This is a genomic window from Acinetobacter sp. YH01018, assembly GCF_013420295.1.
In the GTDB taxonomy this organism is placed as follows: domain Bacteria; phylum Pseudomonadota; class Gammaproteobacteria; order Pseudomonadales; family Moraxellaceae; genus Acinetobacter.
In genome coordinates, this window is record NZ_VOYL01000007.1 from 1 (window position 1) to 57,671 (window position 57,671).

The 57,671-nt window shown below is 43.9% G+C and carries 54 protein-coding genes and 2 rRNA genes (1 of these 56 running past the window's edge); 32 read left to right on the forward strand and 24 right to left on the reverse strand.

The window, feature by feature from the left end; all coding sequences use genetic code 11:
• Window positions 1-91: ribosomal RNA gene (locus tag FTT83_RS04035) — 23S ribosomal RNA — on the forward strand; the annotation flags it as partial.
• 177 nt (window positions 92-268) lie between these two features.
• Window positions 269-383, forward strand: a 5S ribosomal RNA gene (rrf, locus tag FTT83_RS04040).
• A gap of 176 nt (window positions 384-559) precedes the next feature.
• On the opposite strand, the gene FTT83_RS04045 is transcribed toward rrf, so the two are convergent.
• The 4 genes from FTT83_RS04045 to FTT83_RS04060 all read right to left on the reverse strand — a co-directional run bounded on the left by FTT83_RS04045 (window position 560) and on the right by FTT83_RS04060 (window position 4,119).
• On the reverse strand, window positions 560-1,942 hold the full coding sequence (locus FTT83_RS04045) for a transposase (protein WP_180082375.1): 1,383 nt from the start codon (window positions 1,940-1,942) through the stop codon (window positions 560-562).
• Window positions 1,943-1,946: 4 nt separating this feature from the next.
• Window positions 1,947-2,546 carry an IS607 family transposase gene (locus FTT83_RS04050; protein ID WP_180082377.1) on the reverse strand — a complete coding sequence of 200 codons (600 nt, stop codon included), beginning with the start codon at window positions 2,544-2,546 and terminating at the stop codon, window positions 1,947-1,949.
• Complete coding sequence (locus FTT83_RS04055) at window positions 2,546-3,187, reverse strand: hypothetical protein (protein ID WP_094069339.1); 642 nt, start codon at window positions 3,185-3,187, stop codon at window positions 2,546-2,548. The genes FTT83_RS04050 and FTT83_RS04055 overlap by 1 nt, the downstream gene beginning before the upstream one ends.
• 236 nt (window positions 3,188-3,423) lie before the next feature.
• Window positions 3,424-4,119 carry a TIGR04219 family outer membrane beta-barrel protein gene (locus FTT83_RS04060; protein ID WP_180082379.1) on the reverse strand — a complete coding sequence of 232 codons (696 nt, stop codon included), beginning with the start codon at window positions 4,117-4,119 and terminating at the stop codon, window positions 3,424-3,426.
• Window positions 4,120-4,735: 616 nt separating this feature from the next.
• On the opposite strand from FTT83_RS04060, the gene FTT83_RS04065 reads away from it, so the two are divergent.
• From FTT83_RS04065 to FTT83_RS04080, 4 genes are all read left to right on the forward strand, one after another.
• Window positions 4,736-6,214, forward strand: a complete 1,479-nt coding sequence (locus FTT83_RS04065) for a sodium-dependent transporter (protein WP_086197762.1) — start codon at window positions 4,736-4,738, stop codon at window positions 6,212-6,214.
• 10 nt (window positions 6,215-6,224) lie between these two features.
• The gene (locus FTT83_RS04070) at window positions 6,225-6,368 is read left to right on the forward strand and encodes a methionine/alanine import family NSS transporter small subunit (protein WP_086197760.1); all 144 of its coding nucleotides are present in this window, start codon (window positions 6,225-6,227) and stop codon (window positions 6,366-6,368) included.
• A gap of 216 nt (window positions 6,369-6,584) precedes the next feature.
• A complete protein-coding gene (locus FTT83_RS04075) occupies window positions 6,585-6,890 on the forward strand; it encodes an IS630 transposase-related protein (protein WP_180082381.1) in 306 nt (101 codons plus the stop codon).
• Between the two features lie 44 nt (window positions 6,891-6,934).
• Window positions 6,935-7,423 (forward strand): IS630 family transposase, encoded by a 489-nt coding sequence (locus tag FTT83_RS04080; protein ID WP_180082389.1) that lies wholly within the window; start codon window positions 6,935-6,937, stop codon window positions 7,421-7,423.
• Between the two features lie 57 nt (window positions 7,424-7,480).
• On the opposite strand, the gene rsmB is transcribed toward FTT83_RS04080, so the two are convergent.
• Window positions 7,481-8,788 carry a 16S rRNA (cytosine(967)-C(5))-methyltransferase RsmB gene (rsmB, locus tag FTT83_RS04085; protein WP_180176298.1) on the reverse strand — a complete coding sequence of 436 codons (1,308 nt, stop codon included), beginning with the start codon at window positions 8,786-8,788 and terminating at the stop codon, window positions 7,481-7,483.
• The gene (gene fmt, locus FTT83_RS04090; protein WP_180082385.1) at window positions 8,788-9,747 is read right to left on the reverse strand and encodes a methionyl-tRNA formyltransferase; all 960 of its coding nucleotides are present in this window, start codon (window positions 9,745-9,747) and stop codon (window positions 8,788-8,790) included. Before fmt ends, rsmB begins: the two co-directional genes overlap by 1 nt.
• Window positions 9,748-10,130: 383 nt before the next feature.
• Here fmt and ilvD (FTT83_RS04095) point away from each other — a divergent pair, with 383 nt between their 5' ends.
• From ilvD (FTT83_RS04095) to FTT83_RS04110, 4 genes are all read left to right on the forward strand, one after another.
• Window positions 10,131-11,960: a dihydroxy-acid dehydratase gene (ilvD, locus tag FTT83_RS04095; RefSeq protein ID WP_180043852.1), complete on the forward strand. Its 1,830-nt coding sequence runs from the start codon at window positions 10,131-10,133 to the stop codon at window positions 11,958-11,960.
• A gap of 375 nt (window positions 11,961-12,335) precedes the next feature.
• Window positions 12,336-14,021, forward strand: coding sequence for a dihydroxy-acid dehydratase (gene ilvD / locus FTT83_RS04100; RefSeq protein ID WP_180176297.1), 1,686 nt, complete (start codon window positions 12,336-12,338; stop codon window positions 14,019-14,021).
• Window positions 14,022-14,090: 69 nt separating this feature from the next.
• Complete coding sequence (locus tag FTT83_RS04105; RefSeq protein ID WP_180176296.1) at window positions 14,091-15,401, forward strand: hypothetical protein; 1,311 nt, start codon at window positions 14,091-14,093, stop codon at window positions 15,399-15,401.
• On the forward strand, window positions 15,382-15,669 hold the full coding sequence (locus FTT83_RS04110; protein ID WP_166169682.1) for a chorismate mutase: 288 nt from the start codon (window positions 15,382-15,384) through the stop codon (window positions 15,667-15,669). Before FTT83_RS04105 ends, FTT83_RS04110 begins: the two co-directional genes overlap by 20 nt.
• 94 nt (window positions 15,670-15,763) lie before the next feature.
• On the opposite strand, the gene FTT83_RS04115 is transcribed toward FTT83_RS04110, so the two are convergent.
• From FTT83_RS04115 to FTT83_RS04130, 4 genes are all read right to left on the reverse strand, one after another.
• On the reverse strand, window positions 15,764-16,225 hold the full coding sequence (locus FTT83_RS04115) for a hypothetical protein (protein ID WP_180189938.1): 462 nt from the start codon (window positions 16,223-16,225) through the stop codon (window positions 15,764-15,766).
• 552 nt (window positions 16,226-16,777) lie between these two features.
• Entirely contained in the window at window positions 16,778-18,079 is a 1,302-nt protein-coding gene (locus tag FTT83_RS04120; protein ID WP_180176295.1) for a solute carrier family 23 protein, read from the reverse strand.
• 297 nt (window positions 18,080-18,376) lie between these two features.
• On the reverse strand, window positions 18,377-21,061 hold the full coding sequence (gene ppc / locus FTT83_RS04125) for a phosphoenolpyruvate carboxylase (RefSeq protein ID WP_180176294.1): 2,685 nt from the start codon (window positions 21,059-21,061) through the stop codon (window positions 18,377-18,379).
• Between the two features lie 149 nt (window positions 21,062-21,210).
• Window positions 21,211-21,834: a TetR/AcrR family transcriptional regulator gene (locus FTT83_RS04130; protein ID WP_180176293.1), complete on the reverse strand. Its 624-nt coding sequence runs from the start codon at window positions 21,832-21,834 to the stop codon at window positions 21,211-21,213.
• A 146-nt stretch (window positions 21,835-21,980) separates the two neighbouring features.
• Between FTT83_RS04130 and FTT83_RS04135 the strand changes: the two genes are divergently transcribed.
• The 4 genes from FTT83_RS04135 to dnaJ all read left to right on the forward strand — a co-directional run bounded on the left by FTT83_RS04135 (window position 21,981) and on the right by dnaJ (window position 27,976).
• A complete protein-coding gene (locus tag FTT83_RS04135; RefSeq protein ID WP_180176292.1) occupies window positions 21,981-23,099 on the forward strand; it encodes an efflux RND transporter periplasmic adaptor subunit in 1,119 nt (372 codons plus the stop codon).
• The gene (locus FTT83_RS04140) at window positions 23,096-26,245 is read left to right on the forward strand and encodes an efflux RND transporter permease subunit (RefSeq protein WP_180176291.1); all 3,150 of its coding nucleotides are present in this window, start codon (window positions 23,096-23,098) and stop codon (window positions 26,243-26,245) included. Before FTT83_RS04135 ends, FTT83_RS04140 begins: the two co-directional genes overlap by 4 nt.
• Window positions 26,246-26,378: 133 nt before the next feature.
• A complete protein-coding gene (locus FTT83_RS04145) occupies window positions 26,379-26,756 on the forward strand; it encodes a hypothetical protein (RefSeq protein ID WP_180176290.1) in 378 nt (125 codons plus the stop codon).
• Window positions 26,757-26,863: 107 nt separating this feature from the next.
• A complete protein-coding gene (gene dnaJ / locus FTT83_RS04150; protein WP_180043870.1) occupies window positions 26,864-27,976 on the forward strand; it encodes a molecular chaperone DnaJ in 1,113 nt (370 codons plus the stop codon).
• A gap of 62 nt (window positions 27,977-28,038) precedes the next feature.
• On the opposite strand, the gene FTT83_RS04155 is transcribed toward dnaJ, so the two are convergent.
• Both FTT83_RS04155 and FTT83_RS04160 read right to left on the reverse strand, forming a co-directional pair.
• The gene (locus tag FTT83_RS04155) at window positions 28,039-28,287 is read right to left on the reverse strand and encodes a hypothetical protein (RefSeq protein WP_180043872.1); all 249 of its coding nucleotides are present in this window, start codon (window positions 28,285-28,287) and stop codon (window positions 28,039-28,041) included.
• A gap of 28 nt (window positions 28,288-28,315) precedes the next feature.
• Window positions 28,316-28,462, reverse strand: coding sequence for a hypothetical protein (locus tag FTT83_RS04160; protein ID WP_180082073.1), 147 nt, complete (start codon window positions 28,460-28,462; stop codon window positions 28,316-28,318).
• A gap of 102 nt (window positions 28,463-28,564) precedes the next feature.
• Here FTT83_RS04160 and dapB point away from each other — a divergent pair, with 102 nt between their 5' ends.
• The 3 genes from dapB (at window position 28,565) to FTT83_RS04175 (ending at window position 31,694) form a co-directional block, all read left to right on the forward strand.
• A complete protein-coding gene (gene dapB, locus FTT83_RS04165) occupies window positions 28,565-29,386 on the forward strand; it encodes a 4-hydroxy-tetrahydrodipicolinate reductase (RefSeq protein WP_086196765.1) in 822 nt (273 codons plus the stop codon).
• Window positions 29,387-29,444: 58 nt separating this feature from the next.
• Complete coding sequence (locus tag FTT83_RS04170; RefSeq protein WP_180082074.1) at window positions 29,445-30,092, forward strand: START domain-containing protein; 648 nt, start codon at window positions 29,445-29,447, stop codon at window positions 30,090-30,092.
• Between the two features lie 219 nt (window positions 30,093-30,311).
• On the forward strand, window positions 30,312-31,694 hold the full coding sequence (locus FTT83_RS04175) for an RNA-guided endonuclease InsQ/TnpB family protein (protein WP_373456103.1): 1,383 nt from the start codon (window positions 30,312-30,314) through the stop codon (window positions 31,692-31,694).
• A gap of 63 nt (window positions 31,695-31,757) precedes the next feature.
• Here FTT83_RS04175 and FTT83_RS04180 read toward each other — a convergent pair whose 3' ends face one another.
• The 12 genes from FTT83_RS04180 to FTT83_RS04235 all read right to left on the reverse strand — a co-directional run bounded on the left by FTT83_RS04180 (window position 31,758) and on the right by FTT83_RS04235 (window position 42,422).
• Window positions 31,758-32,780, reverse strand: a complete 1,023-nt coding sequence (locus FTT83_RS04180) for an NAD(P)-dependent alcohol dehydrogenase (protein WP_180082076.1) — start codon at window positions 32,778-32,780, stop codon at window positions 31,758-31,760.
• Between the two features lie 31 nt (window positions 32,781-32,811).
• Entirely contained in the window at window positions 32,812-33,384 is a 573-nt protein-coding gene (locus FTT83_RS04185) for a DNA-3-methyladenine glycosylase I (RefSeq protein ID WP_180082077.1), read from the reverse strand.
• A gap of 21 nt (window positions 33,385-33,405) precedes the next feature.
• On the reverse strand, window positions 33,406-33,651 hold the full coding sequence (locus FTT83_RS04190) for a hypothetical protein (RefSeq protein WP_180042687.1): 246 nt from the start codon (window positions 33,649-33,651) through the stop codon (window positions 33,406-33,408).
• A 16-nt stretch (window positions 33,652-33,667) separates the two neighbouring features.
• Window positions 33,668-34,207 carry a M23 family metallopeptidase gene (locus FTT83_RS04195; RefSeq protein WP_180176289.1) on the reverse strand — a complete coding sequence of 180 codons (540 nt, stop codon included), beginning with the start codon at window positions 34,205-34,207 and terminating at the stop codon, window positions 33,668-33,670.
• Window positions 34,208-34,268: 61 nt separating this feature from the next.
• A complete protein-coding gene (gene mutY / locus FTT83_RS04200; RefSeq protein WP_180176288.1) occupies window positions 34,269-35,303 on the reverse strand; it encodes an A/G-specific adenine glycosylase in 1,035 nt (344 codons plus the stop codon).
• Window positions 35,304-35,423: 120 nt separating this feature from the next.
• Window positions 35,424-35,786, reverse strand: coding sequence for an HIT family protein (locus tag FTT83_RS04205; RefSeq protein WP_180042684.1), 363 nt, complete (start codon window positions 35,784-35,786; stop codon window positions 35,424-35,426).
• Between the two features lie 71 nt (window positions 35,787-35,857).
• The gene (locus FTT83_RS04210; protein ID WP_180176287.1) at window positions 35,858-36,598 is read right to left on the reverse strand and encodes a dienelactone hydrolase family protein; all 741 of its coding nucleotides are present in this window, start codon (window positions 36,596-36,598) and stop codon (window positions 35,858-35,860) included.
• Window positions 36,599-36,961: 363 nt separating this feature from the next.
• A complete protein-coding gene (locus FTT83_RS04215; RefSeq protein WP_180042681.1) occupies window positions 36,962-37,663 on the reverse strand; it encodes an FKBP-type peptidyl-prolyl cis-trans isomerase in 702 nt (233 codons plus the stop codon).
• A 50-nt stretch (window positions 37,664-37,713) separates the two neighbouring features.
• Window positions 37,714-38,418: an FKBP-type peptidyl-prolyl cis-trans isomerase gene (locus tag FTT83_RS04220; protein ID WP_086196753.1), complete on the reverse strand. Its 705-nt coding sequence runs from the start codon at window positions 38,416-38,418 to the stop codon at window positions 37,714-37,716.
• Window positions 38,419-38,691: 273 nt separating this feature from the next.
• A complete protein-coding gene (locus tag FTT83_RS04225) occupies window positions 38,692-40,896 on the reverse strand; it encodes a polysaccharide biosynthesis tyrosine autokinase (RefSeq protein WP_180176286.1) in 2,205 nt (734 codons plus the stop codon).
• A gap of 18 nt (window positions 40,897-40,914) precedes the next feature.
• Window positions 40,915-41,343, reverse strand: coding sequence for a low molecular weight protein-tyrosine-phosphatase (locus tag FTT83_RS04230; protein WP_180176285.1), 429 nt, complete (start codon window positions 41,341-41,343; stop codon window positions 40,915-40,917).
• A complete protein-coding gene (locus FTT83_RS04235; RefSeq protein ID WP_218951829.1) occupies window positions 41,343-42,422 on the reverse strand; it encodes a polysaccharide biosynthesis/export family protein in 1,080 nt (359 codons plus the stop codon). The genes FTT83_RS04230 and FTT83_RS04235 overlap by 1 nt, the downstream gene beginning before the upstream one ends.
• 411 nt (window positions 42,423-42,833) lie before the next feature.
• Between FTT83_RS04235 and tviB (FTT83_RS04240) the strand changes: the two genes are divergently transcribed.
• From tviB (FTT83_RS04240) to FTT83_RS04310, 15 genes are all read left to right on the forward strand, one after another.
• The gene (tviB, locus tag FTT83_RS04240; protein WP_180176284.1) at window positions 42,834-44,111 is read left to right on the forward strand and encodes a Vi polysaccharide biosynthesis UDP-N-acetylglucosamine C-6 dehydrogenase TviB; all 1,278 of its coding nucleotides are present in this window, start codon (window positions 42,834-42,836) and stop codon (window positions 44,109-44,111) included.
• Window positions 44,112-44,137: 26 nt separating this feature from the next.
• Window positions 44,138-45,163: an NAD-dependent epimerase/dehydratase family protein gene (locus tag FTT83_RS04245; protein WP_180176283.1), complete on the forward strand. Its 1,026-nt coding sequence runs from the start codon at window positions 44,138-44,140 to the stop codon at window positions 45,161-45,163.
• On the forward strand, window positions 45,160-46,332 hold the full coding sequence (locus FTT83_RS04250; protein ID WP_180176282.1) for a lipopolysaccharide biosynthesis protein: 1,173 nt from the start codon (window positions 45,160-45,162) through the stop codon (window positions 46,330-46,332). The genes FTT83_RS04245 and FTT83_RS04250 overlap by 4 nt, the downstream gene beginning before the upstream one ends.
• Entirely contained in the window at window positions 46,332-46,919 is a 588-nt protein-coding gene (locus FTT83_RS04255; RefSeq protein WP_180176300.1) for a DapH/DapD/GlmU-related protein, read from the forward strand. Before FTT83_RS04250 ends, FTT83_RS04255 begins: the two co-directional genes overlap by 1 nt.
• Window positions 46,920-47,012: 93 nt before the next feature.
• Window positions 47,013-47,561: an acyltransferase gene (locus tag FTT83_RS04260; RefSeq protein WP_180176281.1), complete on the forward strand. Its 549-nt coding sequence runs from the start codon at window positions 47,013-47,015 to the stop codon at window positions 47,559-47,561.
• A 24-nt stretch (window positions 47,562-47,585) separates the two neighbouring features.
• Window positions 47,586-48,704, forward strand: coding sequence for a glycosyltransferase (locus FTT83_RS04265; RefSeq protein WP_180176280.1), 1,119 nt, complete (start codon window positions 47,586-47,588; stop codon window positions 48,702-48,704).
• On the forward strand, window positions 48,701-49,801 hold the full coding sequence (locus FTT83_RS04270) for a glycosyltransferase (protein WP_180176279.1): 1,101 nt from the start codon (window positions 48,701-48,703) through the stop codon (window positions 49,799-49,801). Before FTT83_RS04265 ends, FTT83_RS04270 begins: the two co-directional genes overlap by 4 nt.
• Window positions 49,798-50,946 (forward strand): glycosyltransferase family 4 protein, encoded by a 1,149-nt coding sequence (locus FTT83_RS04275; protein WP_180176278.1) that lies wholly within the window; start codon window positions 49,798-49,800, stop codon window positions 50,944-50,946. The genes FTT83_RS04270 and FTT83_RS04275 overlap by 4 nt, the downstream gene beginning before the upstream one ends.
• A 46-nt stretch (window positions 50,947-50,992) precedes the next feature.
• A complete protein-coding gene (locus FTT83_RS04280) occupies window positions 50,993-51,535 on the forward strand; it encodes a serine O-acetyltransferase (protein ID WP_180176277.1) in 543 nt (180 codons plus the stop codon).
• An 18-nt stretch (window positions 51,536-51,553) separates the two neighbouring features.
• On the forward strand, window positions 51,554-52,162 hold the full coding sequence (locus tag FTT83_RS04285; protein ID WP_180176276.1) for a sugar transferase: 609 nt from the start codon (window positions 51,554-51,556) through the stop codon (window positions 52,160-52,162).
• Window positions 52,155-52,811: a NeuD/PglB/VioB family sugar acetyltransferase gene (locus FTT83_RS04290; protein ID WP_180176275.1), complete on the forward strand. Its 657-nt coding sequence runs from the start codon at window positions 52,155-52,157 to the stop codon at window positions 52,809-52,811. Before FTT83_RS04285 ends, FTT83_RS04290 begins: the two co-directional genes overlap by 8 nt.
• 22 nt (window positions 52,812-52,833) lie before the next feature.
• Window positions 52,834-54,003, forward strand: coding sequence for a DegT/DnrJ/EryC1/StrS aminotransferase family protein (locus FTT83_RS04295; protein WP_180176274.1), 1,170 nt, complete (start codon window positions 52,834-52,836; stop codon window positions 54,001-54,003).
• Between the two features lie 63 nt (window positions 54,004-54,066).
• Window positions 54,067-55,914, forward strand: coding sequence for a nucleoside-diphosphate sugar epimerase/dehydratase (locus FTT83_RS04300; RefSeq protein WP_180176273.1), 1,848 nt, complete (start codon window positions 54,067-54,069; stop codon window positions 55,912-55,914).
• Window positions 55,915-56,138: 224 nt separating this feature from the next.
• Window positions 56,139-57,416, forward strand: coding sequence for a Vi polysaccharide biosynthesis UDP-N-acetylglucosamine C-6 dehydrogenase TviB (gene tviB, locus FTT83_RS04305; RefSeq protein WP_180176272.1), 1,278 nt, complete (start codon window positions 56,139-56,141; stop codon window positions 57,414-57,416).
• A 21-nt stretch (window positions 57,417-57,437) separates the two neighbouring features.
• Window positions 57,438-57,671 carry the 5' end (the start) of an NAD-dependent epimerase/dehydratase family protein gene (locus tag FTT83_RS04310; RefSeq protein WP_180176299.1) on the forward strand. 807 nt of this gene lie beyond the right edge of the window, so the window shows 234 of its 1,041 coding nt (coding positions 1-234); the start codon lies at window positions 57,438-57,440; its stop codon lies beyond the right edge, outside the window.

Genomic DNA, 57,671 nt, shown 5'->3' on the forward strand with positions numbered 1-57,671 from the left:
CCGTTGAAGACTACGACGTTGATAGGTTGGATGTGGAAGCATAGTGATATGTGAAGCTGACCAATACTAATTGCTCGTGAGGCTTGACTATACAACACCCAAACAGTTGTTGTATAAAGCATCAATTGATTCGATATTAAGCAAAACAGCTTGATTTAGTGAACGCTAAAGAACAAAATATGACAGCTCAGATATACCTGTTAATGAATTCTATTTGACCAAGCATTGGCATCTAAATAAGACCAAACGCAAAGTCATAAACAGTTGTGCTGGCGACCATAGCAAGAGTGAACCACCTGATCCCTTCCCGAACTCAGAAGTGAAACCTCTTAGCGCTGATGGTAGTGTGGGATTACCCATGTGAGAGTAAGTCATCGCCAGCTCATTATTCCTTAAAAAGCCCCCTCAAACGAGGGGGCTTTTTTTATGCCTAGAATTAACGAAATTTAAAAACCAAGAATAAAAAATGCTATATATGCAGACATAAAAAAGCCCCGACAGACAGGATGTCGAGGCTTTTTCGTATGGGTTAAACATATCACTGTTCCTTAAAATGTAGTCAAACATAGTCAAGGACTAATTCGCACTCTGTTAATGTCTTGTCGCCAAGCGTGTAACTAGAGCCTAAGTCGGTCAGTTCCGACTTGTAGCGGTCAGTCCGTTCTTGCAATATGCGCTTTACGGTTTTGTAAGGCGTATAACGACTAATCTCAGTGTCATTTAATCTTGCAAGTACGTTTCTCGCACCATTCCAATCAGCTTGCACAACCTCCCCATTAAAACGGTGAAAGCGATCTCCTTTACGTGTGCCAATTAGCAGCCCATGTAAAAAAGAATCACATTGCGAAGTATATGCAGCATTAACTAGATGTACCGTAGAACCTCTACGGTGAGATACAGATGTTAGGGCATCAGCTAACAAGCCTTTAACCCATGTATTTAAGCGTCTATTGGTATTTTTACCATAGTTGCGTTTACTTTGAATTGGAGAAGTTAAATCCTCCGCAACAATCAATTTCGCTTTATCAACGAGCTTATGAGTTGCTGTAAAAATAAGTGTTTTTAACTTGGATTTTTGAGCGTCTTGTCGTCTATCCAATTTCTTACGACCCAAGTTATTTAGCTCAATTTGGGCTTTTTTATGAGGTTTATTTTTAGCGATTGCTCTGAGCTTGTTTCTGTTCTTGTATTTTTGATTCAAGTAGTCAGATTCACTTGAAATTAGCTTACCCAAACCTTGACCATACACTTCACCATCAGAATCAACAAAGGCTTCTGAATAACCCTTATCAACACCGATAGTTGCTTGACCGCAATCTTGAGATTCAACGGCATCATAGGTTGAATGAACCTCAATATTGCCGTTTTTAAGAATGATTCTGAGTGTGCCTATTGGTGCAAATTCCATTGTTGTATTCAATGGAATTTTAATCGTTTGGCGAGAAACTAGGCTTGGTACTTTGAGCCAACATTGACCGTTTAACTCAAATGTCTTACACATATCAGCACGTACAATGATTTGATTGTACGTGTGATTTACACCATGCCTAAAGTGTTTACGCATTTGACGATGCAGGAAATTATCTTCCTGCCATTCGTCTTTTTTAAGCAAGGTATAAAGTCTTTTTAGCTCTTTGTCGCAAGTCGTTCTTTTGCGAATCGCTTGTTTTACTTTCTCTTTTGAAGCCTCACGAAAGGCTTTAATATCACCCATGCAGTCACGTAAGGTTTCTTTCCAGGCATTTGCTGAAACACCGAAGTTACGACCTTCTTTCATCCACGCATCACGAATGGTTCTGTCGCTAATACTTAACCCTGCAATAGCACCATATCTCGCCCAAACTTCACTACGAACATGACCAAGTAATACAGCTTGTTTCTCAAGTTGCTTGTACTTTTCCTTGTTCAAGTTTCTACAGTGATGAATGCGTGTTAGCTTCAAAGAGTTATTCCTTACTACTCACTAATTCTTTAACCTTATCTTTGTATTTTCTCAATCCATACAGGCGTGAAGAAAAACAATGAATAATTGCTAATAAATCTTGGGTTACTTCTTCTGTTGGGGAGAGAGATTCTTGATTCATGATAATAATTTTACAACCATGTCTATCAGCAAAGGACTCAAACCATTCAAAACCAAACCGCACCAAGCGATCCTTGTGAGCAAGGATCAGCATTGAAACTTTACCCATTTCAATATCCAAGAAAAGCTTGTTGAATTTTTTCCGGTTGTAATTTAAACCACTACCAATTTCAGACACCCACTCATCAATCGCATACCCATTGGCTGTGCAAAAAGTTTCTAGCGCTGAAACTTGGTTTGCTAAATCAGGTTTTTGAGCTGCGCTCGATACCCTTGAATATACAATTACTGATGATTTATCTTCCGTAGCTTTTATCCCAATATATTCAAGATATTGGTCATGTGTGTAATACCTACGGTTTTTGGGATTTCGACACGCAACCAAAGTACCTTCAGTATCCCATCGCTGTAGTGTTTTAACTGATTTTCCAATCATTTCACCAAATTTAGCAGGAGAGTACATTATTCAATCTCCGCTAATTTTTTAAAGTCTTCTAGGCTATAGTCCTTAAATACCGCTTCATCACCATATATTGGCGCATCATTCACTTCATCCCAACCACACAGAGAGCAAGCATAGGGTTCTTGCTCAACACCCAACTGATTAAATCTAAATAAAATATTTTCACAAACATCATGAAGTTCTGAATCTTTATTATAATCAACCACTTCATGAAAAATTAATTCACTGATATTTTCAGCATTTTTTTTATATTTATCGGGCACTTCTAGTCCATATAGTGCAATTAACTCATCTAGTTTTTTTGAACATGCATCACCAAAAAGCTCTTGAAGCTTGTCTGAATATTCCTCACAAGCCATGCCATGCCCTGAAACAAAAGTGCATTTTGATACACCTGTATTTGCATTAATAAATTCCGCATAGGTTCGGCACTCATCAGCAAGCAATTTATTGGTAGCTTCGGGGTGGGAAGAGCAGTCATATCCAACATCAACATAATAATGGTCATAAAAAGTATTTTTTGACCATTCAGCATATACCCAAGATGCAAACTCTTTAACAAAGCCATCTTTGTTTTCAGGGGATACAAAATTAGCAAGGTCTTGTTCGATGCGTTTAAGCTCGGTTACTAGATTATTCATAATTAAAAAAACTATCAAATATATCCCAATATTAGATTGTTTATATATATTTGTCTATATTTTTTATTTATAGTAATTTACTCTTGATCTATTTAGCATCCTGCTGTTTTGTACTTTTATTCTTGTTGTTTTAGAAACATCCTGTTTCGGTATGGGTTAACTATAATTTGAACGCTGCCGCATGCCTAGCCTTCATTTTCTGTAGTCCATGTACGCGAAAGCCTACAAGTATGGCTTTAAAAATGTGCTTCTATGCCCAGATAAGGGCCTTTAAATTTAAGTTTGGTTTCTGCATTTGAACCTTCTTCCAGCTGAATGTCTAAAATGCGATACCCAACTCTGGCACCTACGTCGACTAAGAGGTTATCGATGAAGTTATATTTGAGTTCTGCTTGAGCATCGCTAATTTGTTCATCATTCAGTGCAGCAAAACTGGCTTCAACTCTTGCACTTAAGCCAGTAAAGGGCAGGTTTACCCCGGCCTGGGCATAAAGCATCGGTAGCGTACTACTGACATCTAATGTGTCGGTATAGTTTTGCAGAATATCTCCGCTTAGACGTTTAGCTCCAAAGCCGACATCTGCATCGACAATATTGTCCAGTATTTCGTAATAGAGAATGAAATCTGTATAAGTGAGGTCGACTTGATGGCTTTTTATTACACCTTCAAAACTTTGATCGCTGTCAGCCTGTAAATGACTATGCTTAATTTTTGCATTGGGTAAAAATGGCACCGGATGTTCTACTGCAACCGAGAATGACAGCGCATGATCATCTTCAAGTTGTGTTTGTGGAAGCGAAGATGCCGGTTGAGTTACATCGGTGCTGTAGTGCCAGTAATCAATATTGCCTTTAACTGCAATAACATCGGCTTGGGTGGAGCTGAATGCGCCCAGTCCTATGGCTAAGCAAAGAATTTTAAGTGATTGCATAAAAATCCTGAAGTGATGTGAACTGTTATTTTTGGAAAATCTTTTTGTGGCTTAAATGCAGCAGATACAGACTTAAACTCAGCGCATCATATAGTGAATGATAAAAAATTGCATTGTTGTTGTTTCTCAAAATTACAGGAAATTTATCTCTCATCTTTAGCATACGAGTTGAAAAAGCCATGCGGCATTTAATTTTTAAATCGTTATTCCAGAACCATAAATAAGTAGATTGAAGCATCTTAAGATAACTTCAGGTTTTTATATGTAATTTATGTATTCCCAAAAGTTTATTATTCAATAATAAAGAGAGATTAAAAATAAGCCGATTAAATGAGCATTCAAACTCAACAGATTATAAAAATGAAATGTTTGGTAAATAAATTACAGAAAATTTTTATAAAAGTGAGTATTGTTAAGTTCATATAAAGGATGAGTATTGATCAACATTTTTAAGCAAAATTTGATCCTTACTGATCTGTTTGCAATTTAGAATACTGCACCCAAAAGGTGACCTCTAAATCAGACACAAGAATTATTTTTGAATGGTACTTTTTTTGCTTGCGATATAAACCCGATAACAAGCAGCAACTGAAGATACCGAAGGTTTAGGTGTTGTATGACAGATTCTCGTGAAAACTGGACCTCACGATCGGGCTTTATTATTGCCGCTATCGGATCGGCGGTCGGTTTAGGTAATATTTGGCGCTTTCCATACGTTGCCTATGAAAATGGCGGTGGTGCGTTTCTTATCCCTTATTTGATTGCTTTAATTACTGCGGGTTTACCGCTGTTATTTCTGGACTATGCGGTCGGGCATCGTAGCAGTGGCTCGCCTCCGAAAGCATACCGTAAATTGTTCCGGGGAGGCGAAACCCTGGGATGGTGGCAAGTCAGTGTCTGTATCATTATTGGCTTGTATTATGCCAGTGTTTTAACTTGGGCAGGCAGTTATGTTTATTTCTCGATTGGTCAAATGTGGGGCAGCGACCCGGAAGGGTTCTTCTTTAAAACCTATTTGCAGACTTCAGAGGCAACAGGTTTTGATCCCCGTTTTGTCAGTCATATTTTCTGGCCCCTAGCCGGAATTTGGGTACTGACCTTAATCATTTTATATGGTGGGGTGAAAAAGGGTGTGGAACTTTCCAACAAGATTTTCATGCCGTTACTGTTTGTTTTATTTACCCTGTTAGTGATTCAATCCCTACGTTTGCCGGGTGCAGTGGAAGGTTTGAATGCCTTCTTTACCCCGAACTGGGCAGCCATGATGGACTATAAAGTATGGCTGGCGGCGTATGGCCATACCTTCTTCTCATTATCCGTCGGTTTCGGGATCATGGTGACCTATGCGTCTTACCTGAAGCCGAAAACCAATTTAACTGGTTCAGGTTTAATTGTGGGCTTTGCCAATGCATCAACTGAGATTCTGGCCGGTATTGGTATTTTTTCCGCATTGGGTTTCATGGCGTATAGCTCGAACAGCAATGTACAGGATGTGGTGAGTGGTGGTATCGGGCTGGCCTTTATTGCCTTCCCTAAAATCATTTCCAGCCTGGGTGCTGGTGCGGATTTATTTGGTATCCTGTTTTTTACCTCATTGTTTGTTGCTGGTATTTCATCGATGGTCAGTATTTTGGAAGTTCCAATTTCTGCCATGATGGACAAGCTGAAATGGGGCCGTAAGAAAGCGGTTACTATTGTTGGTGGCGGTAGTGCTTTGGTTTCTATCGTTTTATTCTCCAGTGTCAATTCGATTAAACTGGTGGATATCATTGACCATTTCATCAATAACATCGGTATTATTGGTGGTGCATTAATTTCAATTATCAGCATTGCCTGGTTTAAGCGTTCAGCTTTGCTTGAGATCCGGAATCACGTTAATGCCATTTCAACCGTGCATTTAGGCAAAGGCTGGGATTTTACCCTAACGGTCATTACCTCGTTGATTTTATTGATTACATTGGCCATGACCATTTATAACTTGTTATTAAAAGGCTATGGTGACTATAGTATCAGTATGCAGTGGCTGTTTGGCTGGGGCTGTGTGATTTTCTGTGCTGTGGTGGCGTTTGTTTTAGCCAGAATGAAAGATCGCTAGGAGAATAAACATGAATACTTCAGCAATTGTCATGATGATTATCTCGATGCTGTTTTTATGGGGCGGATTGGTGTTATCTATTCTACACTTGATGAAACATCCGGAAGAACTGGATGAGGTGCTGGAAGAAGTGAAAGACCAACATACGCTTTAAATCCCTAAATACTTCAGTTCATACTGTTGCAAAAGAAAGCCATTATCATTGATGATAATGGCTTTCTTGTTTCTTGAATACTTATGTCTTGAATGGAGCATGCTGTTGCCCAACCTTGTGCTACCGCAAGTCTGGATCGCATTTGCAGTGATCTTTCTGGCAGCATGGCATACCTCAATATAGCTAAGTTCTCAAATATTTAATACACTATAAGACATGGGATATTCAAAAGATTTTAAAGATAAAGTCATAGAAATTATGGCAAGAGATCAACTGTCAGTACGTAAAGCTGCTCAGCATTTTGGAGTATGCACGCGTACGATACAACTATGGAAAAAATCGACCGAGAACAGACCTATTCCCGGTCGTCCAGCTAAAATCAGCAAAGAGCAAATATTGAAGGATGTTGAACAATATCCTGATGATTACATTAGTGAACGGGCAGAACGTTTTGGTGTCAGTACTCATGCTGTATTTAATGCGTTACATACCGCAGGAATATCACGTAAAAAAAGACGTTAAAGCACCCTAAAGCAGATCAAAATCAACGCTGGCAATTTCAAAATTTGATTGAGTGTTTAGAACAACAATTACCGCTGGTGTATATCGATGAAAGTGGTTTTCAAAGTGAAAGCACGCGATTGCATAGTTATAGCCCTCAAGGAATGAGGGCTGAAGCTGAATTTAACTGGCAGTTAAAAAATTGTAGCAATGCGATCGGTGCATTAATCGAAAATAGATTGCTTACAGTTGGAGTATTTGATTGTTCAGTTAACACCGAGGTATTTGAATGCTGGATTGAACAGGATTTATTGCCCAAGCTGAAAGAAACCAGTGTTTTAATTATGGATAATGCGACCTTTCATAAAGGGAAAAGGCTTCAGGAGTTGGTACGTTGTGCAGGCCATTACATTGTGTGGCTTCCTAAATATAGTCCGGACTTAAATCCTATTGAAAAAATGTGGTCACGAGTAAAGTCGATTAGAAATAAATTTCGAATCAAAGACATTGATGAATTATTCAAAAAGCATTGTGATAGTTTATTTAGTATTTAGCTATAAAAAAAAGGTGGCTTAAAAGCCACCTTTTTGATTTGTATTGCCGTTATGTAGTTAAGCTATTTTCTGGATACGGCAATAGAAGAAGCCATCACCTTGACCTGCTTTCGGTAACAGCTGACGACCATGAATTTGTTCAATGCCCCAGTCGGCTTCAATTTTGATTTCTTTGGCATCTGGATGGTTGGCGAAGAACTCGACCATTTGCTGTTCATTTTCTGCTTTTAAAATCGAGCAGGTGATGTAAAGCAAGGTGCCACCAACCTTCAGTTGCTGCCACATGTTGTCCAAAATCTGTTTTTGCAGTTGGACTGTTTTGGCAATATCAGTTGATTGACGCAGTAAACGGATGTCTGGATGACGGCGCATCACCCCAATCGCTGAACACGGTGCATCTAAAACAATGCAATCAGCCGGTTCAGGTGCCGTCCAGGTTACGGCATCTGCGCTGACAATTTCGACATGTTTGCCATCGAGAACCAAACGCTCCAGGTTTTCAGAAACACGTTTTAAGCGCTTTTCATCCTGATCAAGGGCAATCAGTTTTTTCGGCTGATATTTCTCTAAAATGTGCGCAGTTTTACCGCCTGGTGCCGCGCAGGCATCAATCACGATTTTGCCATTCAAGTTCGGCAATAAAGTAGCGCACAGCTGGGCATGTTCATCCTGTACCGAGAAACCGCCAGCTTCAAAACCCGGCAGACTTGGAATGTGCAGGCTTTCGTCCATGACAATGCCGACTTCGGAAATTTCGCAGCGATGTGCATCGATGCCTTCATCTTCAAGAATGTCGAGATATTCGTCACGGCTGACCTGACGGGTGTTAACGCGTAAAGTCAGGGGTGCAACCTGTTTCAGCTCATAGCTGAGTTCAGCAAATTGATCGCCCCAGTCTTTTTTCAGACGTTTAGACAACCAGCTTGGTAAATTCGTCGCTTGTTCAAGCACGTCATAGAACTGCTCAGATTCACGGGTGGCACGACGTAAAATCGCATTCACTACGCCACTTAAACTTTCCATCCCCAATTGTTTGGTCGCTTCAACGGTTTCAGAAATCGCGGCATGTGCAGCCACTCGGGTGCACAGCAATTGATATAAACCAAGGTACAAACAAGTTTCAACCACTTGATTGTCCAGTGGTTTAGAGAGTAATGGTAAAGTCAGTTGTTTCAATGCATGCCATTGACGTAAACAACCCAGTACCAATTCATGGAACAAAGCACGGTCTTTGTCTGACACGATGTTCATTTGCTGCGCCAGCACAGATTGCAGCGATTGACCATTTTGGACAGCCAATAACGTCTTCACCACCTGAGCACGTAAATTAAGGTTTTTGGCTGAGGCGTTGGGAGATTGCTTCATTATAAAATTTGTCCAATAGTCAGTTTTTGGGTTTGTAAAATTTGTACAGGGTTAAGCGGTTTAGCGCCCGGCCATTGTAAAGCAGTCAGTGTGATGACCGTGTTATTTGCACAGGCAACATGAACGCCATCTTTATCAATGGCAATGATTTCACCCGGTTGAGCATTTTCCGCAGTAGTATGAGATAACTTGGAATTCCACACCCGCAAGTTGTTTTTCTCGTCGAGTACGATAAATGCCACAGGCCACGGGTTAAAGGCGCGGATATTACGGTCAATCTGTATGGCATCCGTAGACCAATCAATTTCTGCTTCGGCTTTGGAAAGCTTGTGAGCATACACAGTCAATGCTTCGTCTTGCACTTCACGGGTCGCCAGGTAGTGTTGCAGTTTTTCTTCCGACGCTAAAACAGCTGCAATGGCACTTGCACCCTGTTCAGCCAGTTTGTCATGCAACGTTGCAGAAGTGTCGCTTGCTTCAATAGGACAGATGGTTTTAAACATCATGTCACCGGTGTCCAGACCCGCCGCCATTTTCATGATGGTCACGCCAGTTTCAGTATCGCCTGTGGCAATGGCACGCTGAATCGGCGCTGCACCACGCCAGCGTGGCAACAGTGAACCATGGATGTTGAGACAGCCATATTTAGGTGTATCGAGTACCACTTGCGGCAGAATCAAGCCATAAGCGGCCACCACCATTACGTCGGCATTTAAAGCGGCTAATTCTGCCTGTGCGGCCAAGCCTTCTTCAGTCGAAGATTTAAAATGAAGCGGCTGGTAGACCGGAACATTATTGGCTAAAGCCAGCTGCTTTACAGCAGAAGCCGTGAGTTTTTGTCCTCGTCCAGCTTTGCGGTCCGGTTGAGTATAGACCGCAACAATGTCATGTTCGGTTTTAAGCAGTGCAGCCAATGCAGTGGCTGCAAATTCTGGTGTACCCGCAAAGATGATTTTCACACAAAAGCTTCCAAATAAACGTGATGTCTATTATAAGGCAAAAGCATTTATTCACCTAAATTGCGTCTGAATACAGACCGAAGAAGCCTATTTTTATAAAAAAAACTTATGCAAAATTTAAAAATTATTCATGAAAGTTTTGCATTGTCTGGCTGGGGATGGCGGTATAGTAGATTTCAGTTAAAGATTTTTGTCGTCAAATCACGAAGTTCAATTTATAGACCCATCTACCCATATCTAAGATGAAAATGCCATCTTGAAAAACAATGGCTTGGTGTATGATAGGTTGGAAATTCGACTGATTTCATGCTCTCGATCTGTAAGATTTCGCCAGAGTGAATGAGCTCATTCAACTCAAGCACAAACTTTGTTGGAATAACACAATGCCTGACTATCGTTCAAAAACATCGACACACGGAAGAAACATGGCGGGTGCGCGTGGCTTATGGCGCGCAACTGGGATGAAAGATGAAGACTTTGGCAAGCCAATTATTGCCGTCGTCAACTCATTCACACAATTTGTTCCAGGTCACGTTCATTTAAAAGACCTTGGTCAACTCGTGGCTCGTCAAATTGAAGCATCAGGTGGTGTGGCCAAAGAATTCAACACCATAGCCGTCGATGACGGTATTGCGATGGGTCATGATGGCATGCTGTATTCACTGCCTTCACGTGACCTGATTGCCGACTCGGTGGAATACATGGTCAGTGCGCACTGTGCCGATGCCATGGTGTGTATTTCCAACTGTGACAAAATCACCCCGGGGATGCTGATGGCAGCGATGCGCCTGAATATTCCAGTGGTATTCGTATCTGGTGGTCCGATGGAAGCGGGTAAAGTGAAAATCCGCGGCAACGACAAAGCTATTGACCTGATTGATGCCATGATTGTTGCGGCAGATGACAACTATACCGACGAAGAAGTGGCTGAATACGAACGTTCTGCATGCCCAACCTGTGGTTCATGTTCAGGCATGTTCACTGCCAACTCAATGAACTGCTTAACCGAAGCATTGGGTCTGTCTCTTCCAGGTAATGGTTCAACTTTAGCAACCCACGCCAATCGTAAAAAACTGTTTGAACGTGCAGGCTCGTTAATTGTTGAATTGGCTAAACGCCACTATGAACAGGACGATTACAGCGTTTTACCACGTTCAATGGTCACCAAAGCATCGTATGAAAATGCCATGACGCTGGACATCGCCATGGGTGGTTCAACCAATACCGTACTGCACTTGTTGGCTGCTGCAAACGAAGCAGGTGTTGATTTCACCATGGATGACATCGACCGCTTATCTCGTAAAGTGCCAGTACTGTGTAAAGTTGCGCCTGCGAAAAATGATGTGCATATGGAAGATGTACATCGTGCCGGCGGTATTATGTCGATCCTAGGTGAACTGGATCGTGCTGGCTTACTGGATACTTCAGTGGGTACTGTCCACGAAGCAACCCTTAAAGATGCTTTGGACAAATGGGACATCATCCGGACTGAAAATGAAGAGGTTTACCAATTCTTTAAATCGGCACCGGGCGGCGTACCAACACAAACTGCTTTCTCACAAGACCGTTACTATTCGCGTTTAGATGGTGACCGTGAAAATGGCGTGATCCGTAATGCAGCACATGCTTTCTCGAAAGATGGTGGTCTGGCTGTGCTTTACGGCAACATCGCGCTGGATGGCTGTATTGTCAAAACTGCCGGCGTTGATGATTCAATTTTGAAATTCAACGGTACTGCTCGTGTATTTGAAAGCCAGGATTCTGCGGTAGAGGCGATCTTGGGTAATGAAATTAAAGCCGGTGATGTGGTTGTGATTCGTTATGAAGGTCCACGTGGTGGTCCGGGTATGCAGGAAATGCTGTACCCAACCAGCTACCTGAAATCGAAAGGTTTAGGTAAGGAATGTGCCTTGCTGACTGACGGCCGTTTCTCGGGTGGTTCATCAGGTTTGTCTATTGGTCACGTTTCTCCTGAAGCGGCTGAAGGCGGTGCCATTGGTCTGGTTGAAGATGGCGATTTAATTGAAATCGATATTCCAAACCGTACCATCCACCTGGCTGTGGATGAAGCAACCATGGCAGCTCGTCGTGAAGCACAAGAAGCGAAAGGCTGGCATCCGGTGGAAGAGCGTCCACGTAAAATTTCTAAAGCACTGAAAGCTTATGCTATGCATACTACCAGTGCGGCAAAAGGCGCGGTACGTGAAATCTAAGCTTTAGATTCTTACTGATAAAAAGCACTCCAGATGGGGTGCTTTTTTATGGTTTTGGAAAAATTCACTGCCTTAAATAGATTTAAAAGTTCTGATGATCTTTGTGCCGGCAGAATCTTACTTTTGAAATATGAGCAGCATTGCTGCGTAAGGTAACAAAAATCTTTTGTTTCTCTGATGCTACGTCCTTGTAGCACAGCGAAACAGCGACATCCATGTCGCTCGGTCATGTGATTAAAGGGTTTTAAGCGATCATTAAAAATATTTTTCTGCAGGGTAATTTCTTTTACATATCGTATGCCTTCTATACAATGATCTTAGAATAATTTGTCAAAGACTGAAGTTGAAAATCAGTCATCGCCAAGGAAGAAACCAATGAGTAAAGATAATATCCGTGAGCATTCAGCTCCTGTCTATGAAGGCATTGAAAATGCGCCGGCACGTTCCATGATGCGCGCGACCGGTTTTAAAGATGCCGACTTTAGCCGACCTTTTATTGGCATTGCCTCAACTTGGGCCAATGTCACGCCTTGTAATATGCATATCGATGGCTTGGCGCGTGAAGTGGAAAGAGGCGTGAATGCCGCAAATGGCAAGGGGATTATCTTCAATACCATTACCATTTCTGACGGGATCTCAAACGGTACGGAAGGCATGAAATACTCACTGGTCTCCCGTGAAATTATTGCCGATTCAATTGAAGCGGTGGTCGGCTGTCAGGCTTATGATGGGGTGATTGCGATTGGTGGCTGTGACAAGAATATGCCGGGTTGCATCATGGGGCTGGCACGTTTAAACCGTCCGGGTCTGTTTATTTATGGTGGAACGATTAAACCGGGTGCTGGCCATACCGACATGATTTCGGTATTTGAAGCTGTGGGCCAGCATGCCAAAGGCGAAATTAACGAAATTCAGGTCAAGCAGATTGAAGAAGTCGCTTTGCCTGGCCCGGGTTCTTGTGGCGGGATGTATACTGCCAACTCGATGGCTTCCGCAATTGAAGCCTTGGGGATGAGTTTGCCGGGTTCATCGGCGCAGGAAGCGGTGTCTGAAGAGAAAAAAATTGACTGTCTGCGTGCCGGTGAAGCGGTAATGAATCTGCTACGTCTGGATATCAAACCACGTGACATCATGACCAAGGCAGCATTTGAAAATTCAATTAAAGTGCTGATTGCACTGGGTGGATCGACCAATGGCGTGCTGCATCTGTTGGCGATGGCGCATACCGCAGGGGTGGAACTGACCCTGGATGATTTCGTACGGATTGGTAAGGACATTCCGGTGGTGGCCGATGTGCGACCATCCGGTAAATATCTGATGTCGGAACTGATTGCGATTGGCGGTATTCAACCTCTAATGAAGCGTATGCTGAATGCCGGCATGCTGGATGGTTCTTGCTTGACTGTGACTGGTAAAACCTTAGCGGAAAATCTGGCAGATGTAGAAGATTATCCGGAAGGACAACAGATTATTTTGCCCTTTGATGCCCCGATTAAAAAAGACTCTCATCTGGTGGTATTAAAGGGTAACTTGTCACCAACTGGTGCGGTCGCAAAAATTACCGGTAAAGAAGGACTGTATTTTGAAGGTCCGGCACGCGTGTTCGAAGGCGAAATTGGTGCCATGCGTGGTATTTTAGATGGTGAAGTGCAGGAAGGCGAAGTGGTGGTGATTCGTGGTGAAGGGCCGAAAGGTGGACCAGGGATGCCAGAAATGCTGAAACCGACTTCTGCGATTATTGGGAAAGGTTTAGGAAAATCTGTGGCGCTGCTCACCGATGGCCGTTTCTCAGGTGGCAGCCATGGCTTTGTAATTGGTCATGTCACGCCTGAAGCCTATGAAGGCGGGCCGATTGGTCTGGTGAAAAATGGCGATAAAATTTCCATTAATGCCGAAACCCGTGAAATGACACTGCATATTCCCGATGCAGAGCTGGTAGCGCGTAAAGCGGCTTGGGTCAAGCCTGAACCGAATTATCGCTATGGAGCTTTGGCGAAGTTTGCCAAATTGACCACAGGTGCTGAAAAAGGGGCAGTGACCGATCTAAATTTAGATGTATAATTGATCATTACCTAACAAATTGTTATAAACCCTTGTAGCACACAAGGGTTTTTTTTCGAGGCTGATCTCATGTCACTGTTACGCCGTTGGTTTGATCCACTTCGATCGAGTTGGTTTTATCAAAAGCCGACCCGTCAGGTGGAATTATCTACGGAGCAGGGTTTAACCATCCACTTGCGTCTGGATGATGTCTATAGCTATCTGGCTGCACAGCAGTTACCTGAACTTGAAGAAATTTTGAGTGATGAAATCAAACCCTTAAAGGTGATCATTTCCAGTCGAACGGCAGAACCTCCCAATAACATGTCAGAAATGGAGTGGCAAAGTTACTGCCTGAACGATGCCAAAATTCTGTCCAAACAGCATCGTTTTAGTTTTCATGAAACCCCCGAACAGCCGCCGTTTGAGGCCATCGCTCAAGCAGAAACCATTCTTCGCAATACTCCCTTACGTGGCCAGGATTTCCTGTATTTACTCGAAGACGTGTTCCACATGCTGTGGCAAAAACAGTATGGCAAATTGCGTACCTTGCACGCTATGGCAAGCCGCCATCATCCAGCGCAAAACTTTCCGGAACGAATTTTTAACGATGATGAAGTGCTGGTCAGCTATTTTGAATTTGGGGAACGCAAGTATCATGCGGTGGATGATCTGCTGCGTTTGACCCGCCGTTTAAAACAACAAAAATTACTCACTGGTAATCCCATCTTCCTGATCAACCATATTGAATGGCGTGAACACCTGATCAGTGATGCCGAAGAACTGAATGAAATTCAGGCGCTAGATCCGGAACTGGATTTATATATTGCCCTGGAAGACCCAATTTCCTGGCTATTGTTGGCCTATATTAAAGAAGAGCTGGCCAATTTTTATAATATTCACCTCAACGTTTACCCGCTATCTTATCATGGACGGGACCTGTTTGACTGGGGGCTGGCAACACGCTTGTCCAAACGTACCGAAGTGAAATTTACCCCGTTTTGCCGTCCTACCCAGCAAGCAACTTATGAGATGGCGAAACTGTTTTATAGTGTTCCTGAAGAGCAGCGTGTGGAAGCCATGTACAGCATTTTGCAGGCGGTCTGGACCAAAGGCAAAGATCTCTCATTCAGGCCGCATTTTGACCAGATCAAGCGTGATTTAGAGATCAATGAACTGAGCACTGAAGATATTGCTGCCAAATTAAAAGAAAATGACATACTCTGTGAAATGAAGTCTCAGCCCGATTTTCCTGTGCTCGAACTGCGCATTGATGGTCAAAGTTATGTGTTTAATAGTTTGTACCGGGTCTGGATGATCGAAAGTATTTTTAGTAATGTTTTAGAAGACCAATATAAAAGTGAAAATGATGATAGCAAAGATGAAGAAAGAGAAATGTGAGTCTTTAGAACAGGCCCGTGCACAGATTGATGCCATTGATACCGCACTCATTGAGATGATTGCCACCCGTCAGTTTTATGTCGATCAGGCTACGCGTTTTAAGCGTACTGTACAGGACGTACAATCTCCGGAACGGGTCGAGCAGGTCATTCAGAAAGTACGTGCACAAGCGCTAGATCTGGGAACCGATCCTGATCTGGTGGAACATTTATATCGTGAAATGATCCAGCGTTTTATTCAGCGCGAATTGCGAGAAATCCGACCATAATTTGATTGCGCGTAGTATAAGCTCAATATAAAAGCTCAACCTGTCCAATAAAAAAGACACCTGAAAAAGTGTCTGAACCGCGCTATTTCATCTGTTACACCAAACGGTAATAGGTATAGCGGACCTGATCATTCTTATAAACCGCATGACTGTTTTGGCGGAAATCAGATACCCATTGGCGGCCGGTATAGGCAGCAATATGGCCGTAAACATGCTTCTGGGTTCTGTTGATAATATAGATATCGCCTTCTTGCGGATGATCAAAAGAAGGGTTGATTTTTTTATAGCCAATCGCCTGGAGGGTATGTCCCCAATCTGCAGCTGCCACTGGATGATTCAAAATTCGGGCACCTGCCGACTGTAGTGCAATGCGGATACTCCGTGCACATTTTTTGGTACTGGTCGCCGACGACATGCTATGTAACTTTTGTGTGAATTTACGTACATCCAGAAAGGGAATGCCTTTATTTTTGGAATTTTTAGCGCCTGAACCTGCCTGGTTTTTCTGGAAATTTTGCGAGATTACCGCAGTATTCTGATCCGCAGCATTAATCATATTGCTATGATGTCCATCATAAATCATTCTTCAATCTCTACCTGATTTTCAATTACTTTTAGAAAAAATAGACAGCATTTTTCAGAACTAAAACCCGAATATTCTTTCTCTCAATGGTGCAAATGCAATGTTATTACATAGCCCATTTATACGAAGCGCGTACTTTAAAGAGCTTTTGTTTGAAAATCCACCTGTTTTAGTATGATAAATAACCAATTTAGGACGAGAAAAGCGCTAAATTTGCCCAATCAGGACAGAAAATAAGTACAAGATAGTTAGCAAATCATGTAGTTAAGATCAACTTAATAATATATTAATAATTGATGGATTTATTATGTAAACATGCAATTACTTGCTTAATTATTAATCAAAAATTAATATTTTGTCATATTTATAGTGGATATTTTTATTCTTTGCAGTCGCAAAAGCCTTAGCTTTTTCTTGAGATTTAGCCTGGAACAGGGTGACTTTTTAACTCATCATATTCAAATTTCCTCAATCTCAAACATAAAAAAAGCAGCCTTACGGCTGCCTGAAAATGTGTACTTATCTTTATGATTTATCGCCCAGGCTAAAGAACCAGTTCAGAATTAAGGCTGCAAACGTAGCGGTACCAATACCCCCCAGGTTAAAGCTGCCAAATTGCAGGGCAAAGTCACCGGTGCCTAAAATAATGGTCACCGCAGCTACCATCAGGTTTTTGTTTTTAGAAAAATCAACCTTGTTTTCAATCCAGATTTTTGCCCCGGCAATGGTAATTAAACCGAAGACCACAATCGATGCACCGGTTAAGATGGCAGTCGGAATGGTATGGATAATGGCACCAAATTTTGGTGAAAGTCCCAAGAAAACCGCAAATACACCGGCAAAAACAAAGATGATGGTGGAATAGACACGAGTCACCGCCATCACGCCAATATTTTCACCATAAGTGGTCATCCCGGGAGCACCGACACCACCTGATAAAGTGGTTGCAAGACCATCGGCAACAAAGGCTTTACCAATGTGCGGGTCAAGGTTTTCACCGGTCATGGCACCCACTGCTTTAATATGGCCCAAGTTTTCCGCTACTAAAATCAAGGCAATCGGTGCAATAATCAGCATGGCATTGGCGTCGAATACCGGTGAGTGGAAGGTAGGAATACCAAACCAGTCTGCCTGTTGAATCGGAGCGAAATTAATTGGCGTGCCATGCCCCATCACATTGGAAACAATATAATAGATCAGGTAAGCCAGTAATAAACCGATCAATAACAGCAGACGTTGCAGCAGGCCTTTGGTAAATACCGCAATAGAACCCATGCACATCACGGTGACCAGTGACATCCACATATTGAAGTTATTCCCTGCTACGCCTTTAACAGTCACCGGTGCCAAATTCAGGCCGATGATCATGACCACAGCACCAGTCACTACAGGGGGCATGAGTTTTTCAATCCATTTGGTTCCGGTTGCCATCACAATAAAACCAAAAATGGCATACAGAATACCGCAGGCCATAATACCGCCAGCGGCCAGGGCCAGATTGGTATTGGGTGCACCCGTACCCGAAGCGGCATAACCCGTTGCTGCAATGACCACCCCAATAAAGGCAAAGCTGGAACCCAGATAACTCGGCACACGTCCCCCGGTCATCAGGAAAAACAGGATGGTACAGATGCCTGACATTAAAATAGCCAGATTAGGATCAAATCCCATCAGGAAGGGTGCAAGTACAGTCGCCCCAAACATGGCAAAAGCATGTTGTACACCCAAAACCACACTTTGTGCAGGTGGAAGGTATTCATTGGTACCGACAGGACGTGCATCGATACTGCCTTCGTACGGGCGCCATTTGGGAAACCAATTGGACATTTTTTGAGCACTCTAAAAACAAATTGTGCACATCATACGCTTCTTTTTTGGAAGATTTAATCATTGAAACAAAATTTTATTTACACTAATACCATGACTTTTCAAATATTTTTACCATGTGATAAAAATTTTAATAATTAAAAATAATGCTAAATCAATAGTTAATAGGTATGAAGATGTCTTGATAAATTCATAAATATTTTTTGTTTTATTTATAAAAAATAATGGGAAACTTTTGACCATAAGGTTAAAAAAAGCACATTGCAGGAATGTGCTTTTTCTATGGGAAATCAGAATTTAACCGGTATTACGCAATCCGGCTGCAATCCCGGCAATACTCACCATTAAGGCATGATCGACTGGGGTATGTTCTGCCTGACGTTCTGCCAGATAGCGACGACGGCGTTTCATCAGTTCCGCCTGGAGTAAATGCAGCGGCAGTAAATACGGTTTGCGTACCCGCATAGACTGGTCCAGTACTTCATTGCTGCTGAGCAGTTTGGATTCACCTTTCAGCGCCAGCAAGGTTTGTACCGCATCTTTTAAGCGCTGACGCAGTTCATTGCCCAGGACTTTTAAGTCTTCATCCTCGGTCAAATGTGATTCGTAATATAAGGCGACATTACTATCTGCTTTGGACAATACCATTTCCAGCATGTCAATCAGGGTCTGGAAATAGGGCCATTGTTGCAGCATCTCATCTAGCAGTGGTTTTTGCCCTTGATCAATCACCTGGTTAATGGCAGCTCCAGTGCCCAGCCAGGCTGGAAGCATCAGACGGATTTGGGTCCATGCAAAAACCCAGGGAATGGCACGTAAGGATTCAATCCCGCCGCTGACCTTGCGTTTGGCCGGGCGTGAACCGAGTGGCAACATTTGCAATTCCAGTTCCGGTGTAACCGTACGCAGGTATTTTACAAAATGTGGATTTTCACGCACGGTTTGACGATACACCTGTACCGACAAATCGGTCATGCTATGCATCAGTTCACGCCATTCATCCTTAGGCACCGGTGGTGGCAATAAGGTTGCTTCTAAAGTGGCTGCGGTATAAATCTCCAGATTTTGTAAGGCAATACCTTCCAGACCAAACTTGAAGCGGATCATTTCCCCTTGTTCGGTCACGCGAATGGCACCGGAAATCGAGCCTGGCGGTTGTGAAAACAGTGCTTGCTGGGTCGGTGCGCCACCACGGCTGATGGAACCGCCACGGCCATGGAACAGGGTGAGTTGTACGGCATGTTTTTTTGCAATGGCAGTCAGTTCTTCCTGTGCACGGTATTGCGCCCAGTTGGCAGACATAAATCCGGCATCTTTGGCGGAGTCGGAATAGCCAATCATCACCTCGTGCTTGCCCTGAATATGCTGTTTGTACCAATGCATATTAAACAGGGTATTCATGGTACTGGCTGCACCGTCCAGATCTTTCAGGGTTTCAAACAGCGGAACTACACGAAGTGGATGCTTGATGCCGGCTTCTTTTTGCAGCAATAACACGGCCAAGACATCACTCGGATATTCCGCCATGGAAATAATATACGCACCCAGACTTTCTTCCGGTTGTTCGGCCAGCGTGCGCATGGTGGCAAACACTTCCTGTACATCCGGATGTTCAATCAGGCTTTGTTTCGGTTCATTCAGATGTTTAGGCAACAACGGACGTTTGCTTTGTAATTCCTGCAACAGGAAGTTTTGGCGTGCCTGTTCGGTCCAGGTTTCAAAATTGCCCAGACCCAGATATTCAGTAATGGCAGAAATGGCCTGGCGATGGCGACCGGATTCCTGACGGATATCCAGTTTCAGTAGTTCAATGCCAAAGCAGTTGACGCGATGGATAAAGTCCAGCAGTTTGCCATTGGCAATTTCCGGCAGGTTGCAGGCAATCAGTGAACGGTAGCACAGCAATAAAGGCTGTAATAATTCATCTTTGCTTTTAATGACATGGCTATCATCGGCATCTTGCCCTTGCAGTTTTTGCGCCAGCCAGTGACGGGTGGCTTTGAGGCGTTCGCGGGTATCCCGCAGATATTCACGGTAGGGTTCGGGGTGGCTATGGCCCAGTGCCTGCATCAGTTCATCGCTGCAGTTTTGAATCGACAGTTCCCAGCGCAGGTCTTCCATATCACGCAGATATAAATCAGCCGCTTTCCAGCGCGACAGCCAGAGTACTTCCTGGGTAATGTTATGCGTGACATTTGGGTTGCCGTCACGGTCACCGCCCATCCAGGAGGCAAAACGCACTGGTGCAACGGTTAAAGGTAAACGCTGGCCACAGTGTTCTTCGACCATTTCATCCAGTTCGCGAATGAACTTGGGAATGGCATTCCACAGCGTCTGTTCAATGGTGGTAAAGCCCCATTTCGCTTCATCGACTGGGGTTGGCCGGTGCTGGCGGATTTCATCGGTCTGCCAGGCGGAACAAATCAGTTGTTTGAGTTCTTGCAGTACGGCTTTGCGTTCACGTGGGGTCAGTTTTTGTTGATCAGACTTAAACAGGCAGTCATTAATATCGTCATATTTTTGAATTAAGGTACGACGGCTGACTTCAGTCGGATGTGCAGTCAACACCAGTTCAATTTTCAGTTCACAGATTTGCTTGAATAGCGTGTCGGCAGAAATTTCGTGATCTTTAAATTTCTGGAACAGATGATCGAGCGGATTGGGAGAGGGGGCATGTTCATCAAATTCGCTTTGACGGCGACTTCGAACTACATTGTACTGTTCGGCAATATTGGCAAAATTCAGAAAGTGGGTGAATGCACGGGTAAGTGGAAGAATCTCATCATCTTCCAGACTCAGGAATAGTTGTTCAAGCTGTTTTTCGGCTTCTACCTGCCCATCACGTGCACCTTTGGACAGGGCACGAATCTGCTCCACCTGATTAAACAAATCTTGTCCCGCATGTTCCTTGAGGGTTTCTCCCAGTAAGTTCCCAAGTAAGCGTACATCCTCACGCAGTGGAGCATCAATTTGTTGAATCATTTTTTTTCATTCTCCTAGGTTACTGCTTTGAATATACCCCGATTCAATGACATTCCAAGTAGGGGGCAGACAAAAGTCGGTAATTTTTTGCTGCTAAAACTAGCAATTGAGTTGCCGTTGGTGCAGTCAGGAAAATGGAATTACAGATTTTACTGTTTTTTCTGATATTTCAGCATAAAGATCTCAATACTGTTCAAGATAATCTGCTGTTTCTCTTCAGCAGTTGGAACTTCCCGCACCCCAAGCAGCACTTCATGATGGCGCAGGCCCAACAGTAAAGAAAGGATCAGTAAGGTCAGGTTTTTTAAAGCTTCTGGCTGAATAAAGCCCAATTCGATAGCCTGCTGAAAAAAGTTTTCCCACAGTGCATTCATACGCAGATGGCAGGCATTATAAAATGTCTGTGCCAGTGGATTTTGTTCCGCCGCCAGTTCTACCAATAAGCGTTCCAGTTTGATGGCTTCAGGCAAATTGGTGATATTGAGGGCCAGCTCACAGGCATGCACAAATTCTTGATAAAAATTACTGTCGGCTTGCAGGTTTAAGGGGCGAGCACTGAGTAATTCTTCGCATGTGGCAACAATGGCACAAACAAATAAATTGGCTTTATCCTGAAAGTGATTGTAGACCGTCAGTTTGGTGACACCTGCTTCCTGGGCAATCTGGTTCATGCTGGAACCATGGTAGCCACACCTTAAAAATAAGCTTTTTGCTGCAGTTAAAATGCGCTGACGTTTTTCTAAGTCTTTGGGGCGACCCACATTTATTTGCACAATTTTTTCCAAAAAAATGAAAAAGGTCATTGATTTGACCCTCGATTCCCAATTAATGTACCGGTAAGTATATTAATTAAAAAACGATCAGTTTAAGATAATGCTTATTTTGCCTTAAAAAACATTTTGAGATAAGAGCCAACCTCATGAGCAGAGTAAAGATTGCAGTAAAAACCGCCCTGGTCAGCATGATGATTATTTGCAGTGTGACTTTATTGGGCTGCAGCACGGAGGCAACCGAAACAGAACAGGTTCCGTTTGTGATGGTGACTCAGCCGAACAGTACTCATAATGAACAGAAAAGCTATGCCGGAGATGTGCAGGCACGCCAGCAAACAGCTTTGGCCTTCCGGGTGGGCGGACAGATTATCGAACGTTATGTCGATGTGGGCGATCAGGTCAAAGTGGGGCAGGTACTGGCAAAACTCGATGTGAAAGATGCCCAGCTGCAGCTCAATGCAGCAAAAGCTCAACTGGAAAGTGCCCAATCGGCCGCAAAAATTGCCGCAGATGAACGGCAGCGCTTTAAGCAATTGCTGCCGATGAATGCGGTCAGCCATTCGCAATATGATGCGGTGGATAATCAGTATAAGTCAGCGATGTCCGCGCTGAAACAGGCGCAGTCCAATTATCAGGTTACGAGTAACCAAACCGGTTATAACCAGCTGATTGCCAATAAAAATGGCGTGATTACTGCGCGTAACATTGAAGTGGGGCAGGTGGTCGCTGCGGGACAGGCTGCTTATCAGGTGGCGATTGCCGGTGATCGTGAGGTGGTGATCGGGGTACCGGAACAGGCCATTTCAGAGATTAAAGTCGGTCAGACAGCATGGGTTACTTTATGGTCCGAACCTGAAGATAAATTTGCCGGCTATGTGCGTGAAATTTCTCCGGCAGCCGATCAGTCCCGAACCTTTAGTGTCAAAGTCGCTTTGCGTGGAAGTAATGCTGCCATTCAGCTGGGCCAGAGTGCACGGGTATTTTTTAACAATATCCAAAACAATGTACTTAGCGTGCCTTTGTCCAGTGTCTCGGCCAATGGTCAGCAGGCCTATGTCTGGGTGGTGAAACCGGACCAGACCATTCATAAGGTGGCTGTGAACCTGGGAGCCTATGGTCGTGACAGTGTGCCGGTATTGTCCGGTCTGAATCCGCAAGATTATGTGGTGATTGGCGGTGTGCATTTATTGCGTGAAAAACAGAAAATCCAGCCGATCGACCGGGAAAATCGTGCCGTGAAAATTCAGGCAGGAGCTGCATCATGAATTTAGGCTCGAACTTTAACCTGTCGGAATGGGCACTGAAAAATAAAGGCTTGATTCTTTATTTCATGCTGCTACTCGGCATTGTCGGCATTGTGTCCTATTCCAAACTGGCCCAAAGTGAAGATCCGCCGTTTACCTTTAAGGTGATGGTGATTCAGACCTACTGGCCGGGCGCAACCGCACAGGAAGTGTCCTTGCAGGTGACGGATCGCATCGAAAAGGAGTTGATGAGTACCGGTAATTACGAACGCATCATGGCCTATTCGCGTCCCGGTGAATCACTGGTGACATTTGTCGCCAAAGATTCGCTGCGCTCAAACCAGATTCCCGATGTCTGGTATCAGGTGCGCAAAAAAGTGGGCGATATCCAGCATCAATTGCCGAGTGGGGTGCAGGGGCCGTTTTTTAATGATGAATTTGGCGATACCTTTGGAAATATCTATGTCCTGACCGGCAAAGATTATGACTATGCCATATTGAAGGAATATGCCGACCGTCTGCAACTGCAACTGCAACGGGTCAAGGATGTCGGCAAGGTCAATCTGGTAGGCCTGCAAGACCAGAAAATCTGGATTGAACTGTCCAATACCAAAGCGGTACAGCTCGGCATTCCGGTCACAACTATTCAGCAAGCCCTGCAACAACAAAATACCGTGGCCAGTGCCGGCTTTTTTGAAACTGGCACCGACCGCATTCAGATGCGGGTCAGCGGTCAATTAAAAAGTATTGATGAACTTAAACAAATGCCCCTGTTGGTGGCAGGAAAAACCATTCAGCTGGGTGATGTTGCGGACATTTATCGTGGCTTTAGCGAGCCGGCCCAGCCACGCATGCGTTTTATGGGCGAAAATGGGATTGGCATTGCCGTATCCATGCGCAAAGGTGGCGACATTCTGGCTTTGGGTAAAAATTTAGAAGCTGAATTTGCCCATTTGCAAAAATCTTTGCCTTTGGGTATGCAGCTAAAAAAAGTTTCCGACCAACCGGTTGCGGTGAAACGCAGCGTGAATGAATTCATGAAAGTACTGGCAGAAGCGGTGATTATTGTCCTGCTGGTCAGCTTCTTTTCCCTGGGTTTTCGTACCGGTCTGGTGGTGGCATTTTCCATTCCACTGGTGCTGGCCATGACCTTTGCCGGCATGAATCTATTCGATGTCGGACTGCATAAAATTTCACTGGGCGCTTTAATTCTGGCGCTCGGTTTATTGGTGGATGACGCCATTATTGCCATTGAAATGATGGCCGTAAAAATGGAGCAGGGCTATAGCCGGCTGGAGGCGGCAGGTTTTGCCTGGAAAACCACGGCTTTTCCCATGCTAACGGGAACCCTGATTACCGCAGCCGGCTTTTTACCGATTGCTACTGCTGCATCCAGTACCGGTGAATATACCCGTTCTATTTTCCAGGTGGTGACCATTGCCTTGGTAGTGTCATGGTTTGCGGCAGTCCTTTTTGTCCCCTATCTGGGCGATAAACTGCTGCCCGATTTTAATCAAGACCTGCTGCAAAAAGCGCCATGGTATCAGCGCTTATGGGCGCGCTTACGCAGGCAACCCGAACCGCAAGCTGTGCTACATCATGCCGGTGAGCATCATGATCCTTATCAAACCAAGTTTTATCAAAAATTTAGAGGTTGGGTGAGTCAGTGTATTAGCTACCGTAAAACTGTGATTGCGATGACAGTAGGTATTTTTGTGCTGTCGGTGCTGATGTTTAAACTGGTACCGCAGCAGTTCTTTCCGCCGTCTAACCGGGCTGAAATTTTGGTGGATTTAAAGCTGGAAGAAGGGGCATCACTCACGGCTACAGAAAATGCCGTGAAAAAGGTAGAAAAATTCCTGTCGACCAAACAAGGCATCGACAATTATGTGGCCTATGTCGGCACGGGTTCCACCCGTTTCTACTTGCCACTGGACCAGCAATTGCCACAAGCCAGTTTTGCACAGTTTGTGGTTTTGGCTTCATCCCTGGATGACCGGGATGAAATCCGCAAATCTTTAGATCATGAAATCCGTAAATTGCTGCCGGATGTGCGTACCCGGGTCTCGCTGTTGGAAAATGGTCCGCCTGTCGGTTATCCATTGCAGTATCGCGTTTCCGGTGAAGACCTGAATCTGGTGCGTCAATGGGCACATAAGGTTTCCGCCGTCATTGCAGAGAATCCGAACACCACTAATGTTCATCTGGACTGGGGCGAACCGAGTAAGGTCATTCAGCTGAATATTGATCAGGATCGCGCCCGTCAAATGGGAGTATCAACTTTAGATTTGTCACAATTCCTGAACAGTTCCATCAGTGGTGCTGTGATTAACCAGTATCGTGAAAAACGTGAACTGATTGAAATCCGTTTGCGTGGAGACCAGAACGAACGCATCAATGTGGAATCTTTGTCCAGTCTGGCCGTACCGACTGCCAATGGCGGTTCTGTACCTCTGGCGCAAATTGCCAAAATTGAATATAAATTTGAAGATGGCCTGATCTGGCATCGTAACCGTTTGCCGACCATTACCGTACGTGCCGATATTCGGACCAAGTTGCAGCCTGCCACCGTGGTCGGGCAACTTGCCGATAAAATGGATCAGCTACGGGCCGAATTGCCAGGCGGTTATCTGGTTGAAGTGGGCGGTACGGTCGAAGAGTCGGCTCGTGGACAAAACTCGGTCAATGCCGGTATGCCGTTCTTCCTGGCAGTGGTGATGACCTTGCTGATGATTCAGCTCAAGAGTATGTCTCGTGCATTTATCGTCTTTTTGACCGCACCTTTAGGCCTGATTGGAGTTGTACTGTTTCTGTTATTGCTGAATAAACCTTTTGGTTTTGTGGCAATGCTGGGAACCATTGCCCTGTCAGGCATGATCATGCGCAATTCTTTAATCCTGATTGACCAGATTGAACAGGACATTCAGGCTGGACATGATCCTTGGAATGCCATTATCGATGCAACCGTACGTCGTTGCCGCCCGATTGTGCTGACCGCCCTGGCCGCAGTATTGGCGATGATTCCACTCTCCCGCAGTATTTTCTTTGGTCCGATGGCGGTGGCGATTATGGGGGGCTTGATTGTGGCGACCCTGTTGACGCTGTTCTTTTTACCGGCATTGTATGCACAATGGTTTAAAGTGAAAAAAAATAGCCAAACGGAGTAATTTTTTGACAATAATCAGGTGCGAAACGTTGAAAACTTCAATATAGTAGCACCTAATATTTGTATACATTTTTATCAAGCAATTTACTGCATATTAAAACTCTAAACATGCGGTAAATGGGGTTGAAACGCACATGAAGCAAGACAACTTAAGCCGACTTCGCCGTTCCGTTGCGATTTCCTATGTCTTGATGTTTTTCGCGTTATTTACTGTGATTAGTGGCATATTTGCTTATTGGTTTGCGCGCAAAGTCACACAAGTGGATGAAGTGGAGGTCTGGCTTGAAGCCCAAGCCCTCTGGATCATGCGTAATATTGTGATTTATATGATTTTGGTATGTTTTGCAGCACTCTGGTTTATTCCGCTGATTTTCTTTTATTGGGATAGTGCAGTTTGGGTAAAAAGTTGTACCGTTGCAGGCGTGGTTTTCGCCATGATTGCCTTCTTATTCCTGTTGAATGCCTGGCTGAAAGGAATCTCCCGGTTTTTCAAAAATAAAGCCGTTTTCTAATCCGAGTAAATTTTTTTCCCCTCTTTCCCTTGTAAAATTTGTTTCTGTCCCCAATTTCACACCACAGTTAAGTATTAAATAAAATTCCGTGAGGAGCATCGCCAGACATGGCTAAACGTGATTATTATGAGGTTTTGGGCGTCGCTAAAACCGCTAGTGATGATGAAATTAAAAAAGCCTACCGTAAGTTGGCGATGAAATATCATCCAGACCGTAACCCGGACAACCCTGAAGCTGAAGAAAAATTTAAAGAAGCTGCCGAAGCTTATGAAATTTTATCCGACAGTGAAAAACGCAGCATGTATGACCGTATGGGGCACAATGCCTTTGAAGGCGGCATGGGTGGTGGTGGCTTCGGTGGTGGTTTCAGCACTGAAGACATTTTTAGTCAGTTTGGCGACATCTTTGGTGGCGCATTTGGTGGCGGTGGTGGCCGTGGTCAGCAACGTGCACGTCGCGGATCAGACCTGCGTTACGTGATGGAATTGACCCTTGAAGAAGCGGTCAAAGGCGTGAAAAAAACCATTACTTTTACTGCACCTGCACCGTGTGAGGACTGTGATGGTAAAGGCTCTAAAAATCCGAACGATGTTGAAACCTGTAAAACCTGTCATGGTACAGGTCAAGTGCGTATGCAGCAAGGTTTCTTCTCTGTTCAGCAAACTTGTAGCACCTGTCGCGGTCAGGGTAAAATCATCAAGAACCCATGTAATACCTGTCATGGTTCTGGTGTAAAAAACCGTCAGCAAACCCTTGAAGTGACTATTCCTGCTGGTGTGGACAATGGCGACCGCGTACGTTTAACCGGTAAGGGTGAAGCGATTCGTGACGGCCAGTCTGGTGACTTATATGTTGAAGTGGTGGTGCGCGAGCATGACATCTTCCAGCGTGACGGTGCCGACCTGTATATGGATGTGCCGGTATCTATTGCCGATGCTGCATTGGGTAAAGAAATCCAGATTCCAACCCTGGATGGCCGTGTCAGCCTGAAAATTCCTGAGGGAACTCAAACCGGCAAACTGTTCCGCTTGCGTGGTAAAGGGGTTAAACCGGTACGTACCAGCATGCAGGGTGACTTGCTTTGCCGCGTAGTGGTCGAAACTCCGGTGAATTTGACTGCGCGTCAACGTGAGCTGTTAAAAGAATTGCAAGAAACGATGGATGGTGAGGACAGCAAATCATCGCCTAAGAAAAAATCGTTCTTCGGTCTGTTTGATTAATTTCAGACACAGTTTAAAAAAAGGGGGGAATATTGAATATTCCCCCCTTTTTTTATAAGCGCTTATTCGATGATTGGTTTGTCAATAGCTTCGACATCTACCGATTGCGTTGCTGCTTCGCCAGCCGGTTCTTGCTTGGTCGCTGCCGGATTAGTTTCAGCTTGAGCCGGTGTAGAGCTATGGGTACGAATATTTATTTTGACTTGTGATAAGCTTTCCAAAGTATCTCCCGCTTGGATTGCCGGTTCTGCCCACGCTGTGCTGACGATGGTTGCCATAAAAACGGTTAATGCGATTTTTTTCGAATGCATGTTGATTTCCTTATAATTCATCTTTTGATCACTCGTGTTGCGTAGTCTGCGCAGAGATGTTTACAGGGAGATGAAAATCAGCAGCAAAATCATTTATTTTTAATGCTGAACTTTCAATACAGCAACCGGTCGGGGTTGAGCCATTACATCGTGCTTTGGCATAAACATTCATCATGACCGGTTTCTTTTTAAATAAAAAATTTCAGGCTGAAACTTAGTCTCGGTACATAGTTTTGATATAGTAAGAACAATTTAAAATCAACATTGGGAATATGTTATGTCAGCAGCTCCACGCATTGGTGTATTGGGTGCAGGCGGTCGTATGGGACGCATCCTTATTCAGGCCGTTAAAGAAGCAGGTTACCAGCTTGCAGCAGCAGTTGAACGCCCTGAAAGCAGCCTGATTGGTGCAGATGCAGGTGAGCTTGCCGGTATTGGTGCTGTGGGTGTAAAAGTGGTAGGTAGTCTGCAAGAAGTTTTGCAAGACTGTGACGTGGTGATTGATTTTACTGCACCAGTTGCAACTGCTCAGCATTTAAAATTATGCCGTGAAGCAGGGGTGGCAATTGTGATTGGTACCACTGGCATGAATGATGAACAAAAAGCCTATCTGGATGACAGCGCAACGCAAACTCCTGTTGTTTATGCTGCCAACTATTCGGTTGGCGTGAATGTTTCCATTAAACTGTTAGAACTGGCATCTAAAGTGTTTGGTGATACAGTCGATATTGAAGTGATCGAAGCACATCACCGTCATAAGGTCGATGCACCGTCAGGTACAGCACTGATGATGGGCGAAGCCATTGCCGATACTTTAGGCCGTAACTTAAAAGAAGTCGCGGTGTATGGCCGTGAAGGTCATACTGGCCCGCGTGATCGTCAAACCATTGGTTTTGAAACGATTCGTGGTGGTGACATCGTCGGTGAACACACAGTGATGTTTATTGGTGAAGGCGAACGTGTGGAAATTACCCATAAAGCCACCAACCGTATGAACTTTGCCGCAGGGGCCGTTCGTGCCGCAGCATGGGTCGTGGGTCGCGAAGCATGCAAATATGATATGAAAGACGTACTGGGTTTTAACGATATTCAGGTATAAAAAATCGTCAAAATCATTTATAACAATACAACAAAATTAAAATAAGAAGCTCAACGGAATGAAAAAAGTGATCTTGATGGCTTGTGCCGTAGCCTGTTTGGCTGCTGCACAGGCTAAACCTGTCGATAATGCCAAGCTCAGTATTCACAAGAATAATATTAAAGTCTGGACCTACCAGAACAGCCAAAATCCGGTATTTTTATACAAAGCCGAAACCACTTATGATACATCTTTCGAAAAAGCAGTGGGGCTGATTCTGGATGTCGACCATGCGGTGAAATGGGTACCGTATATGGGCAGCGTGAAAGTACTATCGCGCGATGATAAAAAAGGCGAATTTTTATTGTATATGGTGCTGGATTTTCCTTTTCCGCTGAAAGACCGTGATTTGGTGGTACAAGGTAAAATGATAAAAGATGCTCAAGGCATCATCACGATCAAGAATAAAGCGGTTGATAAAGCTTATGCCAAAAATCCGGATTATATTCGTTTAACCCATTATGAAGGTGATTGGACCTTTCAGAAATTAGCCAATAATAAAGTCAAGGTTTCAACTTATGGTTATGCCAATCCTGAAGGTTCCATTCCTTTAACTTTTGTGAATATGTTTGTACAGCAGCAACCTTATCAGATGCTGCAAAAGATGAAGACAGAACTTGCCAAACCCTCAAGTATTCCGCTGCTGCCTGAAGCATTGCGCTATTAACAAAACGAAAAAAATTCCGCACTATGCGGAATTTTTGCCTCATCGTATCTAATGAAATTTGAACAAATTTAGTGGTGCATTCTCGCTCTTTTAAGGGTGAGTCAAGCCACTAGAGTTTTTAAATATTAATTTGTATTAAGTATCTAATATAAATAATTTTTTTCATATTTTTGGCTTTATTTTTAGTCTAAAATAGTATAAAATTCCAGCATCTAAATAGTGAATTTACTGATGATTTCAGGCGTTAAATTTCGAGCATACCCAACTCAGGAGCAGAAGCTTATTCTGAGCCAGTGGATGGGGTGTGCGAGATTAATCTGGAATGCTAAATGTGATGAAGATAAGTATTTTAGGAAATTCGCAAGCAAGTTTTTCCCTTTCAAAGCGTATTACTCAACTCAAGATCAGAAGTACGCTCAGTTTAGATCCAAAGAACTCACACCATGGCTTGCTCAATGCCCAGGAACCATCCTTAAAAATTCGACTGTGAATTGGTACAACACTCTTAAAAAGTCTATCAATGGTGTTTGTGGCCGACCAAAACGCAAAGCTAAAACCGATAAAGGCAGTATCTACCTCACTCGTGATTTGTTTAGCTTTGAGAAAGATCAGTTTGGTAAGGTTCGACTGCAAATTGGCGGTAAAAAGTTTAATATTGGCTACCTGAAATTTAAAGCGCATACTGACTTTAAAGAGCCTACTTCTTTGTATATTCGCAAGGAGCGTGGACAATACTTTGTATCTTTCTGCTATAAAGATTCGGTTATCATTGATGAGATTAAACTAGATGAACATTTAGATCATTTGCAACGTTTTACTCAGGAACAGCTTAATAACGTAGTGGTGGGGATTGACCGTGGTGTAACTATTCCTGTTTGTACTCCTGATCAAGAATTTGATTTCAGTAAAGAACAAAAGAATCATTTATCCAAAGCTGAGCGTTATATTAAACGCTTGCAGCGCAAACTCTCTAAACAGCAAAAAGGCTCAAACCGTAGAGCCAAAACCAAACATCGTATTGCGGTCCATCATGCAAAGAAAGCCAATATCCGAAATGATTTCAACCACAAGACTAGTTATAGCTTAGTTAATAATGAAAAGAATAAGGTCTTTATTTTTGAGAAACTCAATACTCAAAAAATGACGAAAAAGCCCAAGCCGAAAAAAGATGAATCAGGTCGATTTATCCCAAATAAGGCAAAGGCGAAAGCAGGATTAAATAAAGCAATCCTGAATGTTGGTTGGTATATGCTAGAAACGTATGTGAAATACAAAGCCAAGCATCTAGGAAAAGCGGTATTTAAGATTAGAGCAGCTTACACCAGTCAGGAGTGTGCTTCGTGCGGTCACACTCATCCCGACAATCGCAAAACTCAAGACAAGTTTAAATGCGTGAGTTGTGGTCATACTGATAATGCGGATAAAAACGCATCGAAAGTGATAAAAAGCAGAGCTATAAAATTAATTATATACACTGGAACGGTGTTGGAGGAGGATTTATTATCTTCCTCTAGTGGGCGTGGAGGCAGTCGTAAGACGATTAAGGCTAAAAACCCTAATCGCATTGTCGATGAAACGTCAAAAGAGATGATGACAACCTAGGTTGTTTTCAGAAACTAGTTGCTTTAGCTGCGAGTAGTTCATTTCAGCCGAATCACATAAAAATTAGAAGTCAGCTTTTAACACAATCCGGTAACGGGCCTGACCCGAATGCAGACGTTCAATCGCTTCATTCAGTTGTGACATTGGAAAAACTTCAATTTGCGGGGCAATATTTTTCCGCGCAGCAAATTTCAGTAACTGACGCAATGCAGCAGGCGAGCCAGTAGGTGAACCGGTAACCGATTTTGCGCCGCCAATCAGCATGCCGGCAGAGATCTGCATCGGTTCAAGTACCAGACCCAGCATATGTACCGTACCGTTTGGAGCCAGTGTGGTTAAATAGGCAGACCAGTCCAGAGTGACATTGACGGTACTGAGTAGCAAATCGAATTTACCACGTTGAGCTTTTAATGCGGCTGTATCACGGCTATTCACCACATGGTCTGCACCCATGGCTTTCAGTTCTTCAGTTTTATCTAAGTTAGACGTGAATGCGGTAATTTCACAGCCCCAAGCTTTTAGCAGTTTGATTGCCATATGCCCTAAACCGCCAATCCCAATCACACCCACATGATGAATGGCCTGAATCTGGTGTTTTAAAATCGGATCAAATACGGTAATCCCGCCACAGAGCAGCGGACCGGCACTTTCCGGATCCAGATCTTCGGGCAGGGGAATCACCCATTGCCAGCCTGCACGGACTTTATCGGCAAAACCACCGGCATGACCCACAATGGTCGCTTTTTTTTCACCGCTACACAGGACTTGCTGACCTGATATACAGGGATCGCAATATTGACAACTCTCAGCAGTCCAGCCGATGCCCACACGTTGTCCCACTTTCAGGCCTTTGGCTTCTGAACCCAACTGAATGATAGTGCCAATAATTTCATGTCCGGCCACCACGGGATAAACTGAAGATTTCCAGTCATTATTGATTACTGAAATATCGGAATGGCATAAACCACAATATTCGACTTTGACTTCCACCTGATGCGGCTGGAGTTCTCCGGCATCAAACTGATAGGGTTCAAGTGCTGCACCGGCCTTTAAGGCTGCATAAGCATGGATGAGATTGTCATTCATGGCGGAATCCTTTTATGGTTATAGTCACGTGTTAAGTTGATTTAAAAGTGCAATTATTTTCATGGTCATCGACCATACCGACAGCCTGCATAAAAGCATAGCAGGTAGTGGGTCCAACAAATTTAAAGCCTTTCTTTTTTAAGGCTTTGGATAGTGCAAGGCTAATATCTGTTTGGACCGGTGCCTGACGATAATCCGGCACATCATTGTGTAGGATCTGATGTTGAACAAAGCTCCATAACCAGTTGCAAACATTGATCTGTTGTGGTTTTAGTTCTTGGCTTAAATGCTGCCAGGCCATGGCATTATCACGAATGGCTTTGAGTTTGCCGATGTGTCGGATCAGGCCGGCATCCTGGAGTTTATTTTCCAGTTCTGCATCACTGAACTGGGCGATCTTGGCAATCGGGTATTGAAAGAAATGCTGCCGATAGCAGTCACGTTTTTTCAGTACGGTAATCCAGGACAGACCGGCCTGCTGTCCTTCCAGACACAGCATTTCAAATAAATGCGCCTCATCATGACTGGCTTTGCCCCACTCATGATCATGGTAGGCCATATACAGTGAATCATTCGAGCACCAAGCACAGCGTTGAACCGACATTTTTGATGCTCCTGACCAGGTTTAAAGCTTGAATTCAGTCCATTGATCTTGCTGGTTATCCCAGTAATACAGTTCGGCTTGCGGTAAGTCCGCGAATTGAATCCACATGTCTTTGCCGGCTTTTTCTGCAAAACCGGTACTGATCAAAAGCGCCTCTTCGGTAATTTCCATCACCCAGCCTTGGTGGGTTTCTCCTGCCAACACAATTTTTTGTTGATTGCCTGATTCAGCAAATTCGACCAAACGATTGATCAACGCTTCTGACATGAATAATTCCTAAAAATTAACGTAAATAAGGATAGGGATTCACCACACCACGACCCTTACCCTCCAGGTAAATAGCATAGTGTAAATGCGGTGCCGTATGACGTGCATTACCGGTATTGCCAACATAACCAATCAGATCACCTTTTTTGACATAATCACCGACATTTAAGCCGCGTTTATGCTCATCCAGATGGGCATAGTAATGCCAGGTTCCGCCAGGTCCCAGAATCCAAACCACTTTACCACCCAAATTGTTATTGCGTAAGTCGGCAATGAGTCCTTCTGTGGCACTCAATACTTTTGTTCCACGTGGAGCCATAATGTCAATGCCTTCATGAGTACGACCATGACTACGTGAAGCTCCCCAGGTATCTTTCAACTGTCTGGCTTGGATATTTTTTACCGGTATAGGCAATGATGATTTCAGCTGCATACTTTTCAGCTTTTGCACCTGAGCTGGGGGAAGTGGGGAAGACGGTTTTTGCGGCGTCGAGGTACATGCCGCAATCCACAAAATGATAAAACCCAAGAATAAGATTGAGATAAAACGTAGCACTGTTCATCCTTTTTTCATTCTAATCTATATGAAATTATTTGAACTACAGTGCCTGAATATCTCATAAATTTACTGCAGAGATCAATTTTTTCATCGCAGTGGGCAGGCCCATTGCTGTTGCACTTTTAGGGTCTAACCATGTACCTTTCATTTCGATTGCAAGATGCTCCTGCTGGTCAGCATCGACTGCAAAGCAAATGGCTTGCAGTTGCCAGGTAAAATGGGTAAAGCTATGCGTGATTTGCGTCCGGTGAATCACTTTTTTCAAACTCAAAGATTGGCACAGTCGTTCAAATTCAGCAGGATCTTCGATAATCGGCAGGCACCACAAGCCGCCCCATAATCCGCTATTGGGGCGTTGTTGCCATAACCATTCCTCATGCGACTGTAGCAGCAAAACTTGTGCTGATTTTACCGGAACAGGTTTTTTGGCTTTTTTAAAGGGGAGTTCGGTTTCTAGTCCCTGTTGGTGTGCTTTACAGTGCTGCTGCATTGGGCAATATAAACACAACGGTTTTTTCGGCGTACAGATGGTTGCCCCGAGATCCATAATCGCCTGGGTATAGTCATGATTGCGCTCAACCGGGCACAACTGTTCTGCCAGTTGCCACATTGCACGTTCATGCACAGGTTTGGACAGGTCATCTTCAATGGCAAAGAAACGTGCCAATACCCGTTTGACATTGCCATCCATAATCACACCGTACTGACGCAAACCGAGTGACATCAGTGCCCCGGCAGTGGATGGGCCAATTCCGGGAAGCTCAATCCATTCTTCTAATGTAGCTGGAAAATGACCTCGACGAGCCACCATTCCTGCAGCTTTATGCAAGTTTCGGGCGCGGGCATAATAACCCAGACCTGCCCAATACGGGGCTACATCATCCCAACTGGCCTGTCCTAAATCCTCAACGGTGGGAAAGCGTTCGATGAAACGCTCGAAATATTGCAGCACTGTTTTCACTTGAGTTTGTTGTAACATAATTTCTGAGACCCAGACTTTGTAGGGGTCGTCCGCGACTTGCCAGGGCAAATCATGGCGGCCATGAATGTCAAACCATGAAAGCAGGGCATCGGCAAAAGAAAACTGTGACATGTGAACCGTAGCGTGGGAATATACGAATAGTATAACGAAAATTGCCCAGTACTGCGGTGCTGTCCAAAGCAAAAAATGATGCCGAAGCATCATTTTTTGATGGATAAAGTCCAATCCATTTCATTCGCTGCTCATGCCCCAACGCTCGTCAAGTGTCAATGTTTGGCCTTCATAGCGTGGAATAACATGAATATGCAAATGTTCATCAACCTGGCCAAATACCGCACCATCATTAAAGCCAATATGAAAACCTGTAGGATGGTAACGTAGCTTTAATTCATTACGGGCAAGCTCAAGCAGAGACATCAGGCTTTTGCGTTCTTTGTCCGTGATATCAAAAAAAGAACTGACATGACGTAAAGGAACAATCACGGAATGACCTTTGGATAAAGCATTTGGTTCGGGTAAAATGACCCCGAAATCATTTTTATCAATGATGTCATATTCATCAAAATTGCAATATGCACAATTATTTGTAGTCATTGTTATATCCTCTCTAAATTATCCATGTCAGTGGATCGGTAAAAATAGCCAAACGATCTTTACCTTCATTGTTATTCACCAAGTCGTGTTTTAAATAATTCATACATGGCAGATAAACCTTGTTGTTCGGCTGCTGCGTTATAGCCCAGATCAATACCATTGGCTTTGGCACGTTCGTCTGCCAGCGGGTTGCTAAAACCATGTTTAGCATCTTCGAAGACAATCACTTCATGCTCGACTTGAGCAGCATGCATATCTTCTTTAAAGCGTGCGACATCGTCCAGGCTGACCATACTATCCAGTTCTCCGTGGAGCACTAAAATTTCAGCTTTTACCTGTCCGGGCTGTGCAGGGGTTTTCGGAGTTAAGTTACCATGGAAAGTCACCACAGCTTTTAAATCCGCACCAGAACGAGCTAGATCAAGTACCACTTTGCCGCCATAACAAAAGCCTATAGCTGCCAGTTTATCTGCATTTACTTCTTCTTGTGCAGCTAATGTGGCTAAACCTGAAGACGCACGGGTCACAATTGTTTCAGGATCTTCAAAGGTTTGCATCATCCATTCGCTGGCTTGAGGAACAGCTGTGGTGACTTTTTTATCTCCGTACATATCAATGGCAAGAGCGGCGTAGCCGTGTTCGGCAAGTTCACGTGCACGTTGTTCGGTGTAATCATTTCGTCCCCACCATTCTGGTGCCACAATAATGCCAGGGAGCGGTTTTTCCGATTCAGGTGCGGCAAAGTATCCGATCAAATGTGTTCCATCTGGGGCAGTGTACTGAATTTCGCGAGTTTTAATGCCGAGAGCCATGGATTCAATCCTTGTAATAAATAAAAAATGTCTGAATTAAAAAGTATAGAAAAGAATTTCTTTAATGATTGTACAAGATTGTTCAACTTTGACGACATACTAAGATGCATAAATTGAAACATGCTTTTAATTCAGTAGAATATGTATCTAAATATTTAATAAATAAGGAGTTAATATTATTTTTAGGTGTTGGGAAAAGAGAAAATAGATCGGCAGGATTTCAGAATAATGACCTCTTCCAGAACGGAGCGCAACATGTGCCAGAGTATCTCATCCATGCTAAAAATGGCGAGCAGTCATAACTGTTGGGGGAGTTTCAGATTGACCCACTCGCTATTTTGAAATGAGATAGTGACTGACCGATTACTTGCTGGATTTGGGCAATACTTCAAGCAGTTCGACATCAAAAATCAAGGTGCTATTCGGTTCAATCACATCGCCGGAGCCAATTTGACCGTAGCCAAGTTGTGCCGGAATGAAAAAGCGATATTTGGCCCCTTCGTTCATCAGCTGTAAGCCTTCCACCCAGCCTTGAATCACTTGGCTGACTTGAAATTCCGCTGGCTGGTTTCGGGCAATCGAGCTGTCAAACACGGTTCCATCAATGAGCCGGCCTTCATAATTGACTTTAACCACGGAATAGGGCTTTGGCGATTTTCCGTTGCCCTGTTTTAAAATCTGATACTGCAAACCTGATTTGGTGCTTTGAATACCTTCTTTTTTGGCATTGGCTGCTAAGAATTCCGCCCCAATTTTGGCATTGGCTTCGGCTTTTTGTTTTAATTCAATCAGCTGTTTTGCTTCACTTAGCTTTTTATGCTGATTCAAAACACGAGCCATTTCTTCATCCGTCAGGGCAGATTTAGCCCCTTGAGTGGCTGTCTTTAGACCCAGGATAAAAGCTTCCAAGTCTAAATCTTTAAATGATTCAGCATTGCTACGTCCCATTAAGTAACCGAAGCTGTAACCAACCTGTTCCTTTAAACTGCTGCTATTGGTCACCGTTTTTGCAAAACTTGCCGTTGTGAACATGCATAAACAAAGTAGTGTTATAGATGTTTTCATTTTCTTATCTCAAGATAAAGAAAGGAGAGCAAAAGCTCTCCTTAAAACTATTATTTTACTTTAATCAGTTCAACATCAAAAATCAGGGTGCTATTGGCAGGAATTGTGCCCGGAACACCTTGTTCGCCGTAGCCTAATTGTGAAGGAATATAAAGGGTGGCTTTACCGCCTTCTTTCATCAGTTGCAAGCCTTCAGTCCAACCGGGAATGACCTGATTCAGCGGGAATTCAATCGGTTGGCCACGTTCAATCGAGCTGTCAAATACCTTGCCATCGACCAGTTGGCCTTTGTAATGAACGGTAACCACAGAAGTAGCAGTCGGCTGTTTACCTGTACCTTCTTTGGTGATTTTGTACTGCAAGCCTGAAGCCGTGGTTTTCACACCTGGTTTTTTCGCATTTTCAGCCAAGAAATTGTCACTTGATGATTGAGCTGTTTTGGCTTGGTCCAGCTGTTTCTGTTGCATCTCTTTTTGGAACTGCTGATAGGCTTGTTGAAGTTCTTGTTCTGTATAAGCCGGTTTATTACGAGCATGCCCTTCACGTACACCTGTAACAAAACTGTTAATGTCTAATTCAGGCGGGGTTTGATGTGCGACTTCATAACCGAGCGCATAACTGATTTTTTCAACAGCAGAGGCATTTTTTGATGCTTTCGATGTCACGGTAGCCGGGTTTTGAGTTGCATAATAAACAGGTACAAGTGCAGCACCGCCTAAAAGAACAGCGACAGCGATGGGTAAGGCTTTACTCATAGGTTTTCCCAAAATCATTTTATATTAAAAAAGTTGCATTAATTTTAGCAGACTTTTCTATGCAGCACGTTTCGAGCGAATCGTGGTGTACAGAAATCCAATATATTCTTATCAACCCAACTATTCTATAACAGGCTGAATATAGAAAACATTTCTCATACAATAAAATATCTGTTTTTTATTTCCATAAAAAATAAGCCTCAAAAGCAAAAGCCAGTGATTTCCCACTGGCTTTCAGCCTACAGCGCTTTAAACGATATCGATGAAAAAGATTTAATCATTGTCTTTTGAGGCTTTATAACCATAAGTATAGTTATAGCCATAGCCATAGCCATAGCCATAGCCATAAGCGCCCGAGCCACGTTGAATATCATTCAAAATAAAGCCATTGACCTTAACATTGACTTGTTCAAAACGATTGACAGTTAATTCCAGTTCTTTCATCTGTGATTTTGCATATCGTGCGATGACTAAATTCACACCCGCATATTGTGAAATGATAATACCGTCTGTTACTGCCAGTACAGGTGGGGTATCGATAATAACGTGATCATAACGGGGTGAAATTTGTTCTAGAAGTTCCGAGAATTTTGCCGAACTTAAAAGCTCTGAAGGATTCACCGGACTTTTGCCGCGAGTAATTACATCCAGGTGGGTAACGTCAGTAGATTTAACAATACTTTCAAGTGCTTGTTGACCATTTAAATATTCAGCCAAACCGGACTGGTTGTCATGGTTGAAATACTTATGTAAATAACCACGACGCATATCACCATCAATAATTAATACCCGCTTATTACTTTGTGCCAAAATTGCTGCTAAGTTTGCAGAAATAAAAGATTTACCCACTTCAGGAGCAGGGCCGGAAATCATGATGATATTGTTTTTGGCTTTGCTTAAAGCAAAGTGAATGGCAGTACGCATACTGCGTAAGCTCTCGATGGCAATATCATCGCTATTTTTAATGGCTAAAATAGGAATATGCTTTTTCTTTTTCAGAAGCTTAATCCGACTTTCTTGAATCGGTGAACGTGGAACAGTGGCATAGACCGGTAAATCCAGTTCATTTTCAATTTGATCCGCATCTTTAATCCCTGAGCGCATCATATTGCGTAATAAAGCCAGTAAGGTTCCCAGGAAACCACCCAGGAATATGGCCAAAATTAAAATTTGCAGTTTCTTTGGTTTAATTGGTTCAATTGGCAATACAGCTGTATCTACAACCCGGACATTGCCAATTTCACCTGCTTTGGCAATGCGCAATTGCTGGTATGAGTTAAGCAGGGCGGTATAAAGCTGCTGTTTGACTTCAACCTCACGGTAAAGTTGCAAATAGCGGCGTTGCAAGTCTGGCAACTGTTTTAAGGTGCCATTCAGCTCGGCAATTTTCTTATTAATTGCGCCCAGTTGAGCATTCATTTGCTCCATCACCGGATGTTCATTGGTGTATTTTGCAGAAGCTTCTGCCAGTTTCTGCTCCAGTTCAGCTTTGGAGGTTTCAAGCTGAATGCTCTGGGTTAAATACAGTTCAGATTCTTTGGTCACATCCACAGTATTATACTGTTGGCGGAATTTGTTGAATTCGCGTTCAGCCACATCAAGCTGCTGTTTTAATTCTGGTAACTGCTCTTCAAGAAATTTAAGCGTTTGTGCGGTTTCAGCGGAGCGACGTTCAATATTTTGGTGGCTATAGGCAACCAGAATTGAGTTAAGGACTTTGGTAATATGCTCTTTGTCTTGACCTTGATAATTTAGGCCCAAAATGCCGGTCAGTTTGCCTTTTTCGGCCACAGAATAGTTATTTGTGATTGAACCCATTGCTGCGGGTAAAGACATTTTTTGAATATTATAGCTGTCTTTTAACGGGTCTTGAGTGTAAATGGCAACTTTCCAGGTTCCGGATGCTGAGCTGTGTTGGCTCTCCTGGTTGATCGGACCACTAATAACCACTTGCTGGGTTGCTGCATCTGTTAGAGTGAATTTATTGTCATTAAAATTAAGCAGCAAATTTTTGTCTAAATAGTCAGGTGGAACTTCAAACTTGCGAACCTCAAAGGACTGGGCATCATCCTTAAATAAAACAGATTTGTTTTGATATTGGGTTTGATAATCATGGGGGTGTAATAAACGATCAAAAAAACTGTTTTCTGTGCCTGAAATTTTTAAATCGAGATTTAAGTTTTTAATAACAGAACCCAGTACCAAACGGGACTTGAGAAGTTCTATTTCAGCTTGAGCTGGTTGCTTTTGCTCAATCATATTGGATAAATCACCCAATAAAGCAGCAGAGGTTCCCTTACTTTCCTCTACTTGTACCAGGGCATCCACTGAATAGGTATCCGGCGTTGTTTTTAAATACAGCAGTGCAGAAACCAGACTTAAAATGATGCAGAGTGCTATCAGTTTCCATTGCGCAATCAGTGAAAAGAAGAGTTCTTTTAAATCAATAGTATCTTCAGTATTGGTATTTTGGCTCATAATTTTGCTATCAAAAAGTTAAATATGTTGTGTCCAGTCGCTAATACAATCCCGTATTAACTGACAGGTTTCATCAAAGACCAATTGCTCATGCTGGTAAGGGTCAGGAACGTTTCTGCCTTGCCAATGCCCTAAGCGGAAAGTTTTTCCTTTCGCAAAAGGCCAGGTCTGCTCTATATGCTTTTGCTGATTTTGACTCATCACTAAAACCAAGTCTGCTTGCTTGATTTGCTTTGCATCCAGTTTTTTTGCAATATGAGCACTTATATCAATACCTAGATGCTGCATACAAAGTGTCGCTTTGGGGTCTGCGTTATGGCCGACTAAAGCGGCAATACCTGCAGACTCAATATGCAGTTGCGGATACTGCTGTTTTAAGAAATATTCAGCCATCGGGCTACGACAGATATTGCCTACACAAACTACAAGAATGTTCTGAATTTGCATTATTGCCCCAGGCGATCCAAATTATAAAGTGCATTCGAGAATGGAATAATTTGGTTCACGACACGTTGCCAACGCGCCAGGCCGGAAGCATCGACATAGACAATATCATTGCTGCGCATTTTGAACTTGTTGGCTAAACCAAAATCGGCAATACTGGTTAAATCCAGTTGATATACTTCAGTCAATGGATTCATAGCATCGCTACGGACGACATAAATTTTACTTCGGCTCGCAGACAGCGGATTTAAACCTAAACTTTCACCTAAAACATCACTTAAACTCATGCCCTGATCACGCATTGGCAGGGATTGGTTTTTACCCGATTCACCCATCACATAAATTTTTTGGTTTTCACGTGAATTGACATATAAAGTGTCATTGGGTTGGATCAGCAGGTTATGTAAGGACAGTCCGGCTTTTTCCAGTTCAATACTATTGAGCTGATAGGTGCGACCTTGTCTGACCAGGGTAATAGATGTGTTATCGCCTTGCTGGGAATTCACTCCACCTGCCATGCCCAAAGCGGTATATACACTGATAGGTTGATCACTGAGCGCAAATTGTCCACCTTTCATCACATTGCCTTGTACAGAAAAGCGCTTGCCTTGATAGGACAAGATGCGAGCAATCACATCCGGTGTTTTTAAATAACGAGACAGCTGGTTGCGTAATTCCTGATTAACCTGTGTTAATGATTTTCCTGCTGCTTTATAACGACCAATCATGGGAAATTGAATATAACCACTTTGGTCAATTTGATAACCATTAGCCTGAGCAGACTGTTCACTACTTATTGAACTTGTAGGCGGGGTAATTTCAGGATAGGCCCAAAGATAAATAGAAAGAATATCTCCAGGACTCAATTTATAATTTTTATGGGAAGTATTAAATAAATGGGCATAATCCTGACGAATATTGATTTCAGCAGGCTGCACGGCAAACAACGATTCTTGGGTGAGTTTGATTACATTGACTTGAGTGCCCAAATCCGTTTGATAAACTCCTTCGCTTGGTAAGTCATAAGTTTGAAGACCTGATGTAATAGCACAACCAGTCATTCCTAAACTCAGTGCAAACATAACGCTATAACGGTAATAACTCACTCGAAATCCTGTTTATAAAAATAATTTTAAATTAAATATATAGGTCTAATTCGTCCAAAAATAAATTTGAACTCTATTATTTTATACCATTAATGTTTTGTTACCTAGTCTAAGATGTTGTTGAATCGTAAGATGTTAGGTATAGGAGAGGAAATACTACTTGGTTATCATTAAATAAGGAATTGTGGGAAAATAAAATTTATTTATTGCATGATATTTTTCGCGTTTATAAGTCCTCATTTTAAGATTCACATAAATTGTCCGTTTGAATGATCGCTCCCATAAAGACAATATTTTACAATTAAAATTACTACAATTTCTGTTATATTATAATGCTATTTACAACGTCACGATGATCAAGAATTCATCGATCGCATAGGCTTCTATATGTTACAACTCTCTGAACTGAAAATAGCAATTATTGGGCTAGGTTATGTCGGTTTACCCTTAGCTGTAGAGTTTGGAAAACAAGTCCCTGTTGTTGGTTTTGATATTCATCAAAAGCGTATTGATGAATTAAAACACGGTCAAGACCATACCTTAGAGGTCTCGCCTGAAGAATTAAAACAATCTACTCATTTAACCTATACTGCAAATTTAGAAGATCTAAACGACTGCAACTTCTTTATTGTGACGGTGCCGACCCCGATTGATGAATATAAACAGCCGGATCTGACGCCACTGGTCAAAGCCTCACAAAGTATTGGTAAAGTGCTGAAAAAAGGCGATATTGTTGTTTATGAGTCGACAGTGTATCCGGGAGCCACTGAAGAGGTGTGCATTCCTGAACTGGAAAAAGTATCCGGTCTAAAATTTAATCAGGATTTCTTTGCTGGTTATAGCCCAGAGCGCATTAATCCGGGTGACAAATTGCACCGCGTGACCAATATTCTCAAAATCACTTCAGGTTCTACTCTAGAAGTCGCCGATTTTGTCGATCAGGTTTATAACCTGATTATTGAAGCCGGAACTCATAAAGCGTCTAGCATTAAAGTTGCTGAAGCGGCAAAGGTGATTGAAAATACCCAGCGTGATGTCAATATTGCGCTGATTAATGAGCTGGCCTTGATCTTCAATAAAATGGGGATTGATACCGAAGCGGTGCTTGAGGCTGCAGGCACGAAATGGAACTTCCTGCCGTTCCGTCCGGGTCTGGTTGGTGGTCACTGTATCGGGGTTGATCCGTACTATCTCACCCATAAAGCGCAAGCGATTGGTTATCACCCTGAAATTATCTTGGCTGGCCGCCGTTTGAATGATGGCATGGGCGCTTATGTGGTGACTCAGCTGGTGAAAGGCATGCTGAAAAAACGCATTCAAGTGGAAGATGCCAAGGTGTTGATTTTAGGCTTAAGTTTTAAAGAAAACTGTCCCGATATCCGTAATACCCGCATCATCGACATCGTCAATGAATTGAAAGAATATCACGTGAATGTAGATGTTTATGACCCATGGGTAGATCGTGCCGAGGCCGAGCATGAATATGGGATTGATCCTGTTTCGACATTAATAGACTACAGCTATGATGCCATCATTTTGGCGGTGGCACATCATCAGTTTAAAGAGATGGGCGTAGAGAAAATTCGTGCCCTGGGCAAAGCGGAACATGTTTTATATGATTTGAAATATGTACTTGCTCAGTCTGAATCTGATCTTCGTTTGTAATTTAAAAAGTGTTAGGAAGTATCGTCATGAGTCAATATCAGCTGGTTTGTGAACAGTTAAAGCAAGCACCGAAAACGTGGCTGGTCACGGGGGTTGCCGGTTTTATTGGCTCTAATCTGCTAGAAACACTCCTAAAACTTGATCAGACCGTTGTCGGTCTGGATAACTTTGCTACCGGTCATCAGCATAACTTAGATGAAGTGCAGTCATTGGTCAGTGCAGCGCAGTGGGCAAAATTCACCTTTTATGAAGGGGATATCCGCAAAATTGAAGACTGTCAAAAAGCCTGTGCTGGTGTGGATTATGTCTTGCATGAAGCAGCGCTTGGTTCAGTGCCACGTTCGATTGCTGACCCGATCACCACCAATGAAACCAATATCAGCGGTTTCCTGAACATGCTGACTGCGGCGCGTGATGCCAAAGTCTCCAGCTTTACCTATGCAGCCAGCAGCTCAACCTATGGTGACCATCCGGCATTGCCGAAAGTGGAAGAAAACATTGGCAAGCCTTTGTCGCCTTATGCCGTGACTAAGTATGTCAATGAACTCTATGCTGATGTTTTTGCTAAAACTTATGGTTTTAAAGCGATTGGTTTACGCTACTTTAATGTGTTTGGCCAGCGTCAGGATCCGAATGGGGCCTATGCGGCAGTGATTCCGAAATGGACCGCAGCCATGATTGCTGGTGATGATGTGTTTATCAATGGTGATGGCGAAACCAGCCGGGATTTCTGCTTTATCGATAACACGGTTCAAGCCAACATTTTGGCAGCGACCACACAAGATGATGCAGCAAAAAATCAGGTCTATAACGTCGCAGTGGGTGACCGTACCACCTTGAATGATTTGTATCGTGCAATTCAAGCAGCACTTACGGAAAATGGCGTAAATTACACTAAAGATGCGGTGTACCATGACTTCCGTGCCGGAGATGTGCGTCACTCCCAAGCCAGCATTGCCAAAATTGAACAAGCCTTGGGTTATGCACCTGAGTTTCGAATCGATGCCGGTATTCAGCTGGCCATGCGCTGGTACGTTAAAAATCTGACATGATTGCGCGTATTTTCGCCAAATATCAGTCGATTGGCTTAATCACGTCGAGTTTATTGGTAGGTGCGATAATTACATTTATCGCACTTCCTTTTTTAACGCGCCTTTATTCGGTTCAGGATTTTGGTGAATATGGCATTGCATTGGCTGTGGTCAGCGTTTTATCGACCATTGCCAATTTGCGTCTCGATCAAGCCTTACTGGTCGCGGAAGAGCAGGACAAAAAAAGCCTGATCTTTGAAGGAGCGATGTTCTCCACAGCTATTGTAGCGGTCAGTGCCATCATCTTAAGTTTTATTTTTAATGCGGCTGTGGTGGTTGCCATTTGTAGCGGTGTGTTGGCCAATACCCTGATTCAAAGTATCTATAACTATAAATTTGCCGCGCATGCCGAATATTTCTGTGCCGGACTGAATATTTTGCGTAGCCTGATTGTGGTGCTGGTGCAGCTGGGTTTGCCCTTCTTGATGAGCATCAGTCTAGTCAACAGTTACAGTGTCAGTTCGGTGCTGATGCTACTGTTTATATTGATGTATATTGTAAGAAATCAGCTCTATCAGGTCAGTTGGCAGGCATTTAGGCACTATAAAGATTTTATTTATTCCAATACGCCACATGCTTTGCTGAACAGTTTTTCGCATAACTTGCCTTATTATGTGGTCTCGCATTTTGTCGGTGTTCAGGCGATGGGCTTTTATGCCATTGTAGAGCGGACCTTGCGTGTGCCGATCAATTTAATGTCGCAAACCATTCGTCAGTTCTTTATTCGGAAATTTAAAACTCTGGAAAATAGCCAGGAAGCCTTAAAAAGCAGTGTGCTGCTTAGTCTGCTATCTTTACCCTTGTTTGCTGCATTCTTTGTGCTGCCAGAATCCCTGTATTTATGGGTGTTTGGCAAAGACTGGGTGGGTATTTCCACCTATTTTCAGATTTTGGCCTTGGGCTATTGGGCAATTTTCTGTAATCCGCCCAGTTCGGCCTTCCTGATTGCGCAGCGCAATAGTCATGTGCTGTTTAGATTGCAGATTATTGAGTTATTGATTAAATTCGTTTTATTTTTCGGCCTGTATCTACTGGTAGAAGATAAAGTCTATATGCTGCTTGCCGTGCCGGTTGCCTTGATTTTTTATAACTTTGCCATTTTATTCTCTGTGTGGAGTAGCAAAAAGTGATGTTTTTTAAAGCTTTAAAACTCATGAACTGGTTCACTGCACAATGCCGCAAGGTGCTTTATAATCAGGCCTTTGCTACCCGGTTTAAATATTTTGGCAAAGGCACTACGCTTGAAATTGCAGGTCAGGTGCGTATGGGTAAAAATGTCTATATCGGCGATCAGGTCAGCCTGATTGTGGAACCAGGCGCAACGCTCAGCATTGCCGACAACAGCTTTATTGGTGAAAGTTGTTATATCAAATGTTTTGGTGGCAATATCAGTATTGGTCAGGATGTCAGCATCAATTCCAAGTCATTTATCAATGGCTGTGGTGGAGTCGGCATTGGCGACAATACCCGTATTGGCACGCAAAGTATCATTATTGCCAGTAACCATAAATTTGATGATCCGGATATCTTGGTGAAAGACCAGATTACCAAGCAGGGGGTCAGCCTGGGTGAAAATATCTGGCTGGGTGCCCGGGTGACGGTTCTGGATGGCGTGAAGATTCCGGACAACAGTGTAATTGGAGCGTGCAGTCTGGTTTCCAAAACGCTTGCCGAGCCGGGAATATATGTCGGCATTCCTGCCAGAAAAATCAAATAAGCCTGGCAATGCAATTATATGCCTGAAGCCAATTTAGGCGTAAAATAGCCCACTTCTCGCATTTTTTGTTTTGCTGCTCTAAAGGTCATGCGCATGGCATTGATAAAATCCGTCTTCAATACACTCTTTGACCTGGTCTATTTTATGGCCAAAGGCAGTGTGGCTTATGCGCGGAAAAAAGGGGTCAGCGTAGGTGAACATTGTCGCATTTATATTAAAAGCTGGGGCTCGGAACCCTTTCTGATTGCTATTGGCGATCATGTTACCGTAACTTCCGGGGTGAAATTTATCACTCATGATGGCAGTACCTGTCTGGTCAAAGACCAGCATGGCAAACGCTATCAACGCTTTGCCCCGATTCAGGTCGGTTCGCATGTGTTTATCGGGGTCAATACGATTGTTATGCCGGGGGTGAAGATTGGTTCCAATGTCGTCATTGGGGCCGGTTCGGTGGTGACCAAAGATATTCCGGATAACAGTGTGGCGATAGGTGTGCCCGCCAAGGTGGTTTCAAGTTTTGCGGACTATGCGGTCAAGATTCAAGCCAGCTGTGCCAGCGATTCAGAACTGGCCGGTATCCATGATTATCAGCAGCGTGTGCAACGTGCAATGGCTCTGCAAGCTTCTAAAAGCACCGATTAATTTCTTCCATTTTTAGGTATTGTTATGCTCAATAAAATCATGTTTTTTTTGCCGAGCTTAGGGGGTGGTGGGGCAGAACGTACCGTGATTCAATTGGCCAACAACCTGGTCCAGCAGGGACGCAAAGTGGATGTGGTGGTCTGTGACATCAGTGGGGTAAAAGGTAAACTCCTGCCCGAGGTTGATCCGCAGATTCAATTGATCGATTTAAACTGTGGCCGTGTTGCCAATGCCATTTTCCCACTGAAAAAACTGTTGCAGGCGGTGGAGTATGATGTGCTGGTGGCGACCCAGACCCATACAAATATTATTGCTGCCTTGGCCAGACGTTTAGCCAAAAGTCAGGTCCGGTTGATTTTGCGCGAGGTTTCCACCCCTTCAAAAAATTTGAAATTGCAGGGCATGGCAAAGTGGCTGCTGAAAACCCTGGTCAAAATGACCTATCCAGCTGCCAGTCAGGTGGTCTGTGTGTCCAATGGCGTGCTGGAGGATTTTCGTGAATATTATGATTATTCCAAGAACAATTTAGTCACCATTTATAACCCTGTGATTGACGAGACCTATGCTAAAAAACTGCAAGTGCCCGTTCAGCATCGTTTCTTCCAGCCAGAACATAAAGTCATTCTGGCAGTCGGGCGTTTAACCGAAGCGAAAAATTTCGGCTTCCTGATTCGTTCTTTTCATGCCTTGTATCAACAGCACCCGGAAACCCGCTTGATTATTCTGGGTGAAGGGGAATTACGCGGTGAACTAGAGCAATTGGTTCATGACTTAAGCCTAAGCGATGTGGTCGACCTGCCCGGTTTCGATCCCAATCCCTATGCCTATTTTAAATATGCCGAGCTGTTTGTCTTGAGTTCCAACTGGGAAGGCTTGCCCGGGGTGCTGATTCAGGCTTTGGCCTCAAAAATTAAAGTGGTGAGTACCAATTGCCCGAGCGGCCCAAAGGAAATTTTGGCGGAGGCTAAATTTGGCTTGCTGGTGGAATGTAATGATCAGGCGGGCATGACTGCGGCAATGCAGCAGGCAATTTTCGGTGAATATGTCACGTATGATGACACTGAACTGGCTGCACATTGTCTGCAATTCCATAAACATACCGTGCAACAGCGTTATCTGCAGCTGATGGAGCCCTCCGCATGAATCAGCCGAAACCAGTCATGGTGCATGTGATTACCAACTTTGCCGGAGTGGGTGGGGCAGAGATGATGCTGGCACGCCTGATTCAGCAGACCCGGGACCAGTATGCGCATGTGATTATCGCACTGATGAAAACATCGGAGGTGTATGCCGAAACCCTGGCGCAGTGCCAGTCTTATTATGCATTGGGTTGGAATGGACTGAATACGCTGGGGACGATTGCTAAGCTACGGCATTTGCTCAAGTCCATTGCGCCAAAAACGGTGCAATGCTGGATGTACCATGCCAATGTATTGACCAGTTTAAGTTGCATCGGTCTCAGCCCCAAACCCGAGATTTTTTGGGGTATTCATCATTCGCTGGCCTCTCCCAAAGAAGAATCGCTGAGTACCAAAGTCGCCCTGGTCATGAGTAAAGTTCTCGCTGCGCAGCCCCAAGGCGTGATTTATTGCGCGCATTCATCCTTGCAACAGCATCAACACTTTGGCCTGAAAAATAGCAATGCTCAGGTGATTGCCAATGGCGTGTTTTTAGATAAATTTCAGCCCAATCCTGAACTGCATCAACCGATCACCATTGGTTTTGCCGGACGTTATCATACGGCAAAAGGCTATCCGTATTTATTTGCGACTCTGGCAAAACTGAAAGATCAGCCGATTATTTTTAAAATTGCCGGCAGTGGGGCAAGCTTAGAGAATCCCGAAGTCAAAGCCCTATTTGAACAATTCGGGCTAGATAAAAACAAAGTGCATCTGCTCGATCAGGTTTCTGACATGCCGGCATTTTATCAGTCGGTGGATGCCTTTTTGATGACCTCAATTACCGAAGGCTTTCCCAATGTGCTGGTCGAAGCCATGGCATCCGGTCTGCCCTGTATCAGTACCGATGTCGGCGATGCCAAATATATAGTCGATGAGCTGGGTGCCATTGTGCCGCCACGCGATCCGGAGGCACTGGCCAATGCCATTTTGGATTATGTCCATTCCAGCCAGGCGGAAAAATTACAGTTGAAACAAGCCAGCCGTGCACGGGTGGAACAACATTTTAGTATTGAAAGCGTGAGTCAGCAGTATCTGGACATGTGGAGACAAGGTGCATGAAGTTTTTGATGATTTGTAGCTATCTGCCTTCAGCCCTGAACTTTAGGGGTAAACTGTTGGAAGCGATTCATGCTCAGGGTTATGAAATTCATGTGTTTGCACCGGACCTGACGGATTTTCCCGATGAATTAAAGCAGTTGCAGCAGTTGGGCTATCAGGTGCATGGCATCCCCATGCAGCGCGCAGGCACCAATCCATTGGCCGATCTTAAGCTGCTGCAAACCCTGTATCAGATGATCCGCCAGATTCAGCCGGATATGGTGCTGAGCTATACCATTAAACCGGTGATTTATGGCACTTTGGCGGCATGGCTGGCTCGGGTGCCGCAGCGTTTTGCCTTAATCACCGGACTGGGTTATGCCTTTCAAAATATAGAATCGGGCAAACGCAGTTTTTTTCAAAAACTGGTGCATGGCTTGTATGCCCAGGCACTGAAACATGCCCATAAAGTGTTTTTCCAGAATCCGGATGATTTAAAGCTGTTCCAGCAGATGCATTTGCTTGATTCAAGCAAGCCGACTGTGGTGGTCAATGGTTCAGGGGTGAATGTGCAGGATTTTGAGCTCATGCCTTTACCGCTCAATGAAGACGGGCAGGTGAAAGCTTCTTTCTTGCTGATTGCCCGATTGCTCGGTGATAAAGGCGTGCGTGAATATGCCGAAGCGGCACGCATTGTCAAAGCGCAATATCCTGAAACGGAATTTCATCTGGTCGGCTGGATTGATGACAATCCTTCTGCAATTTCACAAGCCGAGCTGGATCGCTGGGTAGCGGATCATACCCTCAAGTTTTGGGGTAAACTGAGTGATGTACGTCCGGCCATCGCGGCAAGTTCGGTCTATGTATTGCCTTCTTACCGGGAAGGAACGCCGCGTACCGTGCTGGAAGCCATGGCAATCGGTCGTGCCATTATTACCACCGATGCTCCGGGCTGCCGTGAAACGGTGAGCAATGGCGTGAATGGCTATCTGGTGGCGGTTAAATCGGTTGATGATCTGGTGCAGAGCATGCAGTACTTTATTGAAGATCCCCAGCTGATTGCCTATATGGGACAGCGTTCCCGTGAAATGGCACTCAATAAATATGATGTGCATCAAGTGAACCGGCATATGTTGACAGAAATGCAGATCATTTCTCAGCCATGACCGGGATGAACCAGGTGGACAGGATAAATAATTTAGAGATGGTCTTATGATCGTGAAATACATTAAAAGTGACTTGTATCGCTATACCGGAAAGATCAGCTTTAAACTCTTTTTAAAAAACTATTTGTTTAATCGTGGTTTTAACTTTTCGGTTTGGTTGCGACTCGCCAGCGCAAAATCCATGTGGGCAAAATTTGCCTATCCCATTTATTATTACAAGAAAAAGCAATACGGCATTGATATTCACATTACCACAAAGATTGGCTATGGCTTGTATATCGGTCATGGCGGGCCATTGGTGGTCAATCCTTCAACCGTCATTGGCAATAATGTAAATTTATCGCAATTTACCACCATTGGTGCGAATGGCGGGCGTCAGGCTGCCGAAATCGGCGATAATGTTTATATCGGTCCTCAGGTCTGTATTGTGAATCAGGTTAAAATTGGCTCCAATGCAACGATTGGGGCGGGTAGTATCGTCACCAAAGATATTCCAGAAGGTGCCACCGCTGCGGGCAATTATGCAAAAGTGTTGCATATGAACAATCCTGGTGGATTGGTGAATAGACGTTGGACCGATCTTGAATAGATCAAACGGGTGAAATAAATGTTAAAGCGTGTTCTGGATGTCATGATTGCTTCGACGGCCTTGCTGCTGCTGTCTCCAGTCTATTTTTTTGTGGCCTATAAGGTACGTAAAAATTTAGGCTCGCCGGTGCTGTTCCGTCAGCTGCGTCCGGGACTGCATGGCAAACCCTTTGAAATGATCAAGTTTCGCAGCATGAAAGATGCGGTGGATGAAAACGGAAATCCATTACCTGACAGTGAGCGCCTCACCCCATTTGGTCAAATGCTTCGTTCAAGCAGTCTGGATGAAATGCCGGAACTGTGGAATGTGATTAAAGGCGAGATGAGTATAGTTGGACCACGGCCATTATTGATGGAATATCTGCCTTTATACAATAGCGAACAAGCCAAACGCCATAATGTGCGTCCCGGCATGACCGGACATGCACAGGTCAATGGGCGCAATGCCATCAGCTGGGAAGAAAAGTTCAAGCTTGATACCTGGTATGTAGAAAATCAGTCGCTTTGGCTAGACTTTAAAATTATGCTAAAAACCGTAAAAAAAGTGCTTGCCAAGGATGACATCAGCGCCGAAGGCGAGGCAACCATGACAAAATTTACCGGCACACCGGAACAGAAAAATGACTAAACTCTATGCCATATATGGTGCTTCTGGCTGTGGGCGTAGCCTGATGCCTGTGGCGCGGCAGCAGTTGGCCCGTGAACAAGACAGTTCTGAAATTGTCTTTATTGATGATGCACAGACCACCATCACAACGGTCAATGCTCATCGTGCCATGAACTATGCAAGCTTTCTGGCTGAACCCGCTGCGCAAAAATATGTGCTGATTGCCATTGCCAATAGCCAAGTCCGTGAAAAAATCGCCAATCGCCTGCAAGCGGATGATATTCAGCTCTGGTCGGTTATGGCAGATAATGTGGTGCTGATGGATGATGCTCAGATTGCAGCTGGTGCAGCCCTGAGTCCATTTGTGACTATTACCTCGAATATCAAGATTGGAAAATGCTTCCACGCCAATTTATACAGCTATGTCGAGCATGATTGCGTGATTGGGGATTTCGTTACCTTTGCGCCAGGGGTAAAATGCAACGGCAATATTCATATTCAAGACCATGCCTATATTGGTGCTGGTGCCATGATCAAGCAGGGCACACCTGAACAACCTTTGGTTATCGGTCGAGGTGCGATTGTCGGTATGGGCGCCGTGGTGACCAAAAGTGTGCCGGCTGGCGTTACCGTGGTGGGCAATCCAGCGCGTATAGTCGAATCCAAATAGAATTTAAAGCTAGGAAAATTCCATGTTAAACAGTGCATTTGAGCCGTGGCCAAGTTTCACGCAAGCAGAAGCAGATGCGGTTTCAAAAGTTCTTTTGTCCAATAAAGTGAATTACTGGACCGGTCAGGAATGTCGTGAATTTGAAAAGGAATTTGCACAATTTGCCGGAACGGATTATGCCGTGGCTGTGGCGAATGGCACCGTAGCGCTGGATCTGGCTTTAAAAGCACTGGGCATTGGTCAGGGTGATGATGTTATTGTCACCTCACGCACCTTTTTGGCTTCGGCAAGTTCAATTGTGACAGCTGGGGCCAATCCGGTTTTTGCCGATGTTGAACTGGATTCACAAAACATTTCACGCCGTAGCATTGAAGCGGTCCTTACCCCAAATACTAAAGCCATTATCTGCGTGCATCTGGCCGGCTGGATGTGCGATATGGACCCGATCATGCAATTGGCCGAGGAAAAAGGCCTTTATGTGATTGAAGACTGTGCCCAGGCGCATGGTGCAATGTACAAAGGAAAATCTGCCGGTTCCATCGGTCATATTGGCGCATGGTCCTTCTGTCAGGACAAGATCATGACCACCGGCGGTGAAGGTGGCATGGTCACCACCAACGATGAAGCACTTTGGAAAAGAATGTGGTCCTATAAAGATCATGGCAAAAACTTTGACAGTATCTACAACAAGCAGCATCCACCAGGATTCCGCTGGTTGCATGACTCCTTTGGCACCAACTGGCGCATGATGGAAATGCAGGCGGTAATCGGACGACTCCAGCTGAAACAGATGCCAGAATGGACAGCCAAACGCCTTGAAAATATGCATAAAATTCAAAGTGCATTTGCCAATAGTCCTTATTTCACCGTTGCTCAACCGTCAAGTGACTATGTGCATGCGGCTTATAAATGTTATGTGCAAGTGAATACCGATGCATTGCCTGAAGGCTGGTCACGAGACCGCATCATGGCGGAAATCAATGCTTTGGGTGTGCCGTGTTTTAGCGGTTCATGTTCGGAAGTGTATCTGGAAAAGGCGTTTGAGCATACACCTTGGCGTCCTGAACAGCGTTTGCACAATGCGCAAGCTTTGGGTGAAAGCAGCCTGATGTTCTTGGTCCATCCAACCTTGTCTGAACAGAGCATGCAAAAAACCATAACTGCAATTCAGACGGTGATGGCAGATATTTAAAGCGGAATGGGCGTATAATATGCGCCATTCAGTTTTCTGACTTTTACCGATTTAGAGCCCTTAGTGAAAGACATCATCCGATATTTAGCATCTTTGCCGCGTCGCCAAAAACAAATCGTGTTGGTGGTGATGGATATCTGTGTTTTGCCTGTGATCATGTGGCTGGTCTATGCCATCCGTTTGGCAACGCCAAACGTTGTAGTCATGCAGGGGCTTGATTTCTGGTATGTCTATGTCGGCGTTTTTGGTGTTCTGGTTTTTACCTTATTGGGTATTTATAGCGCCATTGTGCGTTCATTTAACGAAGACTATTTGCTGCGTCTATCCATTGCGACCTTTATCCAGATTGTGGGTTTATATGCCATAAAAAAACTCAATCTGGCATTTATTCCCATGAGTATTCCACTCATGTACGGCTTTGTGCTGTTCTCTTACATGTGGTGGAGCCGCGCGGTGATTCGTTATGCCACGCTGCGCACTTTTGCCAAAAAACAGAACCGTAAGCGGGTCGCCATTTATGGCGCCGGGCTTGCAGGTCAACAGATTGCGGCTGCCTTGCATCGATCGGATGATTATCTGCCGATTTGTTTTATTGATGATAAAGCCTCGCTGCATGGTCAGTCACTCAGCGGTTTAAAAATTTATGCGCCGAAAAAAGCCTTGGGTAAATTAGGCAAATTTCATATTGAAGAAATCTTGCTGGCCATGCCTTCGGTCAGCCGGGCGCGTAAAAAAGAGATGATTGAATTCTTTGAGCTGGCTGATGTCAAAATCATGGAATTGCCGGGCGTGACCCAACTGGTCGGGGGGCAGGTACAGGTTTCCGATATTCGTGAGGTGGATATTATTGACTTGCTGGGTCGTGACCCTGTACCGCCAAAGCCGGAACTTCTAGAAAAAAACATTAAAAACAAGGTGGTGATGGTGACCGGGGCAGGCGGCTCGATTGGCTCGGAACTGTGCCGTCAGATTGTCAAACATCAGCCCAAGCTATTGGTTCTGTTTGAAATGTCAGAGTTTGCGCTGTATTCGATTGATCGTGAGCTGCAAAATTTGGGTATCCAGGTTGTTCCTGTTCTGGGTTCTGTCACCAATCAGGCCAAATTAGAACGTATTATTGCCGAGTATCAGGTACAAACGGTCTATCATGCCGCAGCCTACAAGCATGTACCCTTAGTAGAAGCCAATCCGTTTGAAGGTATTTATAACACTTCGATTGGTACTGCACGCAGTGTTGATGCTGCGGTGAACCAAAAGGTGGAAACCTTTGTTTTAATTTCCACCGATAAAGCGGTGCGCCCGACCAATGTCATGGGTGCTTCGAAACGGATGGCGGAACTGTACTGTCAGGGTCTGGCTGCAACAAATCCGCAAACACAAATCAGTATAGTACGTTTTGGCAATGTATTGGGTTCTTCGGGTTCAGTAGTTCCCTTGTTTAAAAAACAGATCGCCCAAGGCGGACCGGTCACGGTAACCCATCCTGAAGTGACGCGTTACTTTATGACCATTCCGGAGGCTGCACAGCTGGTGATTCAGGCAGGGGCCATGGGTACGGGCGGGGATGTATTTTTACTGGACATGGGGGAACCGGTGAAAATTGTCGATTTGGCCAAGCAGATGATTCGTTTAAGCGGTTTCCGTCCTATTGATGAAAATGGCCTGGGTGATATTGAAATTCAGTTTACCGGATTGCGTCCGGGCGAGAAATTGTATGAAGAATTGTTGATTGATCAGGAAAGTGTTGAGAAAACTGAGCATTCCCGAATATTAAAATCTTATGAAAAATATTATTCATGGCAAGAAATTTTAACAGTTTTCGATCACCTGAACAGGTTGAGTCGGGAAAATGCTGAAACAAAACCGCTATATACATTATTAAATAAATATGTCGCTGGTTTTAGTAGATAATTGGCTTATGAGATTTATAAGCTTTAAATTATTAAAATAAATAATAATTTCATCTGAGTTCTGATAATTAAATTTTTAAAATCTAAAATGATGCTTACAATTATTGAATTTTAAAATTTAATTCATATAAATATTTTTATAATTATTCATTTGAAAAATCTGCTATATTATGTAGGGATTTTAAACTCTTTTAATTACATAATATATTACATAGGCTTAAGTGGATGTTACAGCTCTCTGAACTAAAAATAGCAATTATTGGGCTAGGTTATGTTGGTTTGCCGTTGGCAGTAGAGTTTGGTAAAAAAGTTTCAGTCGTAGGCTTTGATATTCATCAGAAACGGATTGATGAATTAAAGAGTGGCCAGGACCATACTTTAGAAGTTTCTCCCGAAGAATTAAAACAATCCGCACATTTAAGCTACACCTCACAGCTTGAAGATCTGTCTGGCTGTAACTTCTTTATTGTGACGGTACCGACCCCGATTGATGAATATAAACAGCCTGACTTGAGCCCTTTGGTTAAAGCCTCGCAGAGTATTGGCAAGGTTCTGAAAAAGGGCGACGTGGTGGTGTATGAGTCGACCGTGTATCCGGGGGCAACGGAAGAAGTCTGTATTCCTGAGCTGGAACAAGTATCCGGTCTAAAATTCAATCAGGATTTCTTTGCCGGTTATAGCCCGGAGCGGATTAATCCGGGAGACAAACTGCACCGTGTCACGAATATTTTAAAAATCACTTCAGGTTCAACAGCTGAAGTGGCGGACTATGTGGACCAGGTCTATAACCTGGTGATTGAAGCGGGTACCCATAAAGCAGCCAGCATTAAAGTGGCCGAAGCAGCGAAAGTCATTGAAAATACCCAGCGAGATGTCAACATTGCCCTGATCAATGAACTGGCGGTAATCTTTAACAAAATGGGGATTGATACCGAAGCGGTGCTTGAGGCTGCGGGAACCAAATGGAACTTTCTGCCGTTCCGTCCGGGTCTGGTCGGTGGGCATTGTATCGGGGTGGATCCGTATTATCTCACCCATAAAGCACAAGCGATTGGTTATCACCCTGAAATTATTTTGGCCGGCCGCCGTCTGAATGATGGCATGGGTGCCTATGTGGTGACTCAGCTGGTGAAAGGCATGCTGAAAAAACGCATTCAGGTGGAAGATGCCAAGGTGCTGATTTTGGGCTTAAGTTTTAAGGAAAACTGTCCCGATATCCGTAACACCCGCATTATTGATATCGTCAATGAACTGAAAGAATATCACGTGAATGTGGATGTTTATGATCCATGGGTAGATTGTGCCGAAGCCGAGCATGAATATGGGATTCAGCCTGTACAAGCGCCAAGGCAAGGTGAATATGATGCTGTAATTTTAGCAGTAGCGCATGAACAGTTTAAGGAAATGGGTGTTGAAGCCATCCGTGCATTTGGTAAAACTGATCATGTACTGTATGACTTGAAATATGTGCTTTCACAAGCTGAATCAGATATTCGTCTATAAACAGGCCAAGGGAAAAGAATGATGAATACTTATGAAACTGTTCAAGCGAATTTGCTGAAAGCGCCGAAAACTTGGCTAATTACTGGTGTTGCAGGTTTTATTGGCTCAAACCTTTTAGAGACTTTATTAAAGTTAGATCAAACCGTGGTGGGTCTAGATAACTTTGCCACAGGTCATCAGCACAACCTCGATGAAGTGCAAAGCTTGGTGACTGCTGAGCAATGGGCGAAATTTAGTTTCATTGAAGGTGATATT

Bases quoted from the DNA above. Each gene is read 5' to 3' on its own strand.
- FTT83_RS04065 (WP_086197762.1), top strand. From the start codon at position 4,736: ATGACAGATTCTCGTGAAAACTGGACCTCACGATCGGGCTTTATTATT.
- rsmB (WP_180176298.1), bottom strand. From the start codon at position 8,788: ATGAAGCAATCTCCCAACGCCTCAGCCAAAAACCTTAATTTACGTGCT.
- FTT83_RS04260 (WP_180176281.1), top strand. From the start codon at position 47,013: ATGGCATTGATAAAATCCGTCTTCAATACACTCTTTGACCTGGTCTAT.
- FTT83_RS04190 (WP_180042687.1), bottom strand. From the start codon at position 33,651: ATGTCAGAAGCGTTGATCAATCGTTTGGTCGAATTTGCTGAATCAGGC.
- FTT83_RS04115 (WP_180189938.1), bottom strand. From the start codon at position 16,225: ATGATTAATGCTGCGGATCAGAATACTGCGGTAATCTCGCAAAATTTC.
- FTT83_RS04275 (WP_180176278.1), top strand. From the start codon at position 49,798: ATGAAGTTTTTGATGATTTGTAGCTATCTGCCTTCAGCCCTGAACTTT.
- FTT83_RS04050 (WP_180082377.1), bottom strand. From the start codon at position 2,546: ATGTACTCTCCTGCTAAATTTGGTGAAATGATTGGAAAATCAGTTAAA.
- FTT83_RS04210 (WP_180176287.1), bottom strand. From the start codon at position 36,598: ATGGCTCTCGGCATTAAAACTCGCGAAATTCAGTACACTGCCCCAGAT.
- FTT83_RS04290 (WP_180176275.1), top strand. From the start codon at position 52,155: ATGACTAAACTCTATGCCATATATGGTGCTTCTGGCTGTGGGCGTAGC.
- FTT83_RS04205 (WP_180042684.1), bottom strand. From the start codon at position 35,786: ATGACTACAAATAATTGTGCATATTGCAATTTTGATGAATATGACATC.
- FTT83_RS04280 (WP_180176277.1), top strand. From the start codon at position 50,993: ATGATCGTGAAATACATTAAAAGTGACTTGTATCGCTATACCGGAAAG.
- FTT83_RS04220 (WP_086196753.1), bottom strand. From the start codon at position 38,418: ATGAGTAAAGCCTTACCCATCGCTGTCGCTGTTCTTTTAGGCGGTGCT.
- FTT83_RS04135 (WP_180176292.1), top strand. From the start codon at position 21,981: ATGAGCAGAGTAAAGATTGCAGTAAAAACCGCCCTGGTCAGCATGATG.
- FTT83_RS04270 (WP_180176279.1), top strand. From the start codon at position 48,701: ATGAATCAGCCGAAACCAGTCATGGTGCATGTGATTACCAACTTTGCC.
- FTT83_RS04140 (WP_180176291.1), top strand. From the start codon at position 23,096: ATGAATTTAGGCTCGAACTTTAACCTGTCGGAATGGGCACTGAAAAAT.
- FTT83_RS04185 (WP_180082077.1), bottom strand. From the start codon at position 33,384: ATGTCGGTTCAACGCTGTGCTTGGTGCTCGAATGATTCACTGTATATG.
- FTT83_RS04215 (WP_180042681.1), bottom strand. From the start codon at position 37,663: ATGAAAACATCTATAACACTACTTTGTTTATGCATGTTCACAACGGCA.
- mutY (WP_180176288.1), bottom strand. From the start codon at position 35,303: ATGTCACAGTTTTCTTTTGCCGATGCCCTGCTTTCATGGTTTGACATT.
- tviB (WP_180176284.1), top strand. From the start codon at position 42,834: ATGTTACAACTCTCTGAACTGAAAATAGCAATTATTGGGCTAGGTTAT.
- FTT83_RS04155 (WP_180043872.1), bottom strand. From the start codon at position 28,287: ATGCATTCGAAAAAAATCGCATTAACCGTTTTTATGGCAACCATCGTC.
- FTT83_RS04120 (WP_180176295.1), bottom strand. From the start codon at position 18,079: ATGTCCAATTGGTTTCCCAAATGGCGCCCGTACGAAGGCAGTATCGAT.
- FTT83_RS04230 (WP_180176285.1), bottom strand. From the start codon at position 41,343: ATGCAAATTCAGAACATTCTTGTAGTTTGTGTAGGCAATATCTGTCGT.
- FTT83_RS04265 (WP_180176280.1), top strand. From the start codon at position 47,586: ATGCTCAATAAAATCATGTTTTTTTTGCCGAGCTTAGGGGGTGGTGGG.
- dapB (WP_086196765.1), top strand. From the start codon at position 28,565: ATGTCAGCAGCTCCACGCATTGGTGTATTGGGTGCAGGCGGTCGTATG.
- ilvD (WP_180043852.1), top strand. From the start codon at position 10,131: ATGCCTGACTATCGTTCAAAAACATCGACACACGGAAGAAACATGGCG.
- FTT83_RS04070 (WP_086197760.1), top strand. From the start codon at position 6,225: ATGAATACTTCAGCAATTGTCATGATGATTATCTCGATGCTGTTTTTA.
- FTT83_RS04170 (WP_180082074.1), top strand. From the start codon at position 29,445: ATGAAAAAAGTGATCTTGATGGCTTGTGCCGTAGCCTGTTTGGCTGCT.
- FTT83_RS04145 (WP_180176290.1), top strand. From the start codon at position 26,379: ATGAAGCAAGACAACTTAAGCCGACTTCGCCGTTCCGTTGCGATTTCC.
- FTT83_RS04295 (WP_180176274.1), top strand. From the start codon at position 52,834: ATGTTAAACAGTGCATTTGAGCCGTGGCCAAGTTTCACGCAAGCAGAA.
- FTT83_RS04250 (WP_180176282.1), top strand. From the start codon at position 45,160: ATGATTGCGCGTATTTTCGCCAAATATCAGTCGATTGGCTTAATCACG.
- FTT83_RS04105 (WP_180176296.1), top strand. From the start codon at position 14,091: ATGTCACTGTTACGCCGTTGGTTTGATCCACTTCGATCGAGTTGGTTT.
- FTT83_RS04110 (WP_166169682.1), top strand. From the start codon at position 15,382: ATGAAGAAAGAGAAATGTGAGTCTTTAGAACAGGCCCGTGCACAGATT.
- tviB (WP_180176272.1), top strand. From the start codon at position 56,139: ATGTTACAGCTCTCTGAACTAAAAATAGCAATTATTGGGCTAGGTTAT.
- ilvD (WP_180176297.1), top strand. From the start codon at position 12,336: ATGAGTAAAGATAATATCCGTGAGCATTCAGCTCCTGTCTATGAAGGC.
- FTT83_RS04060 (WP_180082379.1), bottom strand. From the start codon at position 4,119: ATGCAATCACTTAAAATTCTTTGCTTAGCCATAGGACTGGGCGCATTC.
- FTT83_RS04055 (WP_094069339.1), bottom strand. From the start codon at position 3,187: ATGAATAATCTAGTAACCGAGCTTAAACGCATCGAACAAGACCTTGCT.
- ppc (WP_180176294.1), bottom strand. From the start codon at position 21,061: ATGATTCAACAAATTGATGCTCCACTGCGTGAGGATGTACGCTTACTT.
- FTT83_RS04245 (WP_180176283.1), top strand. From the start codon at position 44,138: ATGAGTCAATATCAGCTGGTTTGTGAACAGTTAAAGCAAGCACCGAAA.
- FTT83_RS04235 (WP_218951829.1), bottom strand. From the start codon at position 42,422: ATGTTTGCACTGAGTTTAGGAATGACTGGTTGTGCTATTACATCAGGT.
- FTT83_RS04160 (WP_180082073.1), bottom strand. From the start codon at position 28,462: ATGATGAATGTTTATGCCAAAGCACGATGTAATGGCTCAACCCCGACC.
- dnaJ (WP_180043870.1), top strand. From the start codon at position 26,864: ATGGCTAAACGTGATTATTATGAGGTTTTGGGCGTCGCTAAAACCGCT.
- FTT83_RS04180 (WP_180082076.1), bottom strand. From the start codon at position 32,780: ATGAATGACAATCTCATCCATGCTTATGCAGCCTTAAAGGCCGGTGCA.
- FTT83_RS04255 (WP_180176300.1), top strand. From the start codon at position 46,332: ATGTTTTTTAAAGCTTTAAAACTCATGAACTGGTTCACTGCACAATGC.
- FTT83_RS04225 (WP_180176286.1), bottom strand. From the start codon at position 40,896: ATGAGCCAAAATACCAATACTGAAGATACTATTGATTTAAAAGAACTC.
- FTT83_RS04285 (WP_180176276.1), top strand. From the start codon at position 51,554: ATGTTAAAGCGTGTTCTGGATGTCATGATTGCTTCGACGGCCTTGCTG.
- FTT83_RS04075 (WP_180082381.1), top strand. From the start codon at position 6,585: ATGGGATATTCAAAAGATTTTAAAGATAAAGTCATAGAAATTATGGCA.